This is a genomic window from Pedobacter sp. (assembly GCF_045627485.1).
Lineage (GTDB): Bacteria > Bacteroidota > Bacteroidia > Sphingobacteriales > Sphingobacteriaceae > Pedobacter.
Genome location: NZ_JAZQNU010000109.1, coordinates 1 through 54,211, shown reverse-complemented (window position 1 = coordinate 54,211; position 54,211 = coordinate 1). Strand labels below are relative to the sequence as shown.

The window sequence follows — 54,211 nt, the reverse complement described above, 5'->3', positions numbered from 1 at the left end:
GGATTAAAGCTCAAAGAGCCCGTTAGTGTAGTCATCGATACCACCCGCAATGATGGTTGGCAGGAGCAAATTGATACCGTTGCTAAGCAGCGCAAGAAAAATAAGGAGGAAAACCAGCCGCCGATAAGGCTTGAGTAAGCTAAAAATGCTTGCTTTTTTTTCCTTTTTAGTTGTTTCCATAATGATCGTCTGGGCAAAGCAAATTTAAGCTTGCTAAATTACTTTGATTTTTTCTGACCAGAGAATTAAAACCTGTATTTATCCAGTTTAATGTGGATATAACGTAAAAATCTATCAACAAGTTTTTTGGGACGCGGTTTAACGCTATATCGGCTGCGCCTTTGGGAGGTATAAATACCATTTTGACCACTACAGAAATAGGCGATAAAACAAGCTAGCGCAAAGAAAATCGTATACCCCGGGCCGAAGATTTCCATTCCCATAATTGTGCAGGCTAAAGGTGTTTTTGTTGCGCCAGCAAACACCGCCAGGAAGCCTAATGCAGCAAATAGACTGATAGGTGCATGAATAAGGGTTGCCAAGGTATTTCCGAGTGTTGCTCCGATGTAAAACAAGGGGGTTACCTCTCCACCTTTAAAACCTGTTGCCAGCGTAGTTGCCGTGTACACAGTTTTCCACCACCAACTCCAGGAATCAGCGCCGCCAGCTTGAAAAGCACTCGAAATGGTGACGGCACCTGGATATTCGGGTTCCACTCCCAGGCCAAGATAATCTGGCTTTCCCAGTATGAAAGTATAGGTAATCAGTAACAAACCGCCTAAAACAGGGATCAACCACTTCATCTGAATCATTTGGTTTAAAAGAGTTTTTAAACGCCTGGTTAAGAAAGTAAATATTAAACTGACGGCACCGAACACCATGGCGACCAGGAAAACCTTTAAGACCAACCCTACGCTGAATGGAAAAAAGTTATACCATAAATACCTGGCTGATACAGCTTCATCGATGTAATAAGCGGTATGGTGGACACCCCAGACAGTAACTGTAACATCGGCAACAAGACTAGCAAGAATGCAAGGAAATAAGTTCTTAAAATTTATCCTTCCCAGTGTTAACACTTCGACAGCAAATATGGCGCCGGTAAATGGTGTGCCGAAAACGGCACCAAATCCCGCTGCTATGCCACAAGTCAAAAGCGTTCGCTTTTGTTGCCTATTTAATTTAAAACGCTGGCCAAACTTTGCGGCAATGCTGCCACCAATTTGAATAGCTGTTCCCTCTCGGCCTGCAGAACCACCAAAAAGATGGGTGACTACAGTTGCCAGGAGAATGATCAGGGCCATACGGCCAGGTACACCTGCCGCAGGTCTGTGTATTTCTTCCAAGATGAGATTATTTCCTTTTTCAGACGACCGTCCTACACCCCGGTAAAGGTAGTGAATGGCCAGTCCGGCGAGGGGCAGCAAGTATAACAACCAGGGATGCTGGAAGCGCCATTGGATGGCCAGATTGAGCAAGACCAAAAATAATGCTACCATAGAGCCAATGGCTATGGCAACAGGCACTACAAACAGTACTATTTTTTTCAACTTCCGGTATATACGATTTTTACAAGAATTAATTATTTAGCTGATGTGATAAGTGGCACCACCAGTAACTTCAAAACTAACCACTGTTGACTGATCTTTTTTTTCAACCAATACTTTTCCAGCAGCATCTGCCACTGCTTTTCCTGCAGGCAGGTATAATTTAGCTGTTCCTGCATGGGTAGCAGTCAAAGTTGCCTTTTCCACTTTGCCCGCTTTCCAGTTGAAGTCGACACTAAAAGCACCGCGTGTTTTAAAACCTTTTAAGCTTCCCTGCTGCCACGCAGCATCTGAAGGTAAAGCTGGCAATAAACGAATTACCTCGTCTTTACCATGGCTTTGCACTAGCATTTCTACAATGCCAGCAGCACCACCAAAGTTTCCATCAATTTGAAAAGGAGGATGCGCACAGAAAAGGTTTGGGTACGTACCACCCCCCTTACCATAATTGATACCATCAATTAAGCCAACCGGCTTTAACAATTGCTTGAGCAATAAAAACGCATGATCACCATCGCCTAATCTGCTCCAGAAGTTAATTTTCCAGGCTTTGGACCAACCAGTACCACCATCGCCACGTTGAGCAAGAGTAACCTGGGCGGCAGCTGCCATTTCAGGGCTATCCCATGGCGTAATTTCATCATAAGGATGTAACCCATATAAATGAGAAACATGACGATGCAAAGGTTCACCATCTTTCCAATCCTCCAGCCATTCGTTGATATCACCTGCAGCCCCGATCTGCAAGGGAGCTAGTTTTGAACGTACTATCCTCAAGGAATCTGCCCATGCTTTGTCTACATTTAAAATATCTGCTGCAGTAATCACGTAGTCGAAGGTTTCACGGCAGATCTGCATGTCCATCGTTGGTCCCATGGCGGTATTACCTTTAAATCCGTTCGGCATGACGTACGCATGTTCAGGTGAATTGGATGGTGCCGTAACCAGCCATCCGTTTTTTGGTTCTTTAATTAATATTGATGATAAAAACTGTGCAGAGCCCTTTAACACGGGATAGTATTTTCGTAAAAAAGCTTCATCCTTGGTATAACGGTAATGTTCCCAGATGTGTTCACCTAACCAGGCACCACCGGTTAACGTAGAGCCCCAATCGGCACCCTCGCCCGGGGAAGTAAACTTCCATGGGTTGGCCAATACATGCGCCACCCAGCCCGGTGCATTGTAATAAGCTTTTGCAGTTTTCATACCAGGCTCTACTAAACCTGCAGTAAACTCGAAAAGGGGCTCCGCCAGATCGCCCAGCCCCATGGGCTCAGCCAGCCAGTAGTTCATTTGCAGGTTGATATTTAAATGATAATCGCCGTTCCATGGTGCCTGGTATTCAGGAGCCCAGATCCCTTGCAAATTGGACGGCAAGGTGCCAGGCTGGGAACTGGAAATTAACAGGTATTTGCCGAAATTATAATATAAAACAGGCAACTGCGCATCTGTTGTACCTTTTGAAAAGGCAATCAGGCGTTCTGATGTACTTAGTTTTGAGAGTTGGGGATCAGCGTGACTTAAGGAAAAGCTATTGCGCATGTAAAAACTTTGAAAAGCTTTTACATGCGCGGCTTTAGCCTGCGCATAATTATCGTTGGCAGGATGAGGAAGACTTGTAATTACTTTTTGAAGCGGATCGGCTAATGGTTTAGCCGGATTTAGCAAGTTATAATCTGTAGCCGCTGTAAGGTAAATGACCAGTTCATTTGCATTGATAATGTCTACCCTATTGTTGGTTTGTTTAATTCGCCCCCCCTTGGCTACCGGGCGTAAAGCCGCTGCAAAGCGCATTCCTGGCTTATCTTTATGTGGTAATTGTCCTTGCATTAAAAGAAAACCGGACTCCTGACTAAATTTGGCGTTTTCTTTTCTATCCAGTTGTAAGGAAAGGTTAATTTTATTTTTTTGGGAAGCGGTAATTCTTATTGCTATATAATTTCCAGCAAGGCTTACAAAAGTTTCCTGTGTAAAGGTTGTATTATTGCGTTTCCAGGTGGTGGCAGCCAGGGCCTCGTCCAATTGCAGTTTCCGGTGATAGCCGGTTACACTGGTGGTGGTATCTTTCCATTCAATTATCAGATCACCCAAGGTCTGGTAACTGCCATAATTATCCTTAGCGCCCTGACCATAGCCACTGCCATTGCCTTTACTCACAAATTTCTGCTGAAGTAATTCCTGTGCAGCTTTATTGTCACCTTTTAACAGGAAATCTTGAATGGCGGGCAGATAATGGCGGGCACTATCACTGTCTGCATCCTGAATACCACCAGACCAAAGTGTTTTCTCATTAAGCAAGATCCTGTTGCGGTTTGTACCGCCAAAGTCCATGGCTCCGATATGCCCATTACCCATGGGCAATGCTTCTAGATAATGTGTAGCAGGCTTTTTAAAAGTAACCTGTTGAGCCTCCTGTTGTGCAAGAAGATTGGTTGCAGAAAACAAGGTAACAAAAGTAAATACAATATAACGCTTAAATTTCATGGTTCTTAGTCTATAAAATATAAGAAGACCTATGCAAGGCCCTTTTCGTAATGATAAATATTTTAATGTTTTAATCCAATAACTATGGTAAACAATTGCAGGCAAAGTTTAAAATTTGTACTGAATTGCCTAGTTTTAGCCAAACAATCAACCTAGATATAAATCCACCTGCTTTCATAAGCAGATAGAACGAACAAGATGATTAAAACCAAATACCGGTACAAATTCCGACGTATAATAGCCATGGTTAGCTTTGTGTTGGCGGGTATTCCGCTATGCGCGGAAGCACAGCGTCTGCAGAAAAGTAATCCATCCATCATCATTACACCAAATGATACCGAAGCAGATATTATTCGTAAAGCTGCACAGGTTACCCCTACTGCCGCGCAGTTACGCTGGCAAAAACTAGAGCTTACTGCCTTCATCCATTTTGGAATCAACACCTTTACTAACCGGGAATGGGGTGACGGAAAAGAAGATCCTAAGGCATTTAACCCTACAGCCCTCGATGCCAGACAATGGGCTAGGGTGTGTAAGGAAGCAGGCATTAAACAAATTATATTGACCGCTAAACACCATGATGGGTTTTGCCTTTGGCCAACTAAAACGACAGCGCATTCCGTTAAAAGCAGTCCCTGGAAAGACGGACAGGGCGATGTGGTTAAGGAATTGGCCGCCGCCTGTAGTGAATATGGTTTAGGTTTTGGTGTTTATGTATCACCATGGGATCGAAACGCACCAAGCTACGGCACTCCTGCTTATAACGACCTTTTTGTTAAACAGCTCACTGAGCTACTGACACAATACGGAAAAATTGATGAGGTTTGGTTTGATGGGGCAAATGGAGAAGGGCCTAACGGAAAAAAGCAAGTATATGACTTTCCGCGTTGGTACCGTGTGATCCGGGATTTGCAGCCTGATGCTGTAATTGCCGTGATGGGTCCGGATGTACGTTGGGTAGGTACCGAAAGTGGTTACGGCCGTGCTACCGAATGGAGTGTGGTGCCTACGAACATGACTTCACAAGAACAAATTGCAGCAGGATCACAGACCAATGAGATTATTAAACCTGAGATCGATCAGATGGCAGCCGATATTGGAAGCAGGGAGAAAATTAAGGGTGCAACCAAGCTGGTATGGTACCCTGCTGAAACAGATGTTTCCATCAGACCAGGCTGGTTTTACCATCCAGAGGAAGATGAAAAAGTAAAATCCCCGGAAAAACTATTGGACATATATTTTAATTCTGTTGGAAGGAATGGCGTTTTATTGTTGAATATTCCTCCTGACAAAAGAGGATTGATTCATGAAAATGACCACAAAAACCTTAAGGAATGGAATCAGCTAGTTTCAGGAACGTTCCAAACAAACCTGATGAAGGGCGCAACTTTCAGAAGTAATAACGGTAAAAAACCAAAGGCTCTAAGTGATCTGGATTACGACAGCTACTGGATTACACAAGGCACAGACACTACCGCTACGATAGAGATTAATTTGCAGGGGCAAAAAACTTTTGATGTGTTCGCTATACAGGAAAATATATCGATTGGACAACGCATCGAAGCCTTTGTTCTGGAATATAAGGATAGTGGAGAATGGAAAAGGATTACAGAAGGAACCACTGTTGGTTTTAAAAGGTTATTACGTTTTCCTACGGTAACTGCCGATACGCTTCGTCTGCGAATCACCTCTTCGCGATTAAACCCCACAATTGCAGAAATCGGAATCTATAAATTAATAGAATAATGCGTGGTGGGAGCCTCATTTAATTTCTGGGCTCCCAACGTACCACATCACCCCACATATCGTAAATTTCCGTTCTCGACACCACGATGTATTCCTCCTTAGCTAAGTAAATACCTTCTTGCCAAGTGCCATAATCTTCATCGATTGTGGTTTGAAACTTAACCTCCTGTCTGTCTTCAGGCAAGCTGCTCTTATCTAGTCGTACTTCCATGTATCAAAAGTAAACATTTAACAGGAACGCAGTGCGAATTTTACTGCGCTCCTGATTTTACTCTTTTTGCCTCCGCATCAGCGCTGCTCGACCTTTCTCTGGCCCCTTTAATATTATTGCTGCCAAAACGGTAAGTGATCGTGGCACGAAATACCTGACTTTCCCATTTTTGTTTCACCAGATAATTCTGTGAAGGCAATGCGCTGGTAATTTTGCTTTCCCGAAGGTTGAACACATCATTTGCCGCCAGCTTAATGTTTAACTTCTTGTCCATAAAGTTTTTGCTCAACCCCATATCTATTGCATACATGGGATCTATCAATAACGTGCCATACACTTGTTTGGAAACATAGTAACCCGATAATTCAAAATTGGTTGTGGAGTTTAAGGTAATGGTTTGGTTAGTGTTAAAATTAAAAGACAGCCGGCCACTTTCATAAGGAGCATTGGCAAGACTAGGTGACTCAAACCTGTTGTAATACACAGTTAAATTATTATTTGTGCTCCACCATTTGGTTATTGGCAAAGGAGAGCTGATATTAAGGTTATAAGATTTCTGCGTGGCAAGATTCTCATTGGAAATAAATAAGGTCTTTTTAGCTGTATCAGATAATAGCACTTCAGTAATTACATCGCTGGTACGGCTATAGCCCAAAGTTGTATTTAAAGTTTTCTTAAAGGAATAGGATAGCTCAAAAGAATTGGTGTACTGGGGTTTCAAAAATGGGTTTCCGAACTGATAAGTATACAAATCGACATAATAAATGAAGGGATTGAGGGATCCATAGTCAGGGCGATCGATCCTCCGGCTGTAGGATAAACCCATGGAATGGTTTTTTGACAAATCCTGGTTCAGGAATACACTAGGAAAGAAATTTAAGTAATCACGTTTTACTATGCGACTTTCGGTGATTGAGTTTCCTTTGGAATTCGTTTGCTCGGCCCTAAGTCCAATTTGCACACTTGTACCTTTGAACTTTTTGTTCACATTAAGGTATGCAGCATTAATATTTTCATCGTAAATGAACTGGTTGCTTCTGGTCACATCGTTCTCCCATTGATTAGTTCCAGAGTTGAAGTTCAAAAATCGATAATCGTTATCCGTGGTGACTATACTCGTTTTTATACCAGCTTCTAGTTTCATGTCTTTTTGGAGCGGATACGTGTAATCAATCTTCCCTGACCATATTTTAACCACAGATGGGGTTCCGTTCTGGAATAAATAAGGCGCCCTGGTTTGTTGCCCTCCAGCAAAATACAGGTTATCAAAAGCATTTACTTCCCTGCCGTTATAGCGCGCATAATCCGCATCAATCGAAAGTTCTTGTCCAAGGGTATCGATACTGCTTTTATAGTTTAAATTATATGTCTGACCAGTATATTTAGAATCTGAAAGATTCTTGCCTACCACGGAGGAGTCGCCAACTGCTGGCGTACTGCCAATGAGCGTCAATATATCAGCCTGGCTATCACCATTGCTGTTATAACCTGTAAATACAAACCCAATGGTATTTTTGTCGTTAAGAAAATAATCAATACCTGCTTTATAATTACTGTTATTGCGGTTTCTAATGTTATCACTGGTCTGGTCAAAAATGGTTCGATCCAGTAATGTATTATTAACACGGTAGATATCTAGAGAATTAAAACGTTTGTTGCGACCATAGTCAACATTACCGAAAACGTTAAACTTCGCCTTCCGGTGGTTTAAAGTAAAACCGCTATTGGCTTTATAGTAAGTACCATATCCACTACCGGCGAATACAGACCCATTAGTACCAAAATTGCTATTCTTTTTCAGTTTGATATTAATGATACCCGAGTTTCCGGAAGCATCGTATTTAGCAGAAGGATTTGTTATTAATTCAATGGACTTTATGGCACTACCTTCCATAGACCTAAGTAAATTAGCTAATTGCTCTGACGACAAATAAGTAGGCTTTCCATCAAGCATGATAGTTACGCCTTGCTTACCACGCAGGCTAATGTTTCCGTCCTTGTCAACGCTTACACCAGGCGACTTCTCCAGAATATCCAATGCGGTATTACCTACAGCAAGGGTACTATTTTCCACATTTAGCACCGTTTTATCAAGCTGCCTTTCCACCAATGGTTTTTGTTTAACAATATCAACGCCTTGCAATTGTTTAGCATCGGGTACAAGCTGTACTGCCTCCAACTGAATTTTAGACTTGGCAGAATTTAATTCATAGGGTCCTTTAAACACTTTTTTATAGCCCACTACGTAAATAGATACCAGGTAGCTGCCCATAGAAACATCCTTGAATTCGTATTGGCCATTTTCTTTGGTTAAAGTACCTTGTATTGCCAACGAATCTTTGGCATTCAATAAGCCTATGGTAGCATAGGGAAAAGCTTCCCTTTTCTCATCCAGTACTTTACCGGATATGGCCCCTGTGTTGATATTTGTTTGAGCATTAACCAATGCTAAGCTACATATACCGAGAAGGGTGGAAAGTAAAATCGTAAACTTTTTCATTTTTTTAAGCATAGGTTTTCCACATACGCTTGGTAGCGTATTTTTGGAATACGTGAATTAATGAGTGATTTTTTTACTAGATATTTCTGTTTATAAGATGCCTGTTATTGGCATTTCGTTACACAGGAATTTAAAAAAAATACACTCATTAAAACTTATGCTAAAAAAACTACGGGGCGTCGTTTATTTCAAGCCAATGTCCATCAGGATCCTGAAAATAAATTTGTTTTACACCATCCACTCTTAGGGTTGGTTCTTTCGCTGTACCAGGCCAGTTGCTATATTCAATTTTCTGCTTATCCAGTTTATTGATGAACTCGCCGATGGAGCTCACACTAAAACATAAATGTTCATTCTTATTGAACTTTTGGTTTTCAAATTCCCCTTGGATAAGGTGTAACTGACCTGAAGATCCCAGGGAGAACCAAACATGTTTACCATCTTTAAAAGGTTCCTCAATAATGGGCAAATTTAACAGGGATTTGTAGAACGCTGTACTTTTAGCAAGGTCTGATACATAGACAGCAATGTGATTAAGTTTTGCACTAACAGGGGGATCTGCCTGCGCATTGGCATTGTTCATAGCAAGAAAGGAAAAGAGAAAAAAGAGAAAAACAGTAAATATAGATTTCATAGTTTAAGATTTAAGAGGGATTTTATTACCGGTTTTCACGGCTTGATAAATAGCGTCAATGATCTTAAGGTCTTTCAAACCCTCTTCTCCATCTACAGGTACAACGACCTGCTTGCCTTCAAGAATGATGCTCGCCATTTCATCCATTTGCACAGTTTGGTGAGTTACATGTGGCTGGCTAAGTTCACCCTTATGGGTACGACCTTTAATTGGGCCATAATTAGTGGAGGGTTGCATTTCTGCGAATCCATTAGCACCGTTTAAAAAAAATTTATCGAGGTTATTCATGTTATAGGTGGATAGGCATGATGCGGTCGCTCCACCAGGAAAGCCTAACTGAAACTGGATGGTCTCATCAACACCTTGTTTAAACTTGGTCGGATCTGTTTTCGTTTCCTGGGCGGTAACCCACACAGGCTCCTCACCTATCATATACCGTGCACCATTGATGGCATAAATGCCGATATCCATCATAGAGCCACCTCCAGCTAAATCTTTATTTAAGCGCCACTGGGCTGGATCTCCTACCCTAAAACCCACAAGCCCTTGAAAAAATTTGATTTCACCCAATTCTCCGGCTTCGCGCATACGGATAACCTCCAGTGTTTTGGGTTCAAAATGCATGCGGTACCCAACAAGTAATTTAACATTTGCCTGCTTACAAGCGTCAATCATTTCCTGACCCTCTTTGGCATTAAGTGCCATGGGTTTCTCACATATCACATGTTTACCTGCTTTTGCCGACCTGATCACCTGATCATGATGAAGCGCATTGGGAGTGATCACATAAATTGCATCGATATCCGGATTATTCTTCACCTGGTCGAAGTTCTCGTAGTTATAACAATTTTTAGCAGGTATGCCATATTTGGATTGCCAATCTTTTACTTTCGACGGTGTACCACTGATCACGCCAACCAACTTGGCTTTTTGACAATCTTTCATGGCATCGGCAACCCTGGTTCCGTAACCACCCAAACCCATAATTGCTACCCTTAATACCGGTCCCTGATAAGGACTAATAAATGGCTTTTGTAGATTTGCCCAGCTTGGTGACGGCAAAAATGGAAGTGCTAAGGCCGGTAAGGCCATCTTTTGTAGAAATTTGCGACGTGATTCCATATATTGAAGTTTATTTGACCACAACAAGTTATTAAAAAATTAGTTTTTGTGAAATGTTTTGTCAAACCGTTGCGGATTTAGTTCGTTATACTCAACGATACACTTATCTTTATTAAACAAACACAAGGGTTTCCAGTGCACGCTCTATAAAATTCATTAATTCAGGAGGTAAACTTCATGCATCGTTTCTTTCAAATCGATATAAAGTTTCCTGAAAACGGCAAAATTTTTTAAATAATGGTCTCTAAGTGCAGGATTAGGTTTAAAGATTTCCAATTCGCCTGCGGCCACTTTTGGATAAACATGGATCAGGTTGAGGGATTTCATGGCAAGGAAAGCTGCGCCAATGGCTGAAGCATCGTCTGTTTGTACAATGACCAGTTCTTTACCAGTAATATCGGCCAACATTTGTACCCAAACCTCTGATTTCACAAAACCACCACTAATGTAAATCTGCTTGATCGGCTCTGTATTCACTTCAACAGCTTCCAATACATCCTTCATGGCATAACAAATTCCTTCTAATAAAGCTCTGGAAAAATGCCTGTTTTTGTGAGAAAGCCTAACACCAAAGAATGTCCCACAACTTTCACTATCCCAAATTGGAGCGCGTTCTCCAGTAAGATAAGGTAAGAACAGCAGACCATTGCTTCCCGCAGGGGTTTGTTGAACTTGTTCAAAAAAAGCATCAAATTCCTGGTCTCCCGGATTGTCATCGTCGTGGGTGGTGAGCCACCATTGCAAAGTAATGCCTCCATTGTTAATTGGCCCCCCACAAATATAGGTATCCTTATCCAGAATGTAACTGAAAGTCATTGCAGCAGCATTAGGTAATGGCTTTTTGCTGGCAATTCTGACAGCACCACTCGTTCCTATAGTCATCACTGACTGACCAGGTTGATAAGCCATGCAACCAAGGTTTGCTAAACACCCATCGCTTGCTCCTATGATAATGGGTATATCTTGCTTTAAAAAAGTCATATTCCTAAGCGCTTTATGACTACAGTAATCGGTAGGTACCGGTTCAGACAAACGTGATGGTTCTATTCCGGCCAAAGCAAGTGCAGGGGCATTCCATGTCAAGGTTTCCAAATCGAAAAGTCCGGTACAGGAAGCGATAGAATAATCTACCACAAACTCTGCATAGAGCTTAAACCAGATATACTCTTTAATAGAGATAAATTTATGTGTATTGTTGAAATTCTCCTGATCATTTTCCTTTAACCACAACAGTTTGCATAAGGGAGACATCGCATGAATAGGCGTTCCAGTAGCTTGGTAGATCGCTAATCCCTCATTTGAATTTTTTAGCTTTTTTGCTATGGCAGCACTCCGGTTGTCAGCCCAGGTGATCATCCGAGACAAGGCATTGCCGTCATCATCAACCAAAATAAGGCTATGCATAGCCGCACTTAAACCTATTGCTTTAGGTTGGTGCCCAATTTTATGGATTGTTTCCTGGAGACATTTTTGAAAGGAGAGCCAAATCTCCTCTGCATCCTGTTCGTGATAATCAGGCTTTGGAGATTGAAAAGAATAATGTTGTTGATTTGTTTCAAAAGATTTGCCAGACAAATCTACGGCTACTGCTTTAACACTTCCTGTACCTATATCGACGCCAACAATGTATTCCATATTTATTATTTATGGATACAAGATAACATTTTTGCTGTAAAATAGTGCCATTGGAACCCTTGGCTCCAATGGCAACTAATACAGCCAATATCAGTTACAATAATCTCAACCGATAATTTGGTCGTTCTGCTTTTCTCATGACTGCAGATTTTCTTCTTACTTCTATGGTCGACACACGAAGTCCATCTTTTTTAGATGAATCGGCTAATAAATGAACTGGTTGCTTTACTGTTTTAGATTCTTTTTCTTCTGTTATCATAAGTTAAGGCGTTTTTGTTACCTGCATAAACATTTCTTTTACTATTATGTTTTACAGATAAAATATTTGTGACAGTAAAATTACTGATCATCGTCCGTATGTAACTACACAGTTTTTGAGCAATTTTTGTAACCCTATCATTTGTAATTCATCTGATCTTTGCAACCTCCATTTCCAGTTTTTTTTGGTACCCGCAGGGGTATTCATCCTTGCTGATGACCCTTTTCCTAGCACATCTTGCATTGGTATGATTGCAAGACCAGCAACAGAAGCATACGCCAGCCTGATCAGGGCAAAACTTACCTGATGTACATCCACTTTATAACCCATGTATTCGTTAATGCGTTTTCTTTCCTTTTTATGAAGTTCTTTTTTGTACCAGCCTACACAGGTGTCATTATCATGAGTACCTGTATACACCACCGCATGCTGGTTAGCATATTGATGTGGCACATGAATCGATTTAGCACTATCATCACCAAAAGCGAATTGCAAAACTTTCATGCCTGGTAATTTAAACTGGTCACGTAACTGATAAACTGGCGCATCAATTTCACCAAGGTCCTCTGCAATAAATGGCATTTGCCGGAATCTTTTGCGGAGCACCTCAAAAAAAGCTTCAGCAGGCCCATTTTTCCACTTGCCGTCTTTAGCGGTTTCACTGCCGTACGGCACTTCCCAGTAGGCTGAAAACGCACGGAAATGATCAAGCCGCAGCAGATCATACCATTGCATGTTTTTTTGCACCCGTGTCATCCACCATTCAAAATCATTTTCCTGCATGGCATCCCAATTATATACAGGCATACCCCACAACTGTCCCTCTTCATTAAAATAATCGGGTGGAACCCCTGCAACACCTATGCATTTACCTTCGGCATCAACATTAAACAAGTCGCGATGAGCCCATACATCAGCCGAATCCCATGCAGCATAAAATGGCAAATCGCCAATAAATTTAACGTTACAGGTCAAGGCATAACGTCTTAACTCATCCCATTGCTGATGAAAAATGAATTGTTGCCATTTAATTTCCTGCAACAGGGCTGATTGTTCATGTGCCACCACAGCTAATGCCCCTGCGTCACGATCACGTAATGTAGTTGGCCATTCATACCAGGGTTTATCCAGATGCAAATCCTTTATTGCAGTAAACAAAACAAAGTCATCAAGCCAATATTTCTCTTTTTTGCAGAATTCCTGAAAATTCGAATAGTATGGAGCATTCTCTCCCATCTCATTAAAATTATGATACGCAAGATGTAATAGATCCTGTTTGTTCTGCGCTGCCTTTTTATACTTTATGGTCTTCTTTAAAGGCAATTTGTATTGTTGCAAAGCTTCTGGCTGCAGCAATCCTACAGCGGTTAATGGTTCCGGACTAATCAAATTAATATTGCCTGCCATCACAGAGGTAGCGCTATAAGGAGAATAGGATTGAGTAGAGTTGACTGGGTTTAAGGGAAGTAACTGCCAGAATTTCTGTCCAGCAGCATGTAAAAAATCTATAAAAGAGCGTGCCTCGGGACCCATATCCCCAATTCCATAAGGAGATGGCAAGGAAAAAACAGGCATTAATATCCCGGCTGCCCTATTATTTACGGCCGCTTTGAAATGCAACACAGAAAGAGGTATCTCGGTAAACACTTTTCTAACAAACAGTTTCGTGCCAGTTGACGATTTTTGATTCCGAAGTACATCCTTGAAATCTTCCGGGGTTCCCTCCGGTAATAGTACGTGCGTATCGCCCCAATCTTTGATCTCGGTATGGTTAACTGGGGTAAGGAACATCACCACATCACCTTTATATCGCCTGGCGAAAGCGATAAGGTGACTACCATATTTCCCCTCCACAGCGAGAGGAAGATAAGCGCCTTCACTGAACAATTGCGGCAACTGTTTCCGCAGGTGCATTAAACGGTGTATAAATGCCAATTTAATAAGGCCGTTAGCACTTTGTTTCCATAATTCCTTTAATCCAGTTGATTCTTTTTTTAAACGGGTTAAATACCATTCCCGTAATTTATAGTCTACCGGGCGACGATTATCTGGATCCACCAGATTTAAGTTCCATAAACCATCACCTTGATAGGTATCGGGTACACCAGGACATCCAAACTTTAACAACAAAGCAGATAGAGAATTTAACTTTCCAAAATGACACACCCGCTTATGAAATTCATTAAATACTGACCAAAATTGCCTGTTTTGATCTAACAAATTAACAGCAAAATTTTTTGTAATGGTTTCATATGGCACATTAGGCTCGTCCCAACTGGAATTTCGCTTCGCTTCCCGCAGGGCCTTTTCTATGTACTGTTGAAGTCGAACCGGGTAATCCAGCCGTCCGGATGCTGTTTCCGGATAAGTGGCCAGTAATGTTTGGTAAATAAAATATTCATCGTTTGTGTCTGGATGTTCTCCTTGCTTTAAATCCAGGTTCAGTTCCTGCCAAACGGCAACTTCTTTCAGCCACTCTTTTCTCAAATCTGTTAAAACCTGTAAGCGAGCCCGTGCATCCTCCCCTCGTTTCGTGTCATGTGTACTGGAGGCATTCATAGTTAAAGGCCAATGCGTCTGGCGTTCGATCATAGCTTCATGAAATTCAGATACAGAAATACCAAATATATCAGGCGAATCACCAACCTCATTGCTTCCTATAAAACGATTATAGGTATACATCAGGGTATCTTCCACACCTTTTGCCATTAAAGGACCTGTAAACTGCATCAGTCGTTGATAAAATTTTAACACGCGTTCTCCGTAAGCACTGTCTTCATTATTACCCAATAAAACCGTTGTCAATAAGGCCACAGGTGTTTTAAAGGCAGGTTGAGTTTTCAGTGAAGAAAAAATAGTTTTCAATGCCTCTTGCTCTTCTTTAGGAAGCGGGTATTGGTTACCATAAAAACGGTATACCGGGCAGCGTACCAGAATTTCGGCTATTAATTTCTTGAACACTTCAGGTTCAACAAGAGCGGATTGCGACGGGCTGAGGAGGTTTTGGCTTAGAAAGAGCTGAAGGAGATTCTCTAACTCCCCGTTCATAAAATTAAAGAGAAAATCCGTTTTCTTTTGTCTGATCTGCGTCTGGACAGGACTAGGATGTTCCTCTACTTTTTTATAAAACTGGTCAAATCTCCTTTCGGCTTTTTGATTTATAAATAGCTGGTTGACCAAGCCGAGGAAATCATATCCTGTAGTACCCTGTATGGGCCATGACTTAGGTAACGTTTCACCTGGTTCCAGAATTTTCTCCACAACCAGGTACACATCGGGTCCACAAAGCTTTCGCAGGTTAATTAAATATGTTTGAGGGTCATATAAACCATCCACATGATCAATCCTTAAACCCTGAAAAATGCCCTGCGTTAGTAGCTCTTTTGTAAGCCGGTGGTAAGCATCAAAGGTTTCCTGCTCATGCATATTCAAACAGATCAAGCTGTTAACTGTAAAGAACCTCCGATAGTTAATGCGTTCATTACTTTCCTGATAAGAGCAAAGCCTGTAATATTGAGTTTTAGCGATATTCAGTAAGGGAGTTTGTAGGTCCGTCTCGGGTTTTAAAGGCCAAATGCTATCGAAATATTTTAACACCTGCTCTCCATTTAGTTCAGACAGTGTTAATTCTCCGTTTGCTATTACCTCTTCCAAGCTTGCCCCTAAAAAAGGTGCCATCACGGGGTCAGTAGACAAATCTGTAGAGTTGATGTCAAAAAAATTGCGATAAGACGACCGGTCCCCATATTTTAAAACATCCATCAACCATGGATTTTGGTAATGATAGCCCATATGGTTAGGTACAATATCTTGAATCCAGTTTATTTTTAGTTTTTTCAGTCGCGCTGAAATACGGCGTAAATCCGCTATGCTTCCAATTTCAGGATTAATTTGATTAGGGTCAATGCCGTCATAACCATGGTTGCTTCCGGGCACAGCTGCAAAAATTGGTGATGCATAAATAGTATTTACGCCTAATTTAACCAGATAAGGAATTACGTCATCAAGATTTTTAAAAGTAAAGTCCTTATTAAATTGTATACGGTAGGTAGAAATAGGATTAATCATGGGACGTCGAATAAGCGACAAATGATGCCGGTTGTAAAACAATTTCCTGACCTTCTTTCCAGCGATCAGGAGCTTCTGTTGTTCCATACCATTTTTGCGATGCAGAATCAATAATCAACTGAAGATCAGTCATTATTATATCACTAGGATACAAAATTTCTTGTGGCTGTTTTGAAAAATTCATTAAACAAAAGACATGATCGTTATGATTTTGCATTCCTCGATCCAGGAGTAGCACCTGCTTAGATGCAAATAACTGGACGTTTACAGCTAAACGGTCATTCGCTGCCAATACAGCATTGGTTTTACGGAGCGTAATTAATTTTTTGTAAAACTGAAACAATGCCTGGTGAGGAGGAATTTCCAGCAGACTCCAGTTGAGTCTCGAAGCGTTAAAGGTATTTTCTGACTGAGGATCTATAGCCTCTCCTCCTGCATTCATAGCAGCAAATTCTTTTTTTCGGCCTTGCCTAACCATTTCAACGAGCTCTTCATCAGTATGGCTCACGAAATAATAAAATGGATTCGATTCTCCCCATTCTTCCCCCATAAATAACATGGGAATGTATGGTGAAAATAATACCGCTGCCGCCATCAGCTTTTGCATCTCAAAGCCGTATAGTGTTCCTGAACGTTCTCCCAGCAATCGGTTACCAACCTGGTCATGATTTTGCGAAAACACAACAAACTGCTTTCCTGGGTGTTGCGAGGCATCTTTTCCGAACTTCCTCCTCCGCTCAGCTGAATAAGCACCTGTATATACGTAGGCATCACGGTAAGACTTAGTCAAATCGGCCAGTCCGTTAAAATCCAGGTAATAGCCCTTTTTGGGCTCCCCGGCACTCACCCTCAGGGCATGATGAAATTCATCTACCCATTGCGCATCCATACCCAGGCCCTGTTGATCCAGTGGGGTAATATACCTCGGGTCATTTAAATCTGATTCTGCAATCAGGTAATACCTGCGGCCGGTTTGCTCCATGAGCAGATCTATTTGTTGCCTGATTTCCTGTAGCACATGAACGGCGCTATAATCCTTGATGGCATGTACGGCGTCAAGCCTTAACGCATCGATATGAAAATCCCTAAACCACATCAACACATTTTCTACCACAAAGTCCCTAACGCCATCGCAATCTTTATCATCAAAATTCACAGCGTTACCCCATGGCGTATGGTACTTGTCGGTAAAATAGGGACCATAGCTCGACAGGTAATTACCTTCCGGCCCAAAGTGGTTATATACCACATCAAGAATAACCGCCAAACCTTTCTGGTGGCATGTATCTACTAACTTTTGCAAGCCTTGCGGGCCACCGTAAGAAGTTTGCACCGCAAAAGGAAACACGCCATCATACCCCCAGTTTCTGCTTCCAGGAAAGGCACCAACTGGCATAATCTCTACAGCAGTTACTCCTAAATCCTTTAAATGGTCCAACCGTTTTTCTACCCCTTCAAAGTCACTCTCAGCTGTAAAAGTCCCTACATGTAATTCGTAAATCAGGTAGTTGTTCAAAGGAGGATTAATCCAGGGGAGGTCATTCCAGGCATACTGTAAATCGACCGCCATAGAAGCTCCATGAACACCATCTGGTTGTGCAAGAGATGCTGGATCAGGAAGTTGCTTATCGTTGTCAAGTTGAAACCAATATCGGTCTCCAGGCCTAATGGACTCTGTAACAACTGAAAAATAACCATAGTTTTCTTTGTTAAGGCGAATAGGTTCGCCCCCTTCCACCTTTAAGGCCACTTTTTCCGCCTGTGGTGCCCAAACTTTAACCACGGCCTTCTTACTTTCATTAAAGTTTAAGCCTATATTTCTTTTATCCAATTGCATTATATCGTTTTCGTCATTAAAACCATAAAAGACCTACCCTCCACAGAAACAGTTTGTTCATAGTTAAAATTCATAACTTTCGCTTTCAAACCGGGATCTGCGGTATCAAGAATCTTTGTCCACGTTCTTCCAAACCGGATTTCCGGGAGTTTGAATTGAATAACTCCATGGTGAGCATTTAACATCAAATAAAAACTATTATCAATAATCTTTCGACCCAGGTGATCACGGCCTATTACGCCATGACCATTCAGAAATACGCCAAGTGATTTAGCGAAATCCTCCTTCCAATTGTGTTCCTGCATTTCCTTTCCGTCGGGTAATAGCCAGGCAATATCTCTTGCGCCTGTTTCCATCACAGGTTTCCCCTGAAACCAGGTTCTTCTCCGAAAAACAGGGTGGTCCTTTCTTAGTCTAATCAACCTTCGGGTAAAGTCAAGCAATTCCTGATCTACATGCGCCCAGTCTATCCAGGAGAGTTCATTATCCTGACAGTAAGCGTTATTATTCCCCCGTTGTGTGCGACCAAGTTCATCCCCAGCAAGCAGCATGGGCACGCCTTGGGAAAGGAACAAGGTGGTCAAGAAATTACGCTTCTGCCTGGCACGTAACTTAAGAATTCCAGGATCATCCGTATCACCTTCAACTCCGTAGTTACAGGATCGGTTATGGTCCTCGCCGTCGCGATTATCTTCGCCGTTGTCATAATTATGTTTTTCATTATAACTTACCAGATCCTGAAGCGTAAAACCGTCGTGGGCTGTGATAAAATTAATACTTGCCGTGGGTCGCCGGTTATCATCACGATACAAATCCGGACTGCCTGTTACCCGTAAAGCGAACTCCGCGAGCATACTGTCCTCCCCCCGCCAGAAGTCACGAATGCAGTCCCGGTACTTTCCATTCCACTCTGTCCATCCTGGAGGAAAATTACCCACCTGATAACCACCTTCACCAACGTCCCAAGGCTCGGCAATCAATTTAACCTGCGACAGTACCGGATCCTGATGGATAACACTAAAAAAGGAACTCAGCATGTTCACCTCATTCAGACCTCTGGCAAGTGCCGAAGCCAGGTCAAAACGAAACCCGTCAACATGCATTTCCTGAACCCAGTATCGCAAACTGTCCATCATCAAGCGTAATACATTTGGAAAATAAGCATTCAAAGTATTCCCAGTTCCTGTGTAGTCCATGTAATAACGCTTATCCTCAGTTAATCGATAGTATTCAACATTATCGATACCCTTGAAACTCAATGTTGGTCCAAGGTGATTTCCTTCTGCAGTATGGTTATAAACCACATCAAGGATCACCTCAATTCCGGCTTTGTGCATGGCCTTAACCATATCTTTAAATTCCTTCACCTGCCCACCAAATACACCACTAGAAGAGTATTTAGTGTCTGGTGCAAAAAATCCAATGGTATTGTAACCCCAATAATTTTTCAATCCCCTTTCTACCAGCGGCCGGTCATTAATAAACTGATGGACCGGCATTAATTCAATAGCTGTAATGCCAAGGTTAATTAAATAATCAATCATCACAGGATGTCCCAGCGCAGCATAACTTCCCCTGATTGATTCCGGAATATCGGGATGAGTCATAGTTAACCCACGCACATGTGCTTCATAAATTATACTGGAAAGATAGCTCGTGTTAGGCGCTTGTACGCCTTCCCAGTCGTAACTTTGATCGACTACCACACTCTTGGGAACAAATGGCGCACTGTCTGTTTCGTCGTAACTCAAGTCATCCTCGCCCATTCGGTAACCGAAAAGGGAGTCGTGCCATTCTACGGCACCGGATATTGCTTTTGCGTAAGGATCAATTAGTAGCTTATTTGGATTGTAACGCAAGCCTAAGGCAGGCTTGAAAGGTCCATAAACACGATAACCATAACACTGGCCTGGTTTTATACCCGGAATGTAAGCATGCCACACATAACTGGTCCTTTCAACGAGCTTAATTCTAACTTCCTCTGTTTTGCAGTCCTGATTAAATAGGCATAACTCTACGGCAAGAGCTTGGCCGGCAAATAAAGCGAAATTCACACCTTTTCCATCCCAGTAAGCTCCTAAAGGATAAGGGCTCCCCGGGTGTACCTCAATTTTATCCATTAATCTACAGTATTTGAGAAAATAACCACAGAAGACTGTAAATGTTTAGAGATTTTGGAGTTGGCTACTTGAAATACTGCTTATCAAGAAAAAGATAGCGTTGATGGGTTTGAACTGATTCCATTTCCTGTTTAGCTGGTACACCAAGATTCATCAGTTTCATTTGACCTGATTTATCCACAGTATCCCATGTAGGCAAATCCTTTGCATTCGGATTACCTGTTTTTATGAAATTGGCAAAATAGTCCAACATCAAAGACGACACCTTTTCATCTTCTTTTGTCCAGGTGTATTCTGGATTACTGTATAAATTGCCCATCGCGTACTCAATTTCGAAAGCGTGGGGCGCACCCTTAAGCGGTGCTGGGTGTCCGGGGGCAACTGGTTGATTTTTCTCAAACCCAGGTTTGAAGGGAGGTTGTTCCTTAGAGAATAGGTAACGATAAACGGGCCGGCCACTTGTTTTGCGGTGAAGGTCAAGCCATTTCCAGGTGCTATAATTAATAAACTTATCACTAGCCAAAGCAGTGGCAGATGCAACAACTTCCGCCATGGTATGACCAGGATACAGCTGATGAACCTGTTCCGCCTGATCTTTATACACCTGAGTCAACTTCATTTTATAGTTTTCCGGGCTAGGGGCTTCCCCAAAAAGAAAAGCCTGGTAGGGAACTTCTGCAGAATTCCAACCAGCGAGCAAGGGTACTTTTGCCTGATCGCCTGCAGCAAAAATAGCAGATGGTGGTTGAAGAAGAAAATAACCATCCAGGTTAGCGGCAGTTTTAAAAGCGCCAGCTTCTAGCGACAAACGCAATAAATCTTCAGCAGGTATTTCCCTTAAAGCCGCTAAGGTATTAGCCTTTGCCTTGGCGGCAAAGGACTGCCCGTTTTGTTCTGCTTCTTGCTGACTCAGGGGGGCAAGGGTTGGGTGTATCATCGCCCCACTTTCCCCGATCGCACCAGCTATAAGATCTTTTGATAAGGGGGATGCCATTTGGGCCGACACAGAAATGGATCCCGCGGATTCACCGGCGATGGTAACTCTCGCGGGGTCGCCCCCAAATGCCGAAATATTTTCCTGCACCCACTTTAACGCAGCATGCTGATCTAGCAGACCGTAGTTCCCAGATGCACCGTGTTTATTAGCCTTTGTTAATTCGGGGTGAGCAAAAAAACCAAAAACGCCCAATCTATAATTTACTGTAAGCGTAACAATACCTTTTTTCGCCATGTTCTCGCCATCATACCTGCCCTCAGAACCATCGCCGGCAACATAACCACCACCATAAAAATAAACCAATACAGGTAGTCGCTCCTCTGAAGATTTAGCAGGGGTCCAGACATTTAGGTACAGGCAATCTTCACTCATGCCACTGGAGCGAAAACGCATGTCGCCAAATGGTTTACCTTGCATCGGGTTGGGACCAAATTTATGTACCTGACGTACACCTGACCAGTTATCAACGGGTTGAGGTTCCACCCAGCGAAGGTTCCCTACAGGTGCTTTTGCAAAAGGGATCCCTTTATAACTTTGAATACCTGAAGGTTGAGTTTGCCCGCTTAGGCTACCATTTTTGATCTTCACCTGTACAGACTGGCTAAATACAAAGCAACTTGTGCAAAGCAGGATAGCAATATTCAGAAACGTAAAAGTATATCGTCTTTTCATAGGGTTATAATATTTGCTTCCTTACTAATATATTACATTTTTTTATAGTTTTACGTTAACCAAACCCTTTGCACCATGATTATACACAAGAGAAACATCTTAATTTTTATCGTTTCAGGCACTATACTCCTATCATCGTTAGCTTTTATCGGATGTTCAGCTATAAATACGGGAGATAAAAAAAACGAATGGATTTCGCTGTTTAATGGCAAAGACATCAACAACTGGACGGTAAAGATTAACCATCATGATGTAGGGGAAAACTTTGGGAATACTTTTCGCGTGGAAGATGGCATAATTAAGGTCCGATATGATCAGTACGAGGACTTCAATGAACGATTTGGCCACCTTTACTTTAACCAACCTTTTTCCCAGTTCCACCTGAAATTTCAATACCGGATTACCGGGGAATGGAAAAAAGATGCACCAAGTTACACCATCAGAAATAGTGGGGTAATGTACCATTCTCAAGATCCAAAAACCATGCTGCGTGACCAGGACTGGCCTATTTCTGTCGAGTTTCAACTGCTTGCCGGTTTGGATGATGGTAAACCTAGGGCAACAGGTAACATGTGCTCGCCAGGTACCGATGTGGTTTATGAGGGACAAATAGATAAAAGACATTGCATCGATTCAAAATCTAAAACCTATAAAATTGAGGAATGGGTAAATGCGGAACTTATTGTATTGGGTGACTCACTGGTTACACATATTATTAATGGCGATACCGTATTGAAGTACAGTAAACCTCAAATTGGTGGAGGAACGGTAACCAACTATGATAAAGCAATAAAAATTGATAAAACCCCTTTAAAGCGTGGATTTATAGCTTTACAAAGTGAAGGACAACCAGTTGACTTCAGGAAAATTGAATTATTAAACCTGGAAAACAAGTAATGAGCACTACTATAGCCTGATATTAAGATTAACCTGTACCACTGGCAGGAATTGATAGGGTGATACGTTTTCCCTTAACTCTTGCTCATCACTTTCGGTATCCGTCAGATATTTGGTGCCTGTTATTTCTACGCTCGGTTCACCCATATAATAGGCTCCGACAGCAAAACCCACGTTTACCCTGTTTTTCGGTCTCGGATTTTCAATACCCAGGGCTAAATAAGGCGCAAACTTGTTCCATTGGATACGGCCATAAAGTTCGCCTACCTCATTGGCTGGAATCTCCATATCGTCAAATTCAAAAGTGCCGTTGTAGGTGACTACTGCCTCGCCCCTGCTTTTCCAAAAATAGGCTGCACCTGTGCTTAAAAGAATTTTGCGACTAAAGGATTCGGATTTGATAAATGGATGCCAGTCGACCATGAAATGGGCATTAGCTACGTCGACATCTACTGCAGCATCAGCTGGTCGCGAGTGTACAGTATAAGAGGTGTTAAATGAAAAGGGGAGCATGCTGAAACCAGCACGCAGGTTAAACCCCGGCTGCGGCACATACTTCACTTCCAACCCAGGTCCCTGGGTCGAAAGATGAGCAGAAAGATAGACGTTCTGTTGTGCTTGTACAGACGACAAGGTAAAAATTGAACAGCAAATAAGTGCATAAATAACCTTTCTCATTGCAAAAATTTTAGGGTTGAGCCTACGTACCTGATTACTCATTATTGTTATCGTTTTTTTCGGCCAAAGCAGCATCTGCAGCAACAAGAGCTCCTGTTGCACCAACAAGCGCTAAACCACTCATGGCCTTTGCAAAGCCAGTGGTCTTATCGTTAACGATCAAGTTTGCGGGCAACAGTTGATAACTTGCTATTTTGGATGGACTAGCCGGGCTTTTGACGATACTGGATACCCAAAAACTTTGCTCATAGGTAAAAGGTTTAGGCACCCCGTCTTTAATTGTGGAAAGCGTGATGAAACACCTAAACTGGATTGGCGAAGCAACTTTTTCATAATTTGCCTGCTTCACATACACCACGCCACTTCCATCACTATAGTCCATTGGTGTTTTTTCAAAACCAGCATCCACTAATTTAAAAGTATTGATCGTGTTTAGCGCATGTATGGTTCGAGTGGTTTGCGACTTCGGAGGTAAAAATGCTGCATTTTTAGATAGATTAACTGAACCAACAAAACTACCATAACTATCGATACTGCCTGCAGGTTGATAAACCGGCGTAGTATGATTAGTTTTACCATCAAAAGTAAGATTGTCGGCTACAAAACTATGGGCCTTATTGTCTAATACAACTGCCGATTGCTCCCAGTTCACGTAAACCGCCTCATTTAACTTATTAAATACTTCCACGGTGAGCGGACTGTTTTCTCCGGTAAAAGTATAAGTGATTTTTACGGAGTCATTTTCAACAAAGAATGCGCCTGAGGTTTCTTCCGTAGAGGCATCATTACTTGATACTGTGCTGATCATATACGACTTACAAGAAGACATAGCGGTAGCGATCAGGATGATTAAAGCTAGCTTTTTCATGGCGGTTTGATTTGTGTATCGTAAATATAATGTAAAGTAGGCAAATATTTTGCCTATACAAACAAAAATTATAGTGATATATCCCCCTGTTACTACCCCACTAGGACTACAAATTAATATCGTATTTTATGTTATTTTTAACAGTTTGACCAGAATATTTCTATTTATACCAAAATCTGAGGTTATTTTTGCAAAAAAATCAGCAATTTTAACACTTGATGAATTTCAATATGAAAGACCAAAAAGGATTTACAACCACTATATTACACTCAGACCGTTTACTTAAACCAGAATTCGGAGCTTTACATCAACCTGTTCACACTTCAGTTACCTGGGGCTTCGATGATGTGCAGGGGCTTGTCAATGTATTCCAAAATAAAGCAAAAGGCTACGCTTATTCCCGTCAGGGCAACCCTACCACAACGGCATTAGAGCATAAAGTAACCCAAATGGAACGTGGTAAAGCCACCGTAAGCTTCTCCACAGGCATGGCCGCCATTACCGCTACCATTCAGGCGCTGATGAAAGCAGGTGATCATATCATCGCCAGTTCCTTTTTATTTGGAAACACCCGCAGCATCATGCAAACCTACGCTGAAATCGGCGTTTCTTTCTCATTTGTTGATGCAACCGACGTACAGAATATCAAGAATGCGTACCAGGAAAACACCAAAATGGTATTTGTAGAAACAATTGCCAATCCGGCTACGCAAATTGCGGATCTTGGCCCTATTGGTGACTTCTGTGCCGAAAAAGGGCTCATTTACGTTGTCGACAACACCATGACCTCACCATACCTGTTTAACCCGATCAACGTAAAAGCCAGTCTGGTCATTAACTCTTTAACAAAATATATTGGTGGCCATGGCGATGCGCTAGGTGGCAGCGTAACCGATACCGGCCTATTTGACTGGACCAAATATGCAAATATTGCCCAAGTGCTGCGCGAGCAAATCAAACCTGAAATGCTGGGCATCACCCAGATCAGAAAACGAGGTTTACGTGACGGTGGCGGAACCCTTTCACCTGAAGCGGCACACACCATCTCTGTTGGTGCCGAAACATTAGCACTGCGCCTGGAAAGGGCATGTCACAACGCACTTACCTTAGCTAAATACCTGGAAGATCACGACATGGTGAGTAAGGTATATTACCCTGGTTTAAACAACCATCCGCAACATGAACTGGCAGGCAGCCTATTCAAACACTACGGTGGTTTGATGAGTTTTTCACTGAAAGAGGGTATTGATCTTTTCGCCTTTCTTAACCGACTGCAACTGGTAGTCAAATCAAGTAACCTGGGTGATACCAGAACACTTGCCATTCCGGTAGCACATACTATTTTCTTTGAACTAGGTGCAGCGAGTCGTGCAGAAATGGGTATTCCTGATTCTATGGTACGTCTATCGGTGGGTATTGAAGATACCCAAGACCTGCTTCAAGATTTTCGTCAGGCCCTCGAAGCTTAATAGAACTGCTAAGGAGCGTGCCTTCAGTTAGTTTAGGTCCTAACGATTGCCCGCTCCTCGGCATGATATTGATCAGCAATAAGATCCTTCCTCACCTGTAACCTGATTATTTTAGCCAATGCTTCGATGATTTTTATTTTTGAATAAGGTTTATAATAAACAATACTCATCTCTCTCACAGGGATGGGGGTATTGAAAAACGTTACTTTGATTTTTTTCTCCTCTGATAAAATTTTATAATACAGTTCTGGAATTAAAGTTAAACCACCAAACTCGTCAACCATATTGAGCAGGGTTTCAAATGAACTCACTTTAAGTTGCAGATTTTTCACCGTGTTTTCCTTCTTTTTCAGTGAACAAAGCTTTATAAACTGATCCCTTAAACAATGTCCTTCTTCAAATAACCAGATCTTCTGGCTTTTAATTTCTTCCGGCATGATATATTTCTTATCCGTACTCACATCACCATATACCATAAGGGCTTCCTCAAATAAAACCACTTTTTCAATCTCCTCGTAATTTATTGGGGTTGCAAGAATACCAATATCCAGGTCACCGTTCTTCAGTTGTTTAACAATAACATCGGTGGTCAGTTCAAAAATTTCAAGGCTTAAGTGAGGGTAAGTATCTAATATCGGCTTTACAATCAGTGGCAATAAAGTGTTAGCAATCGTTGGAATAATTCCGACTTTAACTTTCCCTTCAATTTTACCATGAATTTCTTTCGCCCGGTCAATTAAAAGTTGACTATGTAAGATTACTTTTTTGGCTTCTTCAATGATTTCCTTGCCAGCATTTGTGGTAAAAACACCTTGGGGCGTACGGTCAAAAAGGATTACCTCCAATTCCTCTTCCAATTTCTTAACCATCGCACTTAAAGTCGCTTGTGTCACAAAACAACGTGCCGCAGCCTTGGTGAAATTTTTAAAGTGATCTACTGCTATAATATATTCTAATTGTTGGATGTTCATATCATTGATGGTATCTATAGCAAAGATAGAAATTTTCAGTTATATCTATCGGCCACTTATTGATACATTTGAACCATTATTAACACACATATCATTAAATGAAGAAATTATTATCCTTAATGGCCATCTCTGCGATTTGTACGCAGCTAACTTTTGCCCAAACCTTAACTACCAATGGAGGTGCACCAGTTGGTGATAACCAAAATTCTAAAACCGTTGGCAACAATGGCCAGGTCCTATTAGAAGATATACACTTAATAGAGAAACTAGCAGCATTTGACCGGGAAAGAATCCCCGAACGTGTTGTTCATGCTCGTGGTGCCGGAGCATACGGCGAATTTGTTGCGGCAGCAGATTTTTCTGAGGTTACTAAAGCCAAGATATTTTCTGCAAAAGGAAAAATAACCCCTCTTTTTGTACGTATGTCTACAGTAGTTCACCAGGCCGGTTCTCCAGAAACTTACCGTGACCCACGTGGTTTTGCTGTTAAATTCTACACTGAAGAAGGAAACTACGATTTAGTAGGCAACAACCTGCCAGTTTTCTTTATCCGCGATGCGATAAAATTCCCTGACATGGTACATGCTTTCAAACCATCACCAGTGACGAATGAAGCTTCCCACCCTCGTCGTGTATTCGATTTCTTTTCTAATGTACCTGAGGCTACACATATGTTGACCTGGTTGTTTTCTGACTATGGTACACCTGCAAATTTTCGCGAGATGAATGCTTCAGGCGTTCATGCTTTTAAATGGGTGAACAACAAAGGGGAAGTAACTTATGTTAAATACACCTGGAAATCACAACAAGGTGAACGCAACTTAACGCAAACCGAAGCAAATGCCATTCAGGCAACACAAACTGAACATGCGACAATGGATTTATTTAACCACATTAAAGAAGGAAAATTTCCAAAATGGGATTTATATGTTCAGCTGTTAAAAGCAGAAGATTTTGCTAAACTTGATTTTAATCCATTGGATGTGACAAAAATATGGCCAGAAGCTATTGCTAAATTACATTTGGCAGGCACCATGACCTTAAACAAGAATGTAGAAAATTACTTCCAGGAGGTTGAGCAGGCTGCATTCGCACCAGGCAACCTGGTTCCGGGAATTGAAGCATCGGAAGATAAATTGTTACAAGGTCGTTTGTTTTCTTATTTTGATACCCAGCGTCATCGATTGGGTGGTAACTTTCAGCAATTACCAGTAAATGCTTCAAAAGTGCCAACTAACAACTATAATCAGAACGGTTATATGTCAATGAAGAAACATGATTTCGGTGACATCAATTATCAACCGTCAACCAACAGGCCAGAGGTTAAAGAAGATACTAAATTCAAGTATTCAGTATCGACCTTTGATCAAGTAGCAACCGCACAAGCTAAAATTTCTAAGCCTAATGATTTTAAACAAGCTGGTGAATTATACCGTTCATTTTCCAAAAAAGATCAGGATAATTTAATTGCCAACCTTTCCGGCGCTTTAAAAGTTGTAGGCAGTCCTGTAATTGTGGCTAAAATGATCTCCTACTTTTATCAGGCAGACCGCGAGTATGGAATGCGCCTGGCTAAAGAATTGAACTTATCAAGAGAAACACTTGAAAATTCGTTATCAAACCTAAAAAAATAATCACTCCATCCGGGAGCACCCTGTGCCCCCGGATGATTATTCTCATTTTCATGAACAAATTTTTTATTTTTATCCTATTACTGGCAGGCGCTTTAAGCACCCACGCGCAGCAGGCAGACATTTTTCAGGCAGCCCGAACAGATGATGTTAAGACCCTGAAAGCTTATGTCGACGGCAACAACAACATTGATACAGTAAACAATGCAGGTCACTCATTATTAATTCTTGCCGTTTATAGTAATAACCTAACAGCGGTCAATTACCTGATTTCACAAAAAGCAAATCTCGATCTCATGGACCGCTCAGGGAACACAGCACTTATGGGTGCTAGTTTCAAAGGCAATGTTACATTAACTGAGTTATTACTCCGTAGCAAAGCAAACCCTAATATATTGAACTACAACCAGGCTAATGCTTTATTCTTTGCCGCTACTTTTGGTCATGACGCCATTGTAGAACTATTATTAAAATATAACGTCAATAAAAACCAAATGGATAAATTTGGTAAAACGGCTTTGGACTACGCTACCAATCAAGGAAACGACAAAATAGTAACCTTGTTAGCAGCTAAGTAAATGCAAACGGTTTATACGATAACTATTTAATCAGGTTGTTGTATAAACTGTTTACCACTTCTGTAGTGAAACCTATAAAACCATTACTTTCTACAGGGTTGCAACCATTGGATATCACCACCAGACCGAACTTTTCCTTAGGCTGGAAAAACATGGAACTATACAACCCATATGCGGAGCCAGTATGCCCTTTTAGGGTCTTTCCAGGAATTAAATTATGTACAGTACGGATGGCCAGCCCGTACCCATCCTCTTCTGCAACCTGCGTTTGAATAATTTTCGCACTCTTTTTACTGATCACCCGTCTACCATTATGCCTGCCCATATTCATATGCATGGTCATGTATTTAGCAAGGTCCGGAGCAGAGATTTTCATGCCACCTGTTGGTGAAAATATAGGCGTACTATAACCCATCACATAGTTTTTAATTTCTTCCCTTCTAGGGTTGTAAGCCGCTGGGGAAGCGGTAAAATTTTTTGTAGCGGCATCATATTCATACAACACTGTAAAACGCGTACTATCCAGGGAGTCAACACAATAACCACCATACAATCCCAAAGGATCCAGAATGTGACGTTTAACATACTGATCGAAACGTTCGCCACTCTTCTTTTCAATAATAGCGCCTACCATATTGAAATTTAAGTTACAATATTCATAACCCTGCCCCGGCTCGTAATTATTATAACATTTCGCCCAGTCAGGATTCTTTGCCGGATTAATCACGTCAAGATTAAAGTAACCCTGGCTATCGTTAATGCTGGAAGTATGTGAAAGTACCATCTTCAATGTAATTATCTTATCCGGAAAGGCCGGATTACGGATTTTAAATCCCACTAAGTCACTGAAGTCATCACTTAAGCTTAACTTTCCCTGCTCTACTAACTGCATAATAGCAGTTGCGGAAAAAGACTTCGATATTGAAGCAATTCTGAATATATCGGTCTCCGACAAGGGGGTCTGGTCTTCCAAATTTTTTGCACCGAAAGCGTGGGTATAAATCAGTTGATTGTCTTTTACAACAGCAACAGATACGCCTACAGCATCGTATTTTTTCATAATGGTTTGTATTTCCTGTTCCGCTTTTTCTACTTGTGCAGAAGAACTCATGGAAAAAAAGATCAGCAATAATAGGCTGTACAGAGGGTTGTGGCGGTTGTTTTTAAACATGGTTCAAGATAATAATTCCAAGAACAATCGCCTACATTTCCTGTTAATTTCTCTATATCCTATTGAACTAAATGCCTATGCTATACACAACAACCTGTATTACCTGTAACAATGCGGTGCAAAAGGGGATTTACAACAGCATGTTCTACCCCAACTTACTGTTTATGCTTTCTGCTTTTATCGTACTGGCCATTATCATTGCCATTTTTTCCAGGCTCGCCACCCGGCGTTATCAGAATCGATTATTGGCAGACCCTCAGCTCATGGAAACCAACAGTATTCCTTTAATGGCCGCATCGACCGTTCTGGGTATCGGGTTAGGTGGTTTTATAGACGGCATTGTATTACATCAAATCTTGCAGTGGCATGAAATGTTAACCAACAAAATCCCTGCAGACACACTGGTTAACAAAAGCATAAACATGTTCTGGGATGGCATATTTCATCTCTTTACCCTGATAACAACCATCATTGGTGTCTTCCTCCTGTGGAACCTGTTAAATAAAAAGAATATTAACACTTCTAAATATCTACTTTGGGGTGGGCTTTCAATGGGTTGGGGCTTATTTAACCTGGTGGAAGGCATTATCGATCACCAACTCCTGAAACTTCACAACGTAAAGGAATGGAGTGACAATCAGCAACTTTGGAATTATGGTTTTCTTGTTTTCGGATTGCTGTTGATGGTTTTAGGTTGGTATTGGCATAAAAAGGGGACCTCTCTCCGAAGTCCCCTGAAACAGGAAGTCTGAAGTTATTTATAGTGTTTTACGAATAGTTTGTTGCCAGGTTTTACCGCTGATGTCAGTGAATAATAAGGTGTACTCGCCTGCAGGAATTGTCCTAAGAACGTCGTCCTGAATAGTTAATTCTGCATTTCCTCCAAGTGGAATAACAAGACTGTGTGCCCCGGGCTTCACCTTGGCAACATATTTATTCCGGATGTGTTCAGTTGGAAATTTTGCTAAATCACTTCCATCTTTATGCATTAAAATTTTGCCTTCAGGACTTATGAGCGATATACCAATTAAAAATGAGCCATAAACATCAGCGCCTTCCACCCTAAATACACTAACAAATAGTTTATCCTGCTCAATGCGAGTATCAGATAGCCTCAACTCTGGTTTAATTGATTTGTTATGAAGCGTACCCCACACGCCACCATGAAAATATTGGTTTGTAAATAAGGTTATAAACAGAATCAGGAGCGATCCAATAACCACGAGTCTTTGTAATTTCCGTGGCTTAATGTCTAATACGCCAGAACCTATGATGGTAAACCACCGTTGCGTAGTAAAAGCAAAAGCCCTGGAACTAAACCAATAATCCATCGAGTGTTTTCCACTACCTGAAAGGAAAATAGTAAAACCAGCGGCCAAGCCTAAGATGCCAATTTGCCATTCGTCTAAACAGGTGGTACCCAACCAGCCTGCACTTAATAAAATACCCATTGCCAGACTAAATACACCTATACTCATCAGACGGGTAAAAAGTCCTAATATAAATAGTAATCCCACGATACCTTCAATGATGGTAAACGATGCCATAGACCACCATAATGCCTCCGGATGGGTTACCAGGTATTCAATTAAAGGTTTGATAAATAGGGCATTTGGCAAAAAGTGATTAAACTTTTCCCCTATATATCCAGCTGCATCTGGATCAAGCTTGTTTTCTAAAATTAACCTGCGCCAAAAGGCTGAGAAATACGTCCAACCGACTACTAATCTTATGGATAAGGTGAAGAGGCCCGCCAATTGATAAGACTGGCCAGACATTGTATTTGTTTGTTGCTCCCGCATAAATATATAAAATAAGAAGTATTTAAAATCTTTAGTACTTTGATAAACCGCGCACTAAGTAATAATCTTCCTATTTTGATATAAGATATAAAGAGGAACTTGATCGGAGCCTTTCACCCGGGAAAGACTCCGGTTAAATTTATTAACACCAACAATTAACGGTGAGGAATGTCTCGGCAAACCGGATGCTAGCAGTAACCAAACATCCTTCTTGATTACCTTATACGTTATCTTGCTGTTTACCCCAGTCACAGTTTTGCATACACTATTAGGTGCTAAAGTTGCTTTTGAAGTGTTTAAAGACTTTACCACCGGAATATCCAGCTGGGCATAGAGGGTTTTTCTAACAATGCATGATGAAAATAAAACTGCCAACAGGAGTGCGCAAAGGATTAGAAAATCCCTTAATTCCTTACTATGGTGTATAATTTTATTGTTCATCAATCCAACTAAAGTAGCTTTAAAATATAAAATGCTGAATTTTAACTTACAGGCTATAGTAGCTACTATTCAGGTTAGCGTTTGCCTTTTCTGCCTGCTCAATGATACTAAAATCTGACAGAATCTCTGGTACATTTTTTTTCACGCAAACGTTATGTTCAAAATGTACAGCAGGCAAGCCATCAGCAGTTACTATTGTCCAGCCATCATCAAGTGTATAGATTTTTCGGCTACCCATGGTAATCATCGGCTCAATCGCAATGACCAGGTTTTCCTGTAATTTCTTACCGCTCCCCCTGCGACCGTAATTTGGCACCTGTGGATCTTCATGCATTTCGTGGCCTACACCGTGGCCTACCATTTCACGAACTACACCATAACCGTATTTTCCATTGGTATATTGCTCAATGGCATAACCGATATCGCCGGTACGGTTACCCGTTGTGGCTTGTTTAATACCAATATAAAGCGACTCTTTGGTCACCTTAACTAACTGAAGAACTTCTGGTGTTGTTTCTCCAATGATGAAAGTATAAGCATGATCTCCATGGAAACCATTTTTATACACCACCGTATCAATAGACACTATATCCCCATCTTTCAACACGTATTTTCCAGGGAAACCATGTACCACCTGTTCGTTTACTGATATACATAAGGAATAAGGAAAACCATGGTAACCTTTACATGAAGGTATGCCGCCATTATCCCGGATAAAAGTCTCTGCCATTTCATCCAGCGACAGCGTAGTAATTCCTGGTTTAAGTACCTTGGCTACTTCCGTTATCGTTTTGCTCACCATCAAACAACTTTCCTTTTGTAAGGCTACTTCTTCATTAGTTCTATATAAACTCATTATTTTTATTTATGCTCTTTTTATGCAAATTTAGCAATGTTAAAACAATTACCAGCACAGGGTGTATAACAGCATCTTAATATTGCATTTAATTTACGGCGTAAATTTTTGCAGCTTTACACTTAATCGTACCCACTTCTTACTCAGGTATCGTGTGCAAATCTAACCCGCTCTTTTAACATGAATCATGCTTTAATACCGAACAAACATCACATCTTTTGGGATTTCTAAATAATCACTATTTGAAGCAAAAAATTATTTCCTAAAATTAGGATGACGACAGAAAGGATAATGATCTTAATGAAAACCTGATATTCACATTTTAATTGAAGAGAATAAAAATTCTAAATCTTAACACAATTAAGCCAAGGAGTTTTGGTTCTGAGAGTCAACGATGAAGGTTATTAAAATGGCCTTTTTTTAAGAGTTTAGGCTATAAAACATCTCAAATACGACACATTTTTAGTATTTTGGGCTGTTTCACTAAAAAACCATAACAAGACTACATGCTATTTACTGTATTGTCAGGACTAATAACATCGGGCCTTTTGATCCCATTTGGAAAATTTTTTCGTTCTAAATGGAGTGCATTAATCGCGATTTTACCAATTTTTTTGTTTATCCATCTGGCCAGTAAAATCCCTGCGGTTAGCAAAGGTCAGGTTTTTTTTGAACATACCAATTGGGTGCCATCTTTAGCCATTAATTTTGATTTCCGTTTAGACGGCCTCTCCTTATTATTCAGTTTATTAATTACAGGCATTGGTGCTTGTATTTTTATTTATGCCAGTGCCTATCTAAAAGGGCATCCTTATAAAGACCGGTTTTTTGGCTACTTATGCCTCTTCATGGCGGCAATGCTGGGCGTGGTCTTGTCAGAAAACATTCTTTTACTCTTTGTATTTTGGGAGTTAACCAGCATTAGTTCTTTCTTTTTAATTGGCTTTAACAATGATAATAGTGACTCCAGAAAAAGTGCATTAACGGCATTGAGTGTGACCGGCTTAGGTGGCTTCTTTCTGTTAGCAGGATTAATTTTACTAAGCGAAATTGCCGGCACCTATTCCATTCAGGAACTCATGGCTGCCAGCGACATCATAAAAGCACATCAATTATACCCTGTGGTAATCGGCTGTGTATTTCTCGCCGCTTTTACTAAATCAGCACAGTTCCCTTTCCATTTCTGGCTTCCTGGGGCTATGAAAGCCCCCACGCCGGTATCGGCTTATTTGCATTCGGCTACTATGGTAAAGGCAGGAATCTTTCTCCTGGCGCGTTTCAGTCCAATTCTTGGAGATACCCAGGCATGGAATTATACATTGATGATCGTAGGTGGATTTACCATGTTATATGCTGCAGTTCACTCCTTATTCAGAACAGACTTAAAAGGTATATTGGCCTATTCAACAATCTCCGCTCTTGGTATCCTCACATTTTTAATTGGCTTAGGCACCAAAGAAGCGCTCATTGCAGCATGTACTTTCATTGTGGCTCATGCATTATATAAAGCAACGCTGTTTTTAATTACTGGAATTATTGACCATGAAACTGGCACCCGCGATATCACTAAACTCCGCGGCTTACGAAAAGTACTGGTACCGGTATTCGTTGCTGGCCTGATGGCGGCATTATCGAGTGCAGGATTACCCCTCAGCATTGGTTTTATCGGAAAAGATCTGATTTATGAAGCCACGTTACATGCTGAACAACACCTTGCGCTTTATTTAACCATAGCCGCTGTAGCCACGAATGTTTGTTTGGTCATCGCCGGTTTTCTTGCCGGTATTAAACCTTTCACGGGAAAATTACCACAGGAATACGAGAAACTTCATTTACCCTCAGCAGCCATGTGGGCCCCGCCATTGGTTCTTTCTCTAGCAGGATTTGCTTTCGGAATCTTCCCAGGTATCCTGGGAGCGCAGCTTATTAACCCTATGGTCAATGCGGTAACAATGGAAACCGTCAATATGCAGCTTAAAATATGGCATGGCTTTAATACTGTTTTGATACTAAGTTTAGCTACCCTTTTTGCAGGCGCTGCAATTTACCTGGTCTATCAGCCAAAAAGCAGCAAACTAGCCATGGTGGAACGGTTCGAGAGCTTGTCGCCCCAAACATTTTTCACGAAACTAACCGGTTTATTTTTTGGTTTTTCAACATGGTACACCAACTTCATGCACAATGGATTTTTACGGTCTTACATTTTCAAGATAATAATCTTCGCACAAGCCTTACTTGCATACGAATTGTTAACGGGCGGACCAATTTATATAGATTACAGCCGTCTTTCTCCAATTAGTATTTATGAAGCTATAAGTGTCGCCATTCTCATTGCAGCAGTCTTTCTAACGGTTAGCACCTCTTCCAGGCTAACTGCCGTAGTAGGGACCAGTGTAATTGGTTATGCCATTTGTTTATTGTTTGTGTTTTACAGTGCACCAGATCTGGCAATGACACAATTTACAATCGATACCCTCACCGTTGTATTATTTGTGTTTGTGTTGTTCAACCTGCCTCCTTTCCTGAATTTTGCAAATAACCGCACCAAATTTAGGGACGCCATCGTGGCCATCAGTTTCGGCACAATCTTGTCATTAATAGCCATTAAGGTGCTTCAGGTACCTACAGATATCGACATCAGTAAATTTTATGGCGATTATGCATACACCCTTGCAAAAGGGAAAAACGTAGTTAATGTCATTTTGGTAGACTTCCGGGGTTTCGACACAATGTTTGAAATTGTCGTATTGAGTATTGCCGCCCTGGGGGTTTACAGTTTAATCAAATTGAAATTAAAATCTTCCGAAAAAGAATAATATGAGAAGTACGATTTTACAAACCGCATCGAATTACCTGTTGCCAATTCTATTCTTATTTTCTGTATTCCTGCTACTTCGTGGCCATTATTACCCTGGCGGAGGTTTTGTGGGTGGCTTGGTGGCATCTATTGCCTTCGTGTTACATAGTTTTGCCTATGGCACAGATAATACATTAAAAATACTTCGGTATAAGCCCCTAACTTTAATCCCTATAGGTCTCGGTCTTTCAACCCTTAGCATGTTCTTACCCGTCTTATTTGGCTACCCTGTGATGACCGGCCTCTGGTTCGATCAACCGATCCCGGTTATTGGCATGATTGGCTCCTCCTTGTTTTTCGACATCGGGGTATACCTGGTGGTCATTGGCGTGGTACTTACCATATTATTTACTATTTCATCAAATACACAATAAGTTATGGAATTGTTACTTGTCTTCCTGATTGGTATTTTATATGCCGCCGGCGTATTTCTAATCCTAAGGAGAAGCATGGTACGCCTACTTTTAGGAATCATTCTCCTGGGTAATGCGACTAATATTTTAATATTTTTATTTGGAAACATCACTAAAGGTAAACCGCCAATTATAGCACAAAATCTTAAGGTTTTCGGGGATATTTATGCCGATCCCATACCACAAGCGCTGATACTCACAGCTATTGTAATCAGTTTTGGATTAACTTCCTTTGCCATTGTATTGCTAAAAAGAGTATATGCCTTAATTAATTCAGACGATTTAGACGATTTAAACACTCCGGAAGAAGAAGATATATGATTGATAACCAAATTATAGCCACCGTAATTGTCCACTTGTTTACGGCTATTATACAACTAGGTTTCTGGAGAAAAACCGTCACACAAAGGGTACTTAGTATTATCGGTTGTTTTACCGGATTCCTACTTGCCTTAAACTTATTTTCAAAAGTGTTTAATGGAAGTATCCTTACCATGAACGCTGGAAACTGGGCCGCGCCTTTTGGCATTGTATTCGTTGCCGACACACTGAGCACTACATTAGTTTTGCTTACCTCCATTGCAGCACTCGCCGTATCTATTTTTTCTGCTACCGGTGTGGGCAGGGCCAGAATGTTATACGGCTATTACCCTATCTTCCACTTCCTGATTATGGGTTTAAATGGCGCATTTTTAACCGGCGATATTTTTAACCTCTATGTATGGTTTGAAGTGGTTATCATTTCCTCTTTTGTGTTATTGACACTAGGCGGACGACAATCACAACTGGAAGGCGCGGTAAAATACATGGCCATGAACATCCTCGCATCCACTTTCTTCTTAACTGGAATTGGAATCTTATACGGCATTACAGGAACCTTAAACATGGCCGATCTGGCACTTAAAATACCTAAAGTCCAAGACCAGTCGATCGTAACCTTAACGTCAATGTTTTTTTTAATTGGTTTCGGTATTAAATCAGCGGTATTTCCATTATACTTCTGGTTACCGTCCTCCTACCATACGCCACCATCCGCAGTTGCAGCTACTTTTGGCGGTTTGTTAACCAAAGTTGGCTTATACGCACTATTCAGAGTTTTTACGCTGATGTTTATACCTAATGATTTTATTAAAACGGTATTCATTGTCATGGGTATTATGACTATTTTAACTGGAGCATTCGGTGCGCTGATCAAAGACAACGTTCGCCGGTTATTTTCTTACCTAATCGTTTGCCATATCGGCTTTGTTATTGGCGGACTGGGTTTATATACTAAGGTGGCCTTAATAGGTGCTATATTTTACCTAATTCATGATATTATTGTAAAAACCAACCTTTTCCTGATTGCCGGGCTGCTGCGGCAGCTGCGTGGAACGATGAACATGACTAAGCTTGGTGGCCTTTATGCAGAATATCCAAAAATATCGTTAGTTATTGCATTGGTACTCTTTTCTTTGGCGGGCATCCCTCCGCTAAGCGGATTTTGGCCAAAGATTTACCTTTTTGAAGCGGCGTTTACCAGCCAGAATTACTTTTTTATTGCCAGCATTATTATAGGAAGTTTTATCACCCTTTACGTGCTTGCAAAACTATGGTCGGAAGTTTTCTGGAAAGATGCTGCTACCGATTCTGTAGTTATTGATAGTTTTAAAGATTTAAAACCATATAAAAAAACATTGTTAGTGCTTCCCATTTGCTTGTTAACATTGACCACGTTGTACATCGGTTTAAACGCTGAAATGGTAATCCAGGTAGCCGATAAAATAGCCTCAGAAATGTTAGATACCAGACCTTACATAAAAGCAGTATTAGGAAAATAAAACAGACGCTATGATTAAACATTTTTTAATGAACCTTCTGTTATCATTCATCTGGGTAGCATTAACAGGTTCCATGTATTATTCCAATTTCTTGTTCGGTTTTCTCCTCGGGTTTTTCATCATGTGGGTGTTAAACCGAAATGAAACCGATCAGCGATATTTTTATAGGGTACCAAAGACGCTGGGTTTTATTTTTTTCTTCTTGTATGAAATGATTATGGCAAATATTGCAGTGGCTTACGACGTAATTACACCGAAATATTTTTTCAAGCCTGGAATTATAGAATACCCGATGGATGCCAAAACTGATTTGGAAATCAACCTGCTGTCAACTGTTATTTCCATGACACCTGGCACCCTGATTCTTGATATTAGTGAGGACAAAAAGTCTTTATTTATTCACGTGATGTACTTGAAGAATAAGGAACACTTTATTGCACAGACTAAGAACGGATTTGAAAGACGATTATTAGAAATACTACGATGACATTAGATACTTATTTTGACTACATCATATTTCCGATATTAACCATATCTATCATATTGGTTTTTATCCGCCTGTTTAAAGGGCCTGAAGTGGCCGATCGTGTCATTGCTCTCGACCTGATTATTACGATAGGTATCGGCCTCATTACGGCCTACAGCATCCGTTCCGGACAACCTGTATTACTTGACGTGGCTATGATCCTGGGCCTTATCGCCTTTTTGGGTACTGTCGCCTTTGCCTTTTATTTAGATAAAAACAAACAATCATGAACATCCTGATCGCCACATTCAGTACTATCGGCGCCTTGGCCATTCTTTTTGCATCCATAGGAATTTTAAGGATGCCTGATTTTTATTTACGCCTTTCCGTTACTGTTAAAGCAGCCACTTTAGGAATCGGTCTGCTACTGGTTAGCGCCGCAATATACTTTCCCGATGTTTCTGTGACTACCAAAGCCATCGCCATTGTCTTCTTTTTAATTCTTACAGCGCCTGTTGCCGCCCACATGATTGGACGAACTGCATATCATACGGGAATTCCTACATGGAAAGGCACGATCATCGATGAACTAAAAAAGAACCAGCCTACACCTCCACCGGTTGCCGATGTCACACCCATTAGTGCACTTAAACGTACGAAAACAAAAAACCCTTCTAAAGAAGGGTCTTAGTATTTCAATACGTTTAAAAATCGAAAAAGTCGTTGAGAAAGGATTTTTTCTTATGTGGGTAACGTTTATCATGATCCTGCCGTGGCTGGTCATAACCATATTTTTTATAATCCCTTTCATAGTTTTCTTTACTGGAGTAATGCGTGGCAGAACTTTCCATTATTTTTTCAAGTTCACCCCTGTCCAGCCAGATTCCTCTGCAGTTTGGACAATAATCGATTTCAACACCCCGTTTTTCACTCATCAACAAGGTTTCATTGCAAGAAGGACATTTCATAAGTAAATTTTAAGTTAATAATACATAAACACGACACATTCAACAGTCAAGTATATAACGCATATTTAGCACTTTCTGCACATTTGTCTTACAAATAACAATGCTAAAGATGATATAGCTTTTACATTGACCGATAAATTTAAACTTCAAATTTATTATTTTTGTTAGTAATAAGCTTAAACACTAGAATATGGGATTAATGGGATACTACCTGATAGCGGGTGTTATGTTACTTATAGGTTTTATTGTTAGTAGCAGACTTAAAAGTAAATTTAACGAATACAGCAAAATCGGTCTTCAGAACCACATGAGTGGAAAAGAAATTGCTGAAAGGATGCTGGCCGATAACGGAATTTACGATGTCCGGGTAATCTCTACACCTGGTCATTTAAGCGACCATTACAACCCTGCAGATAAAACGGTAAACCTAAGTCCTGATGTTTATGAAGGCCGAAGCATTTCTGCGGCGGCCGTGGCTGCCCATGAATGCGGACATGCGGTGCAACATGCTACGGCATACGGTATGTTAACTTTGCGCAGTGCAATTGTTCCATTAGTTAACATCAGTTCTCAGCTTTCTCAATGGATCATTCTTGCAGGTATGGGCTTTTTAATCGGTGGCGCCAACCCAACCATTTTCTTGGTTGGTATTGCCTTATTTGCTATAACCACCCTTTTTACGCTGATTACACTTCCTGTAGAGTACGACGCAAGCCACCGCGCGTTAAAATGGCTTGAAACCAACCACATCACCACTGCTACTGAACATGATAAAGCTGCAGATGCGCTAAAATGGGCTGCACGAACCTACCTTGTAGCCGCCATTAGCTCTGTGGCGACCTTACTTTATTACATACTGCTTTTTATGAACGGCAGAGATAGCGACTAATGCTGATTGTTAATCTAACTTGATTATGGAGACTCCGTTTAAACCTCACGGATACAATTCTCTATCCCCTTACCTTGTTGTAGATGAAGCCCAAAAATTGGCCGATTTGCTGAAGAGAATTTTTGATGCAAAAGAATTAAGAAAATATGAAAGGGCGGATGGAAAAATTGCACACCTGGAATTGTTATTGGATGACAGCGTGCTGATGCTTGCTGATAGTACAGCGGCGTATACTGCGAATACAACGATGCTGCATTTCTATGTGCCCGATGTGCATGCTACATTTCAAAAAGCTATTGAAAACAATTGCGACATAGTGGAGCGTCCGAATGAGAAGGACGGCGACCCTGATACACGCGGGTCATTTATCGATTTTGCTGGAAACTATTGGTCGGTAAGTACCCAGAAGTAAAAGAGAAAATTATAGTACTGTTTTATAATTGCACTATTTTCATTAAATTTAATTAAGATTGAATGAACCTAAAGAACATTAAAAAGACAGCATATGACCTATTTCCGAAACACGTCGCTGATGGTTATCTTTCTATTGAGCGTCTCCTTTATTCCCTTTCATCATGGTTGGTCTAACTATAATCAGGATCAGGTAAATGATTTTAAAACAGCCATCGAAGAATCTACCTATGAAAACCCCCATGCCCTGGCTAAGGTTAAATTTAAAAATGAACTTTGGACCATATACCTGGCCCCTGCAAGCCGTATGACCGCACGTGGGGTAACTGCCGATATGATTAAAAAAGGAACCCCATTACGCATTGTAGCTTATCCACATAAAACAGTAAAAAACGAAATGCGTGCCGAAAGGATTTTTATCAATGGGGAGAAATTTGAGCTACGCTAAATGCTTGACCAGTCCCTCCTCCCGTTTCTCAGTTCACTAGAAAATTCGGGCTGGGCTGTAAGTATCCGTCAGTCTATGTGGCTGTACCCGGCGCTGGAAATCGTCCATCTCCTGGGTATGGTGATGATGGTGGGTGGTGCATTCTTTTTCGACCTCCGCTTGTTAGGCTTGGCCAAAAATCTGCCCTTGCAGGCTTTGTCAGCCTACTTACTGCCCATTTCAAGAAACGGAATGTTCCTGATTATCCCTTCAGGTTTATTTTTATTCATCACTAATGCAAAAACTCTTGGCGTGGATACTACCTTCTGGCTTAAAATGTCACTGCTTGTTTTAGCCGGGCTCAATGCATTCCTATTCCACCGCATGCAACTTCTCCCTGTTAAAATAACAGCCATCGTGTCCATTATGGCATGGATGGCTATTATTACTTGCGGGCGATTATTAGCTTATTAACTTATTTATGCAGATTCAGGGGTCGGGTAATAATTTATCATCCATTGTACACCGTAAGGATCTACTAAAATGCCGAACAATTCACTCCAGAACACCTTTTGCAGGGGCATTACAACCTCTCCGCCGGCAGATAACCCTTTAAAATACCTGGTGGCCTCTTCCCTGCTATCAAAAGAAAGACTGATACTAAAATTGTTACCCATCGTAAGCGGCGGTCCCATCGATGAAAGACTGTCTGTACCCATCAGTACCGTATGTTCATCAATCGGCAAAGTAACATGCATCACTTTGTTTTTTTCGTCATCGCTTAATGCTTTACAGCCAGGCATCTCTTCTTCCGTCACCTCCCCATAACGCATTAATGGTGCAAACTCACCACCAAACACGGATTTGTAAAAATTAAAGGCTTCTTCGGTCGTACCGTCAAAGTTCAAATAAACATCTGTTTTGATCATAACATCTTGATTTATAATGATTTGAAAATCCAAATATAATCAGATGTATTGACCTTTATGCGGTGTTATCATGACAAACTAAGGGGTGAAATACGACATATTTATTTGATATCGTATACATAGCTACCACTTTGTACCTGCAAGGGTGATGACACAGGCTTGCCCTTATAGAAAATACGCTGTGCAGCGCTTACAGGAAAATAAATCGTAGCAGACGAATTCGCTGGGATAGTTACTTCATAGGTTACCTTGTTCTTTCCCCTTTTCCAGTACGATCGGATCATGCCATAAGGTCCATGATGTGTTGCTTCAAAATGGTCTAGCCCCGTAACAAAATTAGGCTTTAACACAACGTTCTTAAAACCCGGTTTTTCTTCATCAATTTTAATGCCCCCAAGACCTTTAAATAACCAACCTCCTACTTCGCCAAACATCATGTGATTCATTGAAATGTCGCGCGGCGCATTGATATCCCAGTTTTCGTATAAAGTAGTAGCGCCGTTAGCAATCCACCAGCCCCATGAAGGGTAAGTATCTTGTGCAGCCAGTCTGTAGGCAGTTTCCGCCTGTCCGTTGTCGCTCAGTGCATTTAAGACTGCTTTGGCACCCAATACTCCCACATCCAGGTGCATTCCATCGGCAGCCACCCTCTGAGCCAAGTTTTCGGCTAAACGCATACGCAAAGCCTCCGGAACTATACCCCATTGTAAGGCCATACTTAATTCCGTTTGTACACCTGAAGCATATATTGCTGTTTTTTCATTGAGGTATTTATCGTTAATGGCTTTTTTGATTTTATCGGCTAACTGCTGGTAATAGACCGCATCTTCAGGTTTATTAAATAGCTTGGCTGCCTTAGCAAGAATCGCGGCATCAACATAAAAATAAACAGAAGAAGTATACTCCAGATTAGATGTCGATTTTACCGGTACCCAGTCGCCCCTCCCAAAAGAAGTCAGGCCTCCGGTACTCGTTTCATTAACATAGTTTACATACCTTTTAATGTTCTCATAACAATCTGCTAGGAGTTTAGCATCTCCATAAAACTGATAAATTTCCCAGGGGATAATGGCAATGGTACTCGTCCAGTCTGTACCGTTAGCCGTACCATAACCCCAGCCACCGGTTGGAATAATGTCGGGCAAAACACCATTGGGCTGCTGTTCGTCTCGGTGATCGGCCAACCATTTTTCATAAATGGTAATCCCATCAAAGTTATATAAACCTGTTTCAATGGCAAAATGACCATCGCCGGTCCAGCCATTTTTTTCCCGTTGAGGGCAATCTGTTGGGTAGCCAAAAAGATTGGACAAATAGGAATTATTGGTGGCCCACCATATTTTATCCAGCATTGGATTCGAAGACCTGATGCTTCCGCTCACAGGCACGTCGCTATGCATAAAATAACCGGTCAGACTGCTTTTAGTTAGTGAAACAGGCTTGTCGCTCATCACTTCCACATATTGAAATCCTTTATAATTAAACTTGGGCATAAATTCTTCCGTTCCAGTCCCGGCAAGAATGAAAATATCTGTTTGGAAAGGATCCTGATGATCTTTCGGTTTATGGTACACATCAATGTTACTTAGGTCGGTACGCCCATTTTCGTGTAAACGTTCTGCATGGCGAAGCCTGATCACCGTTCCGCGTTCTCCTTTAACTTGGATCTTGCTTACACCTGAGATGTTCCTGCCCAGGTCAAAAACATAGGTCGTATCATTAAATTTTTTCATCGATTTCACCGGTATTTCGTCTACATTTCGAATCGGATGCATCATTTGCGAAACGATGTTATTTGATGGCGCTGCCCTGTATAACACCCCTTTCCAGTTTTTGTCGTCAAACCCCACTGTATTCCATCCTGGTTGGGCCAATCGGGCATCGTAATGTTCTGCGGTATAAATACTGTTAAAGATAATCGGACTCAGACTAGTCTTCCAATCCAGACCGGACCCTTTCACTTCTGTCGTTCCATCTTCGTAAGTAATCCTAATGTCTAAACAAAAGGTAGGCCTGGCACGCCAAGGTGCTTTATCAAAGTTCCAAACAGCCACAGACTGGTGGTTATACCAGCCATTTCCTAACAGCACACCAATGGCATTATTTCCTTGCTGAAGGTTATCTGTAATGTCATAACTCACATACAGGGTTCGCCTGTCGAAACGGGTATACATAGGATCGAGGCGGTGGTTGCCAATTTTTTCTCCATTTAAATACAATTCATATAAACCAGCCACTGCAATATAGGCCCTGGCCGATTTGATTTTTTTCCCTGTGGTGATCTCCTTTCTGAAATAAGAAGCAGGCTGCAGGTTAACATCATTGCGGTCGCTGATCCAGCTGCCCTTCCAGTTTTCCATCCCCATCATACCAGTTTCAAACCTGGTTACCACAGAACGGGTAACCTGTTTATCCTGGTCCCAAAGCTCAATAGCCCAGAAATACCGGGTAAAAGGCTGAAGTGCTTTACCCTGATAAGTAACCAAACTCACGTCAGAAGTTACCTTTCCTGTGTCCCATTCTCCGCCTGTTCCTCGCGCTACCTGCAAAGAGTCTGTACCTACATACACACGATAAGCACTTTGAAAGGCACCTTGTGCCGGATGCTGCATACGCCAGGAAAGTCTCGGGTTAGGTTCGTCAACGCCGATGGGCTTAATCAGGTGTTCACAGGTTAATTCAATAGGTTTTGCTATAGCGGTTAAAGAAAAAATTAACGGAAGAATTGAAGCAGCGAGAATGCGGAAGAAGTGGTTCTTTTTCATAATTCGGGTCTAACTACAAGGATACAATATTTAAATTTCTCTGCATAACTGAAAGGTTGATGATCTATATTTTCAAGTAATTGTTACATTAGCAGGCACAAAACTGGACGATGAGAAATCTATTATTTTGCTTTTTAATGTTCCTGTGTGCCAAACAGGCTGATGCACAACAGAAAAGAGCACGTGATTATGGTTTGCAATTTGGGGTGCTGAGCCCTGGAAAGCTAAATGCCATTACCGACGTATCAGGCGTAAAGGTGGGCCATGTTACCCTGATTAAAGGCGATTCAATACGTACCGGTGTAACGGCCATCCTGCCTTACGAAGGCAATATTTTTCAACATAAAATACCTGCGGCAATCTATACCGGGAATGGCTTTGGCAAGCTGGCAGGAAGTACCCAGGTGGCAGAACTCGGGCATATAGAAACCCCGATTGTATTAACAAATACACTTAATGTTTCCACAGGTATTGATGCGCTGATCGATTACACCCTACAACAACAGGGAAATGAAAACGTTCAATCCGTTAATGCCATCGTTGGCGAAACCAATGACGGCTACCTCAATGATATCCGTGGCCGGCATGTAACCAAAACTGATGTTTTAAAAGCGCTTACGAATGCTAAAAATACCGGAATCGCTGAAGGTGCAGTTGGCGCCGGAACTGGAACCGTTTGTTTTGGATACAAAGGAGGCATAGGCACTTCTTCACGGTTGCTTCCAAAAAGCCTTGGTGGGTATTCCGTAGGTGTACTGGTACAAAGCAATTTTGGTGGCGTTTTGCAAATTGACGGCGTCCCTGTGGGTAAAACCCTGGGTAAGTTTGACTTTTCTAGCAAAATAATGAACAGCGCTGATGGCTCTTGTATGATTATCGTGGCTACCGACGCCCCATTGGATAGCCGCAATCTGGAGCGACTGGCAAAACGTGCTTTTATGGGATTAGCTAAATCCGGTGGAATTGCCTCTAATGGCAGCGGCGACTACGTAATTGCCTTTTCTACTGCTGAGGACCTCCGTACTCCCCACCAGTCGCCTGATGTAGCCAAGGCAGTTGCCTACTTGAGTAACGATCAGATTTCTCCTCTGTTTATGGCTGCCATTGAAGCCACAGAAGAAGCCATTATTAATTCTTTGTTTGCCGGAAGTTCAATGACGGGAAAACAGGGAAACCAGGTACAGGCACTTCCAATAGAAAAAGTCCTGCCTATCTTAAAAAAACATCATGCAATTAAAATCAAGTAAATACAGCCTTCTCAACGGAGAATTTCTTCCCAATGAAACCGCATCATTAGGTATCAAAGACCTCGCTATTCAGCGTGGTTACGGAATCTTTGATTTCTTTAAATCTATTAATGGTAAATTCATCTTTATTGAAGACCACCTCGACCGCCTTTATTACTCTGCCGCACAAATGCACCTGCCACTCAGACACAGCCGCGATGAACTGAAAGCGCTGTTACAGGCGCTGATGGAAAAAAATGAATTACCCAATTCAGGCATGCGCATTACCCTTACCGGTGGTTACGCCGACGATGGTTACACGCTGGCTGAACCCAACATCATCATTACTCAACAAGCCTTTAAAAACCCTGAATTTAGCGACCAGGGGCTCAAATTAATTACCCATCAACATCAGCGTCAGTTGGCTGAGGTTAAAACGCTCGACTACCTGATGGCTATTAATTTGCAGCCGCTGATCAAACAGTTAGGTGCCGACGACGTGCTTTACCACCATCAGGGCATGATCAGGGAATGCCCGCGGTCTAACTTTTTTATGGTCAACCAGCAGAATGAGGTGATGACCAGCGCTACTGGCATCCTGAAAGGTGTGGTTCGCAAACAGGTATTGACCATGCAAATTGATGGACTGAACATTATAGAAAGAGACTTTAGTATCGATGAGTTGCGACAATGTAAAGAAGCATTCGTTACGAGTTCAACAAAAAATGTAATGGCTGTTTCGAGTATCGACGGCGTAGCAATTAATGGCGGGCAGGCAGGTGAGGTAACCCGGGCCATTGCAACCGCATTTAAGACCTTGATCGCCTAACTAATTGACTTGAATATAGGTATCGCTTAAAAATAATTGGTATACTTGAGAAACACAAATTTTCTCAATGCACAAACAGTTAACTGTGATTTTCTTTATCCTGGTATTGTACCTTTATCCAGTCCTCTGCTTTTCGCAAGAACTTTGGAGCCTGAGTGGAGAGGTGAAAGACGCCAGAACCGGAGAGTCACTGATTGGTGTATCCATTTTAATACCAGGAGAATCTAATACCGGCACCCGTACAAATAACTATGGCCATTTCGCGATAACATTAAATAAGGGGACAACCAGGATAATGTTTGCCTATGTAGGTTACGACACACAAGAAATAACCATTGACCTCAATGCCAACAAGAAGCTGGATATCCGGCTGCAGCCAGCGGGCAACTCCCTCAACGAAGTGCTGATTACCCTTGACAGTAAAAATGACAAGGTCAACAGCAATGTGATGGGACTGGAGAAACTGAGTCGCGAAGACATCAATAAACTTCCGGTAATCTTTGGTGAAAAAGATGTAATCAAGGCGCTGCAACTTTTACCCGGGGTAAAAAATACCGGTGATGGAAATGGTGGTTTCTATGTCCGTGGCGGCGCTGCCGACCAGAATCTTATTGTTTTAGATGAAGCCATTGTGTACAACCCCGATCATTTACTCGGCTTCTTTTCTACCTTCAATGCCGATGCAATAAAGGAGGTATCACTTTATAAAGGAAATATGCCGGCTCAATATGGAGGCAGGCTTTCGTCGGTTATGAATGTTATCATGAAGGATGGCAACAATCAAAACTTTCAGGGTGAAGCCGGCATTGGTCTCATTTCTTCGCGCCTCAGCTTTGAAGGTCCGATCTTAAAAGACAAAGGGTCCTATTTTATCAGTGGTCGCCGAACGTATGTAGACCTTTTCCTAAAGGCAAGTTCTGACCCCATAGTAAATGAAAATAAACTATATTTCTACGACCTTAATTTCAAAGCTAATTATACACTTGGGGCTAATGACCAGCTATACATTGCCGCTTACCAGGGACGCGATAACATTGGCTTCGGCGAACAATTTGGCATCACCTGGGGAAATACGACAGGCTCTATCCGATGGAATCACCAGTTTAGCCCAAAAGTATTTTCCAACAGCTCACTGATCTACAGCAATTACGATTATGAGATCAACCTGGATATGGCCTCCATTAACGGACAGATCATCTCACAAATTAAAGACTGGAATTTAAAAGAAGAAATCAAATTCTACCCCAATAATAACCACGCCATTAGCCTTGGTGTGAACGCAATTTACCACCAGCTGCGCCCCGGAACTTATGCAGGTGACATTTCCTTGGTTAACAAACCCCTAAATTTCAGTTTTGAAAGTGCTGTTTATGCAGCCGATAACTGGAAGGCCAGTAAAAAACTGCAGGTAGATTATGGGTTGCGACTAAGCTCTTTTGCCGCATTGGGTGGCGACCAGCCGTACTATACGTTAAATGGTAATAAGGAAATAATAAACACCACCTATTATGGCAATCATGAAAGTGCGAAAACCTATGTGTATTTGGAACCGAGGTTATCCTTAAGTTATCTGTTCGACAATTTTTCTTCCTGGAAAGCGGCGTATTCCAGGAACAGCCAGTATCTTCATTTGCTGAGCAATACCGGTACCGGTAACCCGACCGACAAATGGGTGTCGTCAAATATTAACATTAAGCCGGGAATATCTGACATGTTTTCGCTGGGTTATGCCCGAAATCTTTTCGACGGTACTTATCAGCTCAGTATAGAATCGTATTTTAAAAACATGCAACACCAGATCGATTATAAAGACGGAGCTAATGTATTGAGCGGTGATCCTATAGACCCACAGTTACTTTACGGCGACGGCAAGGCTTACGGAATGGAGTTGCTATTGAGAAAAAATGCAGGAAAACTTACCGGTTGGCTTGGTTATACGATCTCGCGTACTGAAGTGCAAATTGATGGAATAAATGATGGCCGCTGGTATAATGCCCGGCAAGACCGTACGCACGACATTAGTCTGGTTGGCATGTACCGAGTAAACACCCTCTGGGATATGTCGGCCAGTTTTGTGTATTACACTGGTCACGCGGTATCCTTTCCAAGCGGCAAATACGATGCTGATGGGCAGGTTGCTTTTTATTATGCGGAGCGCAATGGCTATCGCATGCCTGCATACCACCGCCTGGATTTAAGCGCTACCCGCAAATTCAAACCACGAAAACATTACCGCTCAGAACTATCGCTCGGCGTGTTCAATGCTTATGGCCGTGCGAATGCGTATTCCATCAGTTTCAGAAAGGACCCGCATGATCCTGAAAAAACACAGGCGGTACAAACTTCCTTATTCAGGTTCGTACCTTCCATATCCTATAACTTTAAGTTTTGACGATGAAAATCCCCACGCTTTTATTTTTCCTGATTTACCCGTGTTTGATAGCTTGTGAGAAAGTTATCGATGTAAAGCTAAAGGATTCTGAGGCCATGTATATCATTGAAGGGGAAATAACCGATGCAGCCGGCCCGCATCTAGTTCGTGTTAGCCGTTCAAAAAACTTTAGCGATGTTAACGGTTATACGGCAGAAAGTGGTGCCCATGTGATCTTGTTTGATTTAACTGATGGTACGTCTGAAAAACTGAAAGAATCTGGTCCTGGGGTTTATAAAACATTTTTCAGCAAAGGCAAACGTGGTCACCAATACAGATTGGAAGTGAACGCGGGTGGCCGCCTATTTACAGCAACCTCAGTGATGCCCAAAATTAACGTGCGCCTTGAACAACTATATACCCAGACATCTGACTATATTAAAGACAACATTTATGTAGTTCCTGTTTACAAGGACCCCGATGGTACCGGCAACTACTATTTGCTACGTCAATATGTGAACGGCAAATTTATCCCTGTAACAGTGGCAAGATCAGATGAAGCCACTGATGGCAACCGGATGATGCAGGCACTCACCTATCGGATTGACGAAAAAAATGACAGGTGGAGAATTAAGGTAGGCGACAAACTAAAGGTAACGTTACAATGTGTGGACAAGGGTGTTTATGATTATTTCAGGACTTTTGAAAATACAAGCACCTTTAACAGCAGCAATCCATCAAATCCCTTAACCAACTTTTCTGGTGGTGCGCTTGGGGTATTTAATGCCAGTACGATAAGTGTAATGGAGGCAACGGTCCAACCCTAACAACCTTAAATCGTCTTGCAGGTTATTCATGGTCATGTTACTAGACATTTGGCAGTGATCCGTCATCCTGAATTTTATTGGCCTTAATACAATAATATAAGGCCACTAAACTCCAAACACATACCAGCATTTTGTCGTTGTTGTAACCCTCGTCTAGAATCTCAAGCAACTTAACAATAAGCGTAATGACAACAAAAATAAAGATAACGATGAGGACGATTTTGCCAGGCATGCGGCAAATTTAATATAAATTTAATAAGTGCGCACGATCCTAAAAAAAATGTTATTAACACAAACAATATTTTATTACCCCTCAGAAACTAAACAATTACAACAATTGAGATTAATAATTGTACTCAAATTGTAACGGAAAATTTAAGTAAATCGAACACCTAACCCATGGAAGCATCTGATAATTTTCTTACATTAGATTATGTTAAAAGGCATGAATATTCTAAAATCACTTTAATCCTTACAGCTATGGAACCTTTTGAAATAACAGTTGATGACGTGGTATTAACCATTGAACCTCAGAAAGATCATAGTTACAAAGTATTTGAAGCAGGTATACCAATAGGTTGCGTAACGCCCGACCTGAATGCTGGTGCATGGAAGCCTGTAGAATTATTAACCGACGAACGTGCCCAGAGAATTGGTCAGGCAATTGATAGACATTAATTCCAGTGACTACACTTTAATATTACCTTCTATAGAATCATCGTAAGTTTCGCCAACCACGGCGCCATACGCTCTTTTAACAAGGGCTACGGCCATGCTGTTTTTGGTATCCCAATAATATCCCTGATTGGGTATAAACTTTAAAACCGTGATTCTCGGATCATCCTTGCCATCTGTAAACCAGGTTTTCATCATAGGATCCCACAACTCCTCTATTTTAGCTTTGTCGGTACTTACAGTTACCTTTCCAGTTAAAGATAAGTAGTCACTATACGATGATCCCTGAAATAAGAGCTGCACAGTTGGTTCCATGCCGATTTCTTTATTTTTATGGCTATCTTCAGCACTAAGGAACCAGAAATTACCATCATCATCAATCTTCTCCGGCGCCATTGGCCTGGTGGCAAATAAACCTTCACTATCATTTTTTGTACAGAAAAAACACGACGAGGCCTTTTCAGCAAGCGCCTTAATTTTTTTTACACCTTCTTCCCCGAATAAATTTTTAAAATTATCTTCAGGCTGGTTTTTGTTAATAGAATCCATATTTCGCTTGTTTTGTTTCTTTATAAACAGCAGCGCACTAACAATGTTTGACAGCGGGCTTAGGCTTTACCATACTCACAATCATTTGCTTAAATGATTCTTGGCATAAATAAAACACAACTTATCGTAAATTGTCGAGCTAATAAAGCCTTTAAATAGCATTATGGAATCAAGAAGAGATTTTTTAAAGAAAGCCAGTGTATTTGCCGGACTCAGCACGGTAGCCCATGCCATCCCCTCATCATTGCTCAAAGCTATGACTATCGAACCTGCTGCAGGCAGTACCTATAAAGATGCAGCGCATATTGTTTTTTTAATGCAAGAAAACCGGTCCTTTGACCATGCCTTTGGTACATTAAAAGGGGTGCGTGGCTTTAACGACCCGCGGGCCATGACACAAGCAAACGGCAATCCTATCTGGTTTCAAAGTAATAAAGACGGACAAACCTTTACGCCATTCAGGTTGGATATAAAAAATTCGAAATCAACGTGGATGGGTTCTTTACCGCACGCCTGGGGTGATATGGTGGCTGCACGTAACCATGGAAAAATGGACAACTGGCTTGAGGCCAAACAAGCTGGCGGCGATTTTGCCGGCATGCCTTTGACGATGGGTTATTATGACCGCAAGGACATCCCCTTCTATTACGCCATGGCCGATGCTTTTACAATCTGCGATCAGCACTTTTGTTCTTCGCTAACGGGCACCAGTGCCAACCGGACCTTCTTCTTTTCGGGCTCGATCAAAGAAGATCCCCATGATGCTAGATCTCTTCCGCATGTATACAATAGCCAGATCGATTATAAGAATGTAGGCTGGAAAACCTTTCCCGAGCGGCTTGAGGAAGCACAGGTTTCCTGGAAAGTCTACCAGAATGAGCTGAGCCTTCCTGTTGGATTTAAAGACGAAGAAGCCGACTGGCTGGCAAATTTTACAGACAACAGTCTCGAATTTTTTAAACAATACCAAGTCAGGTTTCACCCTGCGCACATCGCTTATTTACAGCGGGAAGTGGATACCTTACCGGCTGAAATGAAACGTGTGGAAGCGATACAGCAAAAAACACCACAGGAGGAAAAGCTGCTGGCATCAATGCGGGAAAGGTTAAACCAGGCAAAACAAGGGCTGGAAACCTGGAACAAGCAAGGCTTTGATGCGCTGAGCGACTTTCAGAAGCGGATACACCAAAAGGCCTTTGTAACCAATAAAGCGGATCCAAATTACCATCAGGTAGAAACTATCGCTTATCATGACCAGGGTAAAAAACGTGAAATGGTGGTGCCTAAAGGCGATGTTTTACATCAATTCCGGGAAGATGTTAACAAAGGAGAACTGCCAACCGTTTCCTGGCTGGTGGCGCCAAGCCGGTTCTCCGATCACCCGGGTTCACCCTGGCATGGCGCCTGGTACATCTCCGAAGCACTGGACATCCTGACTAAAAATGAAGAGGTTTGGAAAAAGACCATCTTCATACTCACCTATGACGAAAATGACGGCTATTTTGACCACCAGTCGCCATTTGTACCTCCCCATCCAAATAAACCTTATACCGGAAAAACCTCTGCAGGGATTAACACGGACACAGAGTTTTCCGTGGTTGATCCAGACAAACCACAAGAGGGCCAGGACGAGGTTCCAATTGGCTTAGGTTTTCGGGTGCCCATGGTAATCGCCTCCCCATGGACCAGGGGTGGTTACGTTAACTCACAGGTATTCGACCACACCTCCTGCCTGCAGTTCCTCGAACATTTTATTGAAGCCAAGACTGGCAAGAAAGTGAAGGAAACGAATATCAGCTCCTGGAGAAGAAGTGTGTGTGGCAACCTCAGTTCGGCATTTCGGCCAGCTGACGACAAACCTATTCCCGACCTTCACATCGACCGGAATGAATTCATAGAAAGTATTTATCAGGCAAAATATAAACCCCTGCCGGGAAATTATGTGGAAGTCACGGCAGAACAACTGGAACAGGTAAAAAAAATGGGACAGTCGGCCCCTTTTATACCCGCTCAGGAACCCGGTTTTAAATTCTCCAATGCCCTTCCCTACCAACATGAAGTCAACCTTGTTCAAAACAAGGAAGGTCGTTTAGAAATGCAGTTTAGCGCTGGGAAGTCGCTATTTGGAAACAAAAGTGCTGCAGGCACCTTTCAGGTTTATGCTTCCGGGATATTTAATCTGCAAAAAGGCAGTCAAAGTGAGCAGGTAGAAATGAATCAATGGAATTTTTGTGTGCTTCCCGGAGACGAGATCAATTACCATTGGTCACTTAACGATTTCATGACTGATCATTACGAACTGCAGTGTTACGGTGCTAATGGCTTTTTCAGGTCCTTCAGGGGTTCAAAAGATGCTTGATAAAAATTATTTAAATATTATACAGCATATTTTAGTGAAAAGCCAAGGGAAAAGACGGAAAAAAACCGGAACGGGAAAACCGTTCCGGTCCGACTTGCGGGATCAGGCCTGTTCTTTGCGGAAAAACAGGTAGGCGATGCCGATGGCGAGAATGCCACTGGGGATGATCATCGTGCTGACGGAGCCCAGCAGGCCGGGCACCAGCAGGAACAAGTCGGATCGTAGCCATGTCGTTC

The 54,211-nt window shown here is 41.7% G+C and carries 46 protein-coding genes; 23 read left to right on the top strand and 23 right to left on the bottom strand.

The annotated features are described in order from the left end of the window. Positions 1-245: 245 nt before the first annotated feature. A complete protein-coding gene (locus ACR2F3_RS08610) occupies positions 246-1,550 on the bottom strand; it encodes a chloride channel protein (RefSeq protein WP_432709570.1) in 1,305 nt (434 codons plus the stop codon). A 36-nt stretch (positions 1,551-1,586) separates the two neighbouring features. Further along, the gene (locus ACR2F3_RS08605) at positions 1,587-4,031 is read right to left on the bottom strand and encodes a glycoside hydrolase family 95 protein (RefSeq protein WP_432709569.1); all 2,445 of its coding nucleotides are present in this window, start codon (positions 4,029-4,031) and stop codon (positions 1,587-1,589) included. A 198-nt stretch (positions 4,032-4,229) separates the two neighbouring features. On the opposite strand from ACR2F3_RS08605, the gene ACR2F3_RS08600 reads away from it, so the two are divergent. Then, positions 4,230-5,777 carry an alpha-L-fucosidase gene (locus ACR2F3_RS08600; RefSeq protein WP_432709568.1) on the top strand — a complete coding sequence of 516 codons (1,548 nt, stop codon included), beginning with the start codon at positions 4,230-4,232 and terminating at the stop codon, positions 5,775-5,777. Positions 5,778-5,796: 19 nt separating this feature from the next. Here ACR2F3_RS08600 and ACR2F3_RS08595 read toward each other — a convergent pair whose 3' ends face one another. From ACR2F3_RS08595 to ACR2F3_RS08550, 10 genes are all read right to left on the bottom strand, one after another. After that, a complete protein-coding gene (locus tag ACR2F3_RS08595; protein ID WP_432709567.1) occupies positions 5,797-5,988 on the bottom strand; it encodes a hypothetical protein in 192 nt (63 codons plus the stop codon). 40 nt (positions 5,989-6,028) lie between these two features. Next, positions 6,029-8,488 (bottom strand): TonB-dependent receptor domain-containing protein, encoded by a 2,460-nt coding sequence (locus tag ACR2F3_RS08590; RefSeq protein WP_432709566.1) that lies wholly within the window; start codon positions 8,486-8,488, stop codon positions 6,029-6,031. Positions 8,489-8,657: 169 nt separating this feature from the next. Next, complete coding sequence (locus tag ACR2F3_RS08585; RefSeq protein WP_432709565.1) at positions 8,658-9,122, bottom strand: VOC family protein; 465 nt, start codon at positions 9,120-9,122, stop codon at positions 8,658-8,660. Positions 9,123-9,125: 3 nt separating this feature from the next. Beyond that, positions 9,126-10,244 carry a Gfo/Idh/MocA family protein gene (locus ACR2F3_RS08580; RefSeq protein ID WP_432709564.1) on the bottom strand — a complete coding sequence of 373 codons (1,119 nt, stop codon included), beginning with the start codon at positions 10,242-10,244 and terminating at the stop codon, positions 9,126-9,128. A gap of 156 nt (positions 10,245-10,400) precedes the next feature. Further along, positions 10,401-11,879 (bottom strand): gluconokinase, encoded by a 1,479-nt coding sequence (locus ACR2F3_RS08575; protein WP_432709563.1) that lies wholly within the window; start codon positions 11,877-11,879, stop codon positions 10,401-10,403. Between the two features lie 94 nt (positions 11,880-11,973). Beyond that, positions 11,974-12,138 carry a hypothetical protein gene (locus tag ACR2F3_RS08570; RefSeq protein ID WP_432709562.1) on the bottom strand — a complete coding sequence of 55 codons (165 nt, stop codon included), beginning with the start codon at positions 12,136-12,138 and terminating at the stop codon, positions 11,974-11,976. A gap of 87 nt (positions 12,139-12,225) precedes the next feature. After that, entirely contained in the window at positions 12,226-16,293 is a 4,068-nt protein-coding gene (treY, locus tag ACR2F3_RS08565; protein ID WP_432709561.1) for a malto-oligosyltrehalose synthase, read from the bottom strand. After that, on the bottom strand, positions 16,199-18,043 hold the full coding sequence (gene treZ, locus ACR2F3_RS08560; RefSeq protein ID WP_432709560.1) for a malto-oligosyltrehalose trehalohydrolase: 1,845 nt from the start codon (positions 18,041-18,043) through the stop codon (positions 16,199-16,201). Before treZ ends, treY begins: the two co-directional genes overlap by 95 nt. Continuing rightward, complete coding sequence (gene glgX / locus ACR2F3_RS08555; RefSeq protein WP_432709559.1) at positions 18,043-20,163, bottom strand: glycogen debranching protein GlgX; 2,121 nt, start codon at positions 20,161-20,163, stop codon at positions 18,043-18,045. Before glgX ends, treZ begins: the two co-directional genes overlap by 1 nt. Positions 20,164-20,227: 64 nt before the next feature. Then, a complete protein-coding gene (locus ACR2F3_RS08550) occupies positions 20,228-21,832 on the bottom strand; it encodes a carboxylesterase/lipase family protein (protein WP_432709558.1) in 1,605 nt (534 codons plus the stop codon). Positions 21,833-21,907: 75 nt separating this feature from the next. On the opposite strand from ACR2F3_RS08550, the gene ACR2F3_RS08545 reads away from it, so the two are divergent. Beyond that, entirely contained in the window at positions 21,908-22,729 is an 822-nt protein-coding gene (locus ACR2F3_RS08545) for a 3-keto-disaccharide hydrolase (RefSeq protein WP_432709557.1), read from the top strand. Between the two features lie 9 nt (positions 22,730-22,738). On the opposite strand, the gene ACR2F3_RS08540 is transcribed toward ACR2F3_RS08545, so the two are convergent. Together ACR2F3_RS08540 and ACR2F3_RS08535 are read right to left on the bottom strand one after the other, a co-directional pair. Next, positions 22,739-23,407 (bottom strand): hypothetical protein, encoded by a 669-nt coding sequence (locus ACR2F3_RS08540; RefSeq protein WP_432709556.1) that lies wholly within the window; start codon positions 23,405-23,407, stop codon positions 22,739-22,741. Between the two features lie 34 nt (positions 23,408-23,441). Next, complete coding sequence (locus ACR2F3_RS08535) at positions 23,442-24,275, bottom strand: hypothetical protein (RefSeq protein WP_432709555.1); 834 nt, start codon at positions 24,273-24,275, stop codon at positions 23,442-23,444. A gap of 218 nt (positions 24,276-24,493) precedes the next feature. On the opposite strand from ACR2F3_RS08535, the gene ACR2F3_RS08530 reads away from it, so the two are divergent. Further along, positions 24,494-25,744, top strand: a complete 1,251-nt coding sequence (locus ACR2F3_RS08530; protein WP_432709571.1) for a cystathionine gamma-synthase family protein — start codon at positions 24,494-24,496, stop codon at positions 25,742-25,744. 32 nt (positions 25,745-25,776) lie between these two features. On the opposite strand, the gene ACR2F3_RS08525 is transcribed toward ACR2F3_RS08530, so the two are convergent. Beyond that, on the bottom strand, positions 25,777-26,715 hold the full coding sequence (locus ACR2F3_RS08525) for a LysR substrate-binding domain-containing protein (protein ID WP_432709554.1): 939 nt from the start codon (positions 26,713-26,715) through the stop codon (positions 25,777-25,779). A 98-nt stretch (positions 26,716-26,813) separates the two neighbouring features. Here ACR2F3_RS08525 and ACR2F3_RS08520 point away from each other — a divergent pair, with 98 nt between their 5' ends. Further along, positions 26,814-28,349 carry a catalase gene (locus tag ACR2F3_RS08520; protein ID WP_432709553.1) on the top strand — a complete coding sequence of 512 codons (1,536 nt, stop codon included), beginning with the start codon at positions 26,814-26,816 and terminating at the stop codon, positions 28,347-28,349. Between the two features lie 50 nt (positions 28,350-28,399). Further along, positions 28,400-28,924 carry an ankyrin repeat domain-containing protein gene (locus ACR2F3_RS08515; protein ID WP_432709552.1) on the top strand — a complete coding sequence of 175 codons (525 nt, stop codon included), beginning with the start codon at positions 28,400-28,402 and terminating at the stop codon, positions 28,922-28,924. 22 nt (positions 28,925-28,946) lie between these two features. Here ACR2F3_RS08515 and ACR2F3_RS08510 read toward each other — a convergent pair whose 3' ends face one another. After that, positions 28,947-30,095, bottom strand: coding sequence for a serine hydrolase domain-containing protein (locus ACR2F3_RS08510; RefSeq protein ID WP_432709551.1), 1,149 nt, complete (start codon positions 30,093-30,095; stop codon positions 28,947-28,949). A gap of 77 nt (positions 30,096-30,172) precedes the next feature. On the opposite strand from ACR2F3_RS08510, the gene ACR2F3_RS08505 reads away from it, so the two are divergent. Then, positions 30,173-30,847, top strand: a complete 675-nt coding sequence (locus ACR2F3_RS08505; protein WP_432709550.1) for a DUF2243 domain-containing protein — start codon at positions 30,173-30,175, stop codon at positions 30,845-30,847. Between the two features lie 6 nt (positions 30,848-30,853). On the opposite strand, the gene ACR2F3_RS08500 is transcribed toward ACR2F3_RS08505, so the two are convergent. Together ACR2F3_RS08500 and map are read right to left on the bottom strand one after the other, a co-directional pair. Continuing rightward, positions 30,854-31,897 (bottom strand): TQO small subunit DoxD, encoded by a 1,044-nt coding sequence (locus ACR2F3_RS08500; RefSeq protein WP_432709549.1) that lies wholly within the window; start codon positions 31,895-31,897, stop codon positions 30,854-30,856. A 487-nt stretch (positions 31,898-32,384) separates the two neighbouring features. Beyond that, on the bottom strand, positions 32,385-33,194 hold the full coding sequence (gene map, locus ACR2F3_RS08495; RefSeq protein ID WP_432709548.1) for a type I methionyl aminopeptidase: 810 nt from the start codon (positions 33,192-33,194) through the stop codon (positions 32,385-32,387). A gap of 506 nt (positions 33,195-33,700) precedes the next feature. Here map and ACR2F3_RS08490 point away from each other — a divergent pair. From ACR2F3_RS08490 to mnhG, 7 genes are read left to right on the top strand one after another with little or no spacing between them, the layout of a single operon-like run. Next, positions 33,701-36,010 carry a putative monovalent cation/H+ antiporter subunit A gene (locus ACR2F3_RS08490; protein WP_432709547.1) on the top strand — a complete coding sequence of 770 codons (2,310 nt, stop codon included), beginning with the start codon at positions 33,701-33,703 and terminating at the stop codon, positions 36,008-36,010. A gap of 1 nt (position 36,011) precedes the next feature. Further along, on the top strand, positions 36,012-36,425 hold the full coding sequence (locus tag ACR2F3_RS08485; protein WP_432709546.1) for a Na+/H+ antiporter subunit B: 414 nt from the start codon (positions 36,012-36,014) through the stop codon (positions 36,423-36,425). A gap of 3 nt (positions 36,426-36,428) precedes the next feature. Beyond that, positions 36,429-36,785 carry a Na+/H+ antiporter subunit C gene (locus ACR2F3_RS08480; protein WP_432709545.1) on the top strand — a complete coding sequence of 119 codons (357 nt, stop codon included), beginning with the start codon at positions 36,429-36,431 and terminating at the stop codon, positions 36,783-36,785. After that, positions 36,782-38,284 (top strand): proton-conducting transporter membrane subunit, encoded by a 1,503-nt coding sequence (locus ACR2F3_RS08475; RefSeq protein WP_432709544.1) that lies wholly within the window; start codon positions 36,782-36,784, stop codon positions 38,282-38,284. Before ACR2F3_RS08480 ends, ACR2F3_RS08475 begins: the two co-directional genes overlap by 4 nt. A gap of 28 nt (positions 38,285-38,312) precedes the next feature. Next, positions 38,313-38,771, top strand: a complete 459-nt coding sequence (locus ACR2F3_RS08470) for a Na+/H+ antiporter subunit E (RefSeq protein ID WP_432709543.1) — start codon at positions 38,313-38,315, stop codon at positions 38,769-38,771. Further along, positions 38,768-39,040 carry a monovalent cation/H+ antiporter complex subunit F gene (locus tag ACR2F3_RS08465; RefSeq protein WP_432709542.1) on the top strand — a complete coding sequence of 91 codons (273 nt, stop codon included), beginning with the start codon at positions 38,768-38,770 and terminating at the stop codon, positions 39,038-39,040. The genes ACR2F3_RS08470 and ACR2F3_RS08465 overlap by 4 nt, the downstream gene beginning before the upstream one ends. Further along, positions 39,037-39,441, top strand: coding sequence for a monovalent cation/H(+) antiporter subunit G (mnhG, locus tag ACR2F3_RS08460; protein ID WP_432709541.1), 405 nt, complete (start codon positions 39,037-39,039; stop codon positions 39,439-39,441). The genes ACR2F3_RS08465 and mnhG overlap by 4 nt, the downstream gene beginning before the upstream one ends. A gap of 13 nt (positions 39,442-39,454) precedes the next feature. Here the strand turns inward: mnhG and ACR2F3_RS08455 are convergent, their stop codons facing one another. Next, positions 39,455-39,718 carry a zf-TFIIB domain-containing protein gene (locus ACR2F3_RS08455; RefSeq protein WP_432709540.1) on the bottom strand — a complete coding sequence of 88 codons (264 nt, stop codon included), beginning with the start codon at positions 39,716-39,718 and terminating at the stop codon, positions 39,455-39,457. A 190-nt stretch (positions 39,719-39,908) separates the two neighbouring features. Between ACR2F3_RS08455 and ACR2F3_RS08450 the strand changes: the two genes are divergently transcribed. The 4 genes from ACR2F3_RS08450 (at position 39,909) to ACR2F3_RS08435 (ending at position 41,919) form a co-directional block, all read left to right on the top strand. Further along, entirely contained in the window at positions 39,909-40,607 is a 699-nt protein-coding gene (locus tag ACR2F3_RS08450) for a zinc metallopeptidase (RefSeq protein ID WP_432709539.1), read from the top strand. A 25-nt stretch (positions 40,608-40,632) separates the two neighbouring features. Next, positions 40,633-41,019 carry a VOC family protein gene (locus tag ACR2F3_RS08445; RefSeq protein WP_432709538.1) on the top strand — a complete coding sequence of 129 codons (387 nt, stop codon included), beginning with the start codon at positions 40,633-40,635 and terminating at the stop codon, positions 41,017-41,019. Between the two features lie 93 nt (positions 41,020-41,112). Beyond that, on the top strand, positions 41,113-41,466 hold the full coding sequence (locus tag ACR2F3_RS08440) for a DUF6152 family protein (RefSeq protein WP_432709537.1): 354 nt from the start codon (positions 41,113-41,115) through the stop codon (positions 41,464-41,466). Positions 41,467-41,541: 75 nt separating this feature from the next. After that, on the top strand, positions 41,542-41,919 hold the full coding sequence (locus ACR2F3_RS08435; protein ID WP_432709536.1) for a hypothetical protein: 378 nt from the start codon (positions 41,542-41,544) through the stop codon (positions 41,917-41,919). Between the two features lie 5 nt (positions 41,920-41,924). Here ACR2F3_RS08435 and ACR2F3_RS08430 read toward each other — a convergent pair whose 3' ends face one another. Then, positions 41,925-42,374 carry a VOC family protein gene (locus tag ACR2F3_RS08430; RefSeq protein WP_432709535.1) on the bottom strand — a complete coding sequence of 150 codons (450 nt, stop codon included), beginning with the start codon at positions 42,372-42,374 and terminating at the stop codon, positions 41,925-41,927. Between the two features lie 101 nt (positions 42,375-42,475). After that, positions 42,476-45,139: a family 78 glycoside hydrolase catalytic domain gene (locus ACR2F3_RS08425; RefSeq protein WP_432709534.1), complete on the bottom strand. Its 2,664-nt coding sequence runs from the start codon at positions 45,137-45,139 to the stop codon at positions 42,476-42,478. A 110-nt stretch (positions 45,140-45,249) separates the two neighbouring features. Between ACR2F3_RS08425 and ACR2F3_RS08420 the strand changes: the two genes are divergently transcribed. From ACR2F3_RS08420 to ACR2F3_RS08405, 4 genes are all read left to right on the top strand, one after another. Next, on the top strand, positions 45,250-46,386 hold the full coding sequence (locus ACR2F3_RS08420) for a P1 family peptidase (protein WP_432709533.1): 1,137 nt from the start codon (positions 45,250-45,252) through the stop codon (positions 46,384-46,386). Continuing rightward, on the top strand, positions 46,367-47,194 hold the full coding sequence (locus ACR2F3_RS08415) for an aminotransferase class IV (RefSeq protein ID WP_432709532.1): 828 nt from the start codon (positions 46,367-46,369) through the stop codon (positions 47,192-47,194). Before ACR2F3_RS08420 ends, ACR2F3_RS08415 begins: the two co-directional genes overlap by 20 nt. Before the next feature lie 67 nt (positions 47,195-47,261). Beyond that, positions 47,262-49,586 (top strand): TonB-dependent receptor, encoded by a 2,325-nt coding sequence (locus ACR2F3_RS08410; RefSeq protein WP_432709531.1) that lies wholly within the window; start codon positions 47,262-47,264, stop codon positions 49,584-49,586. Between the two features lie 2 nt (positions 49,587-49,588). Further along, positions 49,589-50,392, top strand: a complete 804-nt coding sequence (locus tag ACR2F3_RS08405) for a DUF4249 domain-containing protein (protein ID WP_432709530.1) — start codon at positions 49,589-49,591, stop codon at positions 50,390-50,392. A 40-nt stretch (positions 50,393-50,432) separates the two neighbouring features. On the opposite strand, the gene ACR2F3_RS08400 is transcribed toward ACR2F3_RS08405, so the two are convergent. Beyond that, the gene (locus ACR2F3_RS08400) at positions 50,433-50,624 is read right to left on the bottom strand and encodes a hypothetical protein (protein WP_432709529.1); all 192 of its coding nucleotides are present in this window, start codon (positions 50,622-50,624) and stop codon (positions 50,433-50,435) included. A gap of 167 nt (positions 50,625-50,791) precedes the next feature. Between ACR2F3_RS08400 and ACR2F3_RS08395 the strand changes: the two genes are divergently transcribed. Next, positions 50,792-51,070, top strand: a complete 279-nt coding sequence (locus ACR2F3_RS08395; RefSeq protein ID WP_432709528.1) for a hypothetical protein — start codon at positions 50,792-50,794, stop codon at positions 51,068-51,070. 9 nt (positions 51,071-51,079) lie between these two features. Here ACR2F3_RS08395 and ACR2F3_RS08390 read toward each other — a convergent pair whose 3' ends face one another. Further along, entirely contained in the window at positions 51,080-51,616 is a 537-nt protein-coding gene (locus ACR2F3_RS08390) for a pyridoxamine 5'-phosphate oxidase family protein (RefSeq protein ID WP_432709527.1), read from the bottom strand. Positions 51,617-51,779: 163 nt separating this feature from the next. Here ACR2F3_RS08390 and ACR2F3_RS08385 point away from each other — a divergent pair, with 163 nt between their 5' ends. Next, a complete protein-coding gene (locus ACR2F3_RS08385) occupies positions 51,780-53,975 on the top strand; it encodes a phosphocholine-specific phospholipase C (protein WP_432709526.1) in 2,196 nt (731 codons plus the stop codon). The last annotated feature ends 236 nt before the right edge of the window (positions 53,976-54,211 follow it).

What these genes read in the sequence shown, in the direction of transcription:
- ACR2F3_RS08550 (WP_432709558.1), bottom strand. Translation starts at nt 21,832, where the DNA reads ATGAAAAGACGATATACTTTTACGTTTCTGAATATTGCTATCCTGCTT.
- ACR2F3_RS08535 (WP_432709555.1), bottom strand. Translation starts at nt 24,275, where the DNA reads ATGAAAAAGCTAGCTTTAATCATCCTGATCGCTACCGCTATGTCTTCT.
- ACR2F3_RS08395 (WP_432709528.1), top strand. Translation starts at nt 50,792, where the DNA reads ATGGAAGCATCTGATAATTTTCTTACATTAGATTATGTTAAAAGGCAT.
- ACR2F3_RS08605 (WP_432709569.1), bottom strand. Translation starts at nt 4,031, where the DNA reads ATGAAATTTAAGCGTTATATTGTATTTACTTTTGTTACCTTGTTTTCT.
- ACR2F3_RS08505 (WP_432709550.1), top strand. Translation starts at nt 30,173, where the DNA reads ATGCTATACACAACAACCTGTATTACCTGTAACAATGCGGTGCAAAAG.
- ACR2F3_RS08455 (WP_432709540.1), bottom strand. Translation starts at nt 39,718, where the DNA reads ATGAAATGTCCTTCTTGCAATGAAACCTTGTTGATGAGTGAAAAACGG.
- ACR2F3_RS08525 (WP_432709554.1), bottom strand. Translation starts at nt 26,715, where the DNA reads ATGAACATCCAACAATTAGAATATATTATAGCAGTAGATCACTTTAAA.
- ACR2F3_RS08510 (WP_432709551.1), bottom strand. Translation starts at nt 30,095, where the DNA reads ATGTTTAAAAACAACCGCCACAACCCTCTGTACAGCCTATTATTGCTG.
- ACR2F3_RS08435 (WP_432709536.1), top strand. Translation starts at nt 41,542, where the DNA reads ATGTGGCTGTACCCGGCGCTGGAAATCGTCCATCTCCTGGGTATGGTG.
- glgX (WP_432709559.1), bottom strand. Translation starts at nt 20,163, where the DNA reads ATGGATAAAATTGAGGTACACCCGGGGAGCCCTTATCCTTTAGGAGCT.
- ACR2F3_RS08520 (WP_432709553.1), top strand. Translation starts at nt 26,814, where the DNA reads ATGAAGAAATTATTATCCTTAATGGCCATCTCTGCGATTTGTACGCAG.
- treY (WP_432709561.1), bottom strand. Translation starts at nt 16,293, where the DNA reads ATGGAACAACAGAAGCTCCTGATCGCTGGAAAGAAGGTCAGGAAATTG.
- ACR2F3_RS08400 (WP_432709529.1), bottom strand. Translation starts at nt 50,624, where the DNA reads ATGCCTGGCAAAATCGTCCTCATCGTTATCTTTATTTTTGTTGTCATT.
- ACR2F3_RS08450 (WP_432709539.1), top strand. Translation starts at nt 39,909, where the DNA reads ATGGGATTAATGGGATACTACCTGATAGCGGGTGTTATGTTACTTATA.
- ACR2F3_RS08540 (WP_432709556.1), bottom strand. Translation starts at nt 23,407, where the DNA reads ATGAGAAAGGTTATTTATGCACTTATTTGCTGTTCAATTTTTACCTTG.
- ACR2F3_RS08575 (WP_432709563.1), bottom strand. Translation starts at nt 11,879, where the DNA reads ATGGAATACATTGTTGGCGTCGATATAGGTACAGGAAGTGTTAAAGCA.
- ACR2F3_RS08465 (WP_432709542.1), top strand. Translation starts at nt 38,768, where the DNA reads ATGACATTAGATACTTATTTTGACTACATCATATTTCCGATATTAACC.
- ACR2F3_RS08415 (WP_432709532.1), top strand. Translation starts at nt 46,367, where the DNA reads ATGCAATTAAAATCAAGTAAATACAGCCTTCTCAACGGAGAATTTCTT.
- ACR2F3_RS08430 (WP_432709535.1), bottom strand. Translation starts at nt 42,374, where the DNA reads ATGATCAAAACAGATGTTTATTTGAACTTTGACGGTACGACCGAAGAA.
- ACR2F3_RS08545 (WP_432709557.1), top strand. Translation starts at nt 21,908, where the DNA reads ATGATTATACACAAGAGAAACATCTTAATTTTTATCGTTTCAGGCACT.
- ACR2F3_RS08490 (WP_432709547.1), top strand. Translation starts at nt 33,701, where the DNA reads ATGCTATTTACTGTATTGTCAGGACTAATAACATCGGGCCTTTTGATC.
- ACR2F3_RS08595 (WP_432709567.1), bottom strand. Translation starts at nt 5,988, where the DNA reads ATGGAAGTACGACTAGATAAGAGCAGCTTGCCTGAAGACAGACAGGAG.
- ACR2F3_RS08480 (WP_432709545.1), top strand. Translation starts at nt 36,429, where the DNA reads ATGGAATTGTTACTTGTCTTCCTGATTGGTATTTTATATGCCGCCGGC.
- ACR2F3_RS08585 (WP_432709565.1), bottom strand. Translation starts at nt 9,122, where the DNA reads ATGAAATCTATATTTACTGTTTTTCTCTTTTTTCTCTTTTCCTTTCTT.
- ACR2F3_RS08600 (WP_432709568.1), top strand. Translation starts at nt 4,230, where the DNA reads ATGATTAAAACCAAATACCGGTACAAATTCCGACGTATAATAGCCATG.
- ACR2F3_RS08485 (WP_432709546.1), top strand. Translation starts at nt 36,012, where the DNA reads ATGAGAAGTACGATTTTACAAACCGCATCGAATTACCTGTTGCCAATT.
- ACR2F3_RS08440 (WP_432709537.1), top strand. Translation starts at nt 41,113, where the DNA reads ATGACCTATTTCCGAAACACGTCGCTGATGGTTATCTTTCTATTGAGC.
- ACR2F3_RS08405 (WP_432709530.1), top strand. Translation starts at nt 49,589, where the DNA reads ATGAAAATCCCCACGCTTTTATTTTTCCTGATTTACCCGTGTTTGATA.
- ACR2F3_RS08580 (WP_432709564.1), bottom strand. Translation starts at nt 10,244, where the DNA reads ATGGAATCACGTCGCAAATTTCTACAAAAGATGGCCTTACCGGCCTTA.
- ACR2F3_RS08420 (WP_432709533.1), top strand. Translation starts at nt 45,250, where the DNA reads ATGAGAAATCTATTATTTTGCTTTTTAATGTTCCTGTGTGCCAAACAG.
- treZ (WP_432709560.1), bottom strand. Translation starts at nt 18,043, where the DNA reads ATGCAATTGGATAAAAGAAATATAGGCTTAAACTTTAATGAAAGTAAG.
- ACR2F3_RS08445 (WP_432709538.1), top strand. Translation starts at nt 40,633, where the DNA reads ATGGAGACTCCGTTTAAACCTCACGGATACAATTCTCTATCCCCTTAC.
- ACR2F3_RS08500 (WP_432709549.1), bottom strand. Translation starts at nt 31,897, where the DNA reads ATGCGGGAGCAACAAACAAATACAATGTCTGGCCAGTCTTATCAATTG.
- ACR2F3_RS08530 (WP_432709571.1), top strand. Translation starts at nt 24,494, where the DNA reads ATGAATTTCAATATGAAAGACCAAAAAGGATTTACAACCACTATATTA.
- mnhG (WP_432709541.1), top strand. Translation starts at nt 39,037, where the DNA reads ATGAACATCCTGATCGCCACATTCAGTACTATCGGCGCCTTGGCCATT.
- ACR2F3_RS08425 (WP_432709534.1), bottom strand. Translation starts at nt 45,139, where the DNA reads ATGAAAAAGAACCACTTCTTCCGCATTCTCGCTGCTTCAATTCTTCCG.
- ACR2F3_RS08475 (WP_432709544.1), top strand. Translation starts at nt 36,782, where the DNA reads ATGATTGATAACCAAATTATAGCCACCGTAATTGTCCACTTGTTTACG.
- map (WP_432709548.1), bottom strand. Translation starts at nt 33,194, where the DNA reads ATGAGTTTATATAGAACTAATGAAGAAGTAGCCTTACAAAAGGAAAGT.
- ACR2F3_RS08470 (WP_432709543.1), top strand. Translation starts at nt 38,313, where the DNA reads ATGAACCTTCTGTTATCATTCATCTGGGTAGCATTAACAGGTTCCATG.
- ACR2F3_RS08410 (WP_432709531.1), top strand. Translation starts at nt 47,262, where the DNA reads ATGCACAAACAGTTAACTGTGATTTTCTTTATCCTGGTATTGTACCTT.
- ACR2F3_RS08515 (WP_432709552.1), top strand. Translation starts at nt 28,400, where the DNA reads ATGAACAAATTTTTTATTTTTATCCTATTACTGGCAGGCGCTTTAAGC.
- ACR2F3_RS08570 (WP_432709562.1), bottom strand. Translation starts at nt 12,138, where the DNA reads ATGATAACAGAAGAAAAAGAATCTAAAACAGTAAAGCAACCAGTTCAT.
- ACR2F3_RS08590 (WP_432709566.1), bottom strand. Translation starts at nt 8,488, where the DNA reads ATGAAAAAGTTTACGATTTTACTTTCCACCCTTCTCGGTATATGTAGC.
- ACR2F3_RS08390 (WP_432709527.1), bottom strand. Translation starts at nt 51,616, where the DNA reads ATGGATTCTATTAACAAAAACCAGCCTGAAGATAATTTTAAAAATTTA.
- ACR2F3_RS08385 (WP_432709526.1), top strand. Translation starts at nt 51,780, where the DNA reads ATGGAATCAAGAAGAGATTTTTTAAAGAAAGCCAGTGTATTTGCCGGA.